The sequence below is a fragment of the Robiginitalea marina genome (assembly GCF_024006985.1).
GTDB lineage: Bacteria > Bacteroidota > Bacteroidia > Flavobacteriales > Flavobacteriaceae > Robiginitalea > Robiginitalea marina.
Window position 1 is genome coordinate 115344 of sequence record NZ_JAMXIB010000003.1, and the last position, 56619, is coordinate 171962.

At 52.0% G+C, this 56619-nt stretch carries 59 protein-coding genes (2 of these 59 running past the window's edge); 45 read left to right on the forward strand and 14 right to left on the reverse strand.

Features of this window, described 5'->3' with window-relative positions; genetic code table 11:
• The 12 genes from NG653_RS05140 to purD form a co-directional block, all read left to right on the forward strand.
• On the forward strand, positions 1-81 hold the 3' portion of the coding sequence (locus NG653_RS05140; protein WP_252740608.1) for a lipopolysaccharide biosynthesis protein. Its footprint begins 1362 nt before the window's first position; the window shows 81 of its 1443 coding nt (coding positions 1363-1443); the start codon falls outside the window, past its left edge; its stop codon occupies positions 79-81.
• Complete coding sequence (locus tag NG653_RS05145) at positions 78-1154, forward strand: DegT/DnrJ/EryC1/StrS family aminotransferase (RefSeq protein ID WP_252740609.1); 1077 nt, start codon at positions 78-80, stop codon at positions 1152-1154. The genes NG653_RS05140 and NG653_RS05145 overlap by 4 nt, the downstream gene beginning before the upstream one ends.
• Entirely contained in the window at positions 1148-1795 is a 648-nt protein-coding gene (locus NG653_RS05150; RefSeq protein WP_252740610.1) for a NeuD/PglB/VioB family sugar acetyltransferase, read from the forward strand. Before NG653_RS05145 ends, NG653_RS05150 begins: the two co-directional genes overlap by 7 nt.
• Positions 1796-1797: 2 nt before the next feature.
• The gene (locus NG653_RS05155) at positions 1798-2913 is read left to right on the forward strand and encodes a TDP-N-acetylfucosamine:lipid II N-acetylfucosaminyltransferase family protein (RefSeq protein WP_252740611.1); all 1116 of its coding nucleotides are present in this window, start codon (positions 1798-1800) and stop codon (positions 2911-2913) included.
• 14 nt (positions 2914-2927) lie between these two features.
• The gene (locus NG653_RS05160; RefSeq protein ID WP_252740612.1) at positions 2928-4178 is read left to right on the forward strand and encodes a hypothetical protein; all 1251 of its coding nucleotides are present in this window, start codon (positions 2928-2930) and stop codon (positions 4176-4178) included.
• A gap of 4 nt (positions 4179-4182) precedes the next feature.
• Positions 4183-5349, forward strand: coding sequence for a glycosyltransferase (locus NG653_RS05165; RefSeq protein WP_252740613.1), 1167 nt, complete (start codon positions 4183-4185; stop codon positions 5347-5349).
• 12 nt (positions 5350-5361) lie between these two features.
• Positions 5362-6615, forward strand: a complete 1254-nt coding sequence (locus NG653_RS05170; RefSeq protein WP_252740614.1) for an O-antigen ligase family protein — start codon at positions 5362-5364, stop codon at positions 6613-6615.
• A complete protein-coding gene (locus NG653_RS05175) occupies positions 6612-7706 on the forward strand; it encodes a DUF1972 domain-containing protein (RefSeq protein ID WP_252740615.1) in 1095 nt (364 codons plus the stop codon). The genes NG653_RS05170 and NG653_RS05175 overlap by 4 nt, the downstream gene beginning before the upstream one ends.
• 134 nt (positions 7707-7840) lie before the next feature.
• Positions 7841-9118: an undecaprenyl-phosphate glucose phosphotransferase gene (locus NG653_RS05180; RefSeq protein WP_370281073.1), complete on the forward strand. Its 1278-nt coding sequence runs from the start codon at positions 7841-7843 to the stop codon at positions 9116-9118.
• Positions 9119-9238: 120 nt separating this feature from the next.
• On the forward strand, positions 9239-10540 hold the full coding sequence (locus NG653_RS05185; protein WP_252740617.1) for a UDP-glucose dehydrogenase family protein: 1302 nt from the start codon (positions 9239-9241) through the stop codon (positions 10538-10540).
• Positions 10541-10569: 29 nt separating this feature from the next.
• Positions 10570-11559, forward strand: coding sequence for a UDP-glucuronic acid decarboxylase family protein (locus NG653_RS05190; RefSeq protein ID WP_252740618.1), 990 nt, complete (start codon positions 10570-10572; stop codon positions 11557-11559).
• Positions 11560-11621: 62 nt separating this feature from the next.
• Positions 11622-12896 carry a phosphoribosylamine--glycine ligase gene (gene purD / locus NG653_RS05195; protein WP_252740619.1) on the forward strand — a complete coding sequence of 425 codons (1275 nt, stop codon included), beginning with the start codon at positions 11622-11624 and terminating at the stop codon, positions 12894-12896.
• A gap of 21 nt (positions 12897-12917) precedes the next feature.
• Here the strand turns inward: purD and NG653_RS05200 are convergent, their stop codons facing one another.
• Positions 12918-13139 (reverse strand): DUF6341 family protein, encoded by a 222-nt coding sequence (locus NG653_RS05200; protein WP_252740620.1) that lies wholly within the window; start codon positions 13137-13139, stop codon positions 12918-12920.
• A gap of 36 nt (positions 13140-13175) precedes the next feature.
• On the opposite strand from NG653_RS05200, the gene NG653_RS05205 reads away from it, so the two are divergent.
• From NG653_RS05205 to NG653_RS05215, 3 genes are read left to right on the forward strand one after another with little or no spacing between them, the layout of a single operon-like run.
• Complete coding sequence (locus NG653_RS05205; protein WP_252740621.1) at positions 13176-14114, forward strand: DUF6427 family protein; 939 nt, start codon at positions 13176-13178, stop codon at positions 14112-14114.
• A 28-nt stretch (positions 14115-14142) separates the two neighbouring features.
• Entirely contained in the window at positions 14143-14748 is a 606-nt protein-coding gene (locus tag NG653_RS05210; protein WP_252740622.1) for a DUF4254 domain-containing protein, read from the forward strand.
• On the forward strand, positions 14732-15772 hold the full coding sequence (locus NG653_RS05215; RefSeq protein WP_252740623.1) for a glycosyltransferase family 9 protein: 1041 nt from the start codon (positions 14732-14734) through the stop codon (positions 15770-15772). The genes NG653_RS05210 and NG653_RS05215 overlap by 17 nt, the downstream gene beginning before the upstream one ends.
• A 1-nt stretch (position 15773) precedes the next feature.
• Here the strand turns inward: NG653_RS05215 and NG653_RS05220 are convergent, their stop codons facing one another.
• The 4 genes from NG653_RS05220 to NG653_RS05235 all read right to left on the reverse strand — a co-directional run bounded on the left by NG653_RS05220 (position 15774) and on the right by NG653_RS05235 (position 18935).
• Complete coding sequence (locus tag NG653_RS05220; RefSeq protein ID WP_252740624.1) at positions 15774-16388, reverse strand: TetR/AcrR family transcriptional regulator; 615 nt, start codon at positions 16386-16388, stop codon at positions 15774-15776.
• Between the two features lie 201 nt (positions 16389-16589).
• Positions 16590-17645, reverse strand: coding sequence for an arsenosugar biosynthesis radical SAM (seleno)protein ArsS (gene arsS / locus NG653_RS05225; RefSeq protein WP_252740625.1), 1056 nt, complete (start codon positions 17643-17645; stop codon positions 16590-16592).
• Between the two features lie 38 nt (positions 17646-17683).
• The gene (locus tag NG653_RS05230) at positions 17684-18019 is read right to left on the reverse strand and encodes an arsenosugar biosynthesis-associated peroxidase-like protein (protein ID WP_252740626.1); all 336 of its coding nucleotides are present in this window, start codon (positions 18017-18019) and stop codon (positions 17684-17686) included.
• 235 nt (positions 18020-18254) lie between these two features.
• Entirely contained in the window at positions 18255-18935 is a 681-nt protein-coding gene (locus NG653_RS05235) for a TIGR04282 family arsenosugar biosynthesis glycosyltransferase (RefSeq protein ID WP_252740627.1), read from the reverse strand.
• A 479-nt stretch (positions 18936-19414) separates the two neighbouring features.
• On the opposite strand from NG653_RS05235, the gene NG653_RS05240 reads away from it, so the two are divergent.
• Positions 19415-20200 carry a patatin-like phospholipase family protein gene (locus NG653_RS05240; RefSeq protein WP_252740628.1) on the forward strand — a complete coding sequence of 262 codons (786 nt, stop codon included), beginning with the start codon at positions 19415-19417 and terminating at the stop codon, positions 20198-20200.
• Here NG653_RS05240 and NG653_RS05245 read toward each other — a convergent pair.
• The gene (locus NG653_RS05245) at positions 20185-21234 is read right to left on the reverse strand and encodes a ferredoxin--NADP reductase (protein ID WP_252740629.1); all 1050 of its coding nucleotides are present in this window, start codon (positions 21232-21234) and stop codon (positions 20185-20187) included. The genes NG653_RS05240 and NG653_RS05245 overlap by 16 nt on opposite strands.
• Positions 21235-21360: 126 nt before the next feature.
• Between NG653_RS05245 and NG653_RS05250 the strand changes: the two genes are divergently transcribed.
• From NG653_RS05250 to NG653_RS05335, 18 genes are all read left to right on the forward strand, one after another.
• Complete coding sequence (locus NG653_RS05250) at positions 21361-22836, forward strand: DUF5687 family protein (protein ID WP_252740630.1); 1476 nt, start codon at positions 21361-21363, stop codon at positions 22834-22836.
• A gap of 10 nt (positions 22837-22846) precedes the next feature.
• Positions 22847-23542, forward strand: coding sequence for an ABC transporter ATP-binding protein (locus tag NG653_RS05255; protein ID WP_252740631.1), 696 nt, complete (start codon positions 22847-22849; stop codon positions 23540-23542).
• 144 nt (positions 23543-23686) lie between these two features.
• Complete coding sequence (gene porW, locus NG653_RS05260) at positions 23687-26236, forward strand: type IX secretion system periplasmic lipoprotein PorW/SprE (RefSeq protein ID WP_252740632.1); 2550 nt, start codon at positions 23687-23689, stop codon at positions 26234-26236.
• A gap of 6 nt (positions 26237-26242) precedes the next feature.
• Entirely contained in the window at positions 26243-26695 is a 453-nt protein-coding gene (locus tag NG653_RS05265; protein ID WP_252740633.1) for a bactofilin family protein, read from the forward strand.
• Positions 26676-26909, forward strand: coding sequence for an AtpZ/AtpI family protein (locus NG653_RS05270; protein WP_252740634.1), 234 nt, complete (start codon positions 26676-26678; stop codon positions 26907-26909). Before NG653_RS05265 ends, NG653_RS05270 begins: the two co-directional genes overlap by 20 nt.
• Positions 26906-27346 carry a DUF6168 family protein gene (locus NG653_RS05275; protein ID WP_252740635.1) on the forward strand — a complete coding sequence of 147 codons (441 nt, stop codon included), beginning with the start codon at positions 26906-26908 and terminating at the stop codon, positions 27344-27346. The genes NG653_RS05270 and NG653_RS05275 overlap by 4 nt, the downstream gene beginning before the upstream one ends.
• 69 nt (positions 27347-27415) lie before the next feature.
• The gene (gene atpB / locus NG653_RS05280) at positions 27416-28555 is read left to right on the forward strand and encodes a F0F1 ATP synthase subunit A (RefSeq protein WP_252740636.1); all 1140 of its coding nucleotides are present in this window, start codon (positions 27416-27418) and stop codon (positions 28553-28555) included.
• A gap of 45 nt (positions 28556-28600) precedes the next feature.
• Complete coding sequence (gene atpE, locus NG653_RS05285) at positions 28601-28792, forward strand: ATP synthase F0 subunit C (protein ID WP_092981331.1); 192 nt, start codon at positions 28601-28603, stop codon at positions 28790-28792.
• A gap of 80 nt (positions 28793-28872) precedes the next feature.
• Positions 28873-29373, forward strand: coding sequence for a F0F1 ATP synthase subunit B (locus NG653_RS05290; protein ID WP_252740637.1), 501 nt, complete (start codon positions 28873-28875; stop codon positions 29371-29373).
• A 3-nt stretch (positions 29374-29376) separates the two neighbouring features.
• A complete protein-coding gene (gene atpH, locus NG653_RS05295; RefSeq protein ID WP_252740638.1) occupies positions 29377-29913 on the forward strand; it encodes an ATP synthase F1 subunit delta in 537 nt (178 codons plus the stop codon).
• A gap of 50 nt (positions 29914-29963) precedes the next feature.
• Positions 29964-31544, forward strand: coding sequence for a F0F1 ATP synthase subunit alpha (atpA, locus tag NG653_RS05300; protein WP_252740639.1), 1581 nt, complete (start codon positions 29964-29966; stop codon positions 31542-31544).
• Positions 31545-31601: 57 nt separating this feature from the next.
• Entirely contained in the window at positions 31602-32465 is an 864-nt protein-coding gene (atpG, locus tag NG653_RS05305; protein WP_252740640.1) for an ATP synthase F1 subunit gamma, read from the forward strand.
• A gap of 176 nt (positions 32466-32641) precedes the next feature.
• A complete protein-coding gene (locus tag NG653_RS05310; RefSeq protein WP_252740641.1) occupies positions 32642-33148 on the forward strand; it encodes a hypothetical protein in 507 nt (168 codons plus the stop codon).
• Positions 33149-33204: 56 nt separating this feature from the next.
• A complete protein-coding gene (locus tag NG653_RS05315) occupies positions 33205-34665 on the forward strand; it encodes a lipopolysaccharide biosynthesis protein (protein ID WP_252740642.1) in 1461 nt (486 codons plus the stop codon).
• Positions 34662-35096, forward strand: a complete 435-nt coding sequence (gene dut / locus NG653_RS05320; protein WP_252740643.1) for a dUTP diphosphatase — start codon at positions 34662-34664, stop codon at positions 35094-35096. The genes NG653_RS05315 and dut overlap by 4 nt, the downstream gene beginning before the upstream one ends.
• Before the next feature lie 17 nt (positions 35097-35113).
• On the forward strand, positions 35114-36034 hold the full coding sequence (locus NG653_RS05325; RefSeq protein WP_252740644.1) for a tetratricopeptide repeat protein: 921 nt from the start codon (positions 35114-35116) through the stop codon (positions 36032-36034).
• Between the two features lie 23 nt (positions 36035-36057).
• Complete coding sequence (gene lolB1, locus NG653_RS05330) at positions 36058-36807, forward strand: lipoprotein insertase outer membrane protein LolB1 (protein WP_252740645.1); 750 nt, start codon at positions 36058-36060, stop codon at positions 36805-36807.
• A 59-nt stretch (positions 36808-36866) separates the two neighbouring features.
• A complete protein-coding gene (locus tag NG653_RS05335) occupies positions 36867-38039 on the forward strand; it encodes a murein hydrolase activator EnvC family protein (RefSeq protein ID WP_252740780.1) in 1173 nt (390 codons plus the stop codon).
• Between the two features lie 50 nt (positions 38040-38089).
• Here NG653_RS05335 and NG653_RS05340 read toward each other — a convergent pair whose 3' ends face one another.
• Positions 38090-38602: an acyl-CoA thioesterase gene (locus tag NG653_RS05340; RefSeq protein WP_252740646.1), complete on the reverse strand. Its 513-nt coding sequence runs from the start codon at positions 38600-38602 to the stop codon at positions 38090-38092.
• A 63-nt stretch (positions 38603-38665) separates the two neighbouring features.
• The gene (locus tag NG653_RS05345) at positions 38666-39646 is read right to left on the reverse strand and encodes an HU domain-containing protein (RefSeq protein ID WP_252740647.1); all 981 of its coding nucleotides are present in this window, start codon (positions 39644-39646) and stop codon (positions 38666-38668) included.
• A gap of 61 nt (positions 39647-39707) precedes the next feature.
• Between NG653_RS05345 and dprA the strand changes: the two genes are divergently transcribed.
• Positions 39708-40823: a DNA-processing protein DprA gene (gene dprA, locus NG653_RS05350; protein WP_252740648.1), complete on the forward strand. Its 1116-nt coding sequence runs from the start codon at positions 39708-39710 to the stop codon at positions 40821-40823.
• A 10-nt stretch (positions 40824-40833) separates the two neighbouring features.
• On the opposite strand, the gene trpS is transcribed toward dprA, so the two are convergent.
• Entirely contained in the window at positions 40834-41802 is a 969-nt protein-coding gene (gene trpS / locus NG653_RS05355) for a tryptophan--tRNA ligase (protein WP_252740649.1), read from the reverse strand.
• 71 nt (positions 41803-41873) lie between these two features.
• Between trpS and NG653_RS05360 the strand changes: the two genes are divergently transcribed.
• Positions 41874-42623: a lysophospholipid acyltransferase family protein gene (locus NG653_RS05360; RefSeq protein WP_252740650.1), complete on the forward strand. Its 750-nt coding sequence runs from the start codon at positions 41874-41876 to the stop codon at positions 42621-42623.
• Positions 42624-42659: 36 nt separating this feature from the next.
• On the opposite strand, the gene NG653_RS05365 is transcribed toward NG653_RS05360, so the two are convergent.
• From NG653_RS05365 to recA, 4 genes are all read right to left on the reverse strand, one after another.
• Positions 42660-44099, reverse strand: coding sequence for a hypothetical protein (locus tag NG653_RS05365; RefSeq protein WP_252740651.1), 1440 nt, complete (start codon positions 44097-44099; stop codon positions 42660-42662).
• A 10-nt stretch (positions 44100-44109) separates the two neighbouring features.
• Complete coding sequence (locus tag NG653_RS05370; protein ID WP_252740652.1) at positions 44110-44640, reverse strand: RNA polymerase sigma factor; 531 nt, start codon at positions 44638-44640, stop codon at positions 44110-44112.
• Positions 44641-44674: 34 nt separating this feature from the next.
• Complete coding sequence (locus NG653_RS05375) at positions 44675-45094, reverse strand: hypothetical protein (protein WP_252740653.1); 420 nt, start codon at positions 45092-45094, stop codon at positions 44675-44677.
• Positions 45095-45178: 84 nt separating this feature from the next.
• Positions 45179-46186: a recombinase RecA gene (recA, locus tag NG653_RS05380; protein WP_252740654.1), complete on the reverse strand. Its 1008-nt coding sequence runs from the start codon at positions 46184-46186 to the stop codon at positions 45179-45181.
• A 293-nt stretch (positions 46187-46479) separates the two neighbouring features.
• On the opposite strand from recA, the gene trhO reads away from it, so the two are divergent.
• From trhO to NG653_RS05425, 9 genes are all read left to right on the forward strand, one after another.
• Positions 46480-47538, forward strand: a complete 1059-nt coding sequence (trhO, locus tag NG653_RS05385; RefSeq protein WP_252740655.1) for an oxygen-dependent tRNA uridine(34) hydroxylase TrhO — start codon at positions 46480-46482, stop codon at positions 47536-47538.
• Between the two features lie 203 nt (positions 47539-47741).
• A complete protein-coding gene (locus NG653_RS05390; RefSeq protein ID WP_252740656.1) occupies positions 47742-48902 on the forward strand; it encodes a PSP1 domain-containing protein in 1161 nt (386 codons plus the stop codon).
• Positions 48895-49377, forward strand: coding sequence for a gliding motility lipoprotein GldH (locus NG653_RS05395; RefSeq protein WP_252740657.1), 483 nt, complete (start codon positions 48895-48897; stop codon positions 49375-49377). The genes NG653_RS05390 and NG653_RS05395 overlap by 8 nt, the downstream gene beginning before the upstream one ends.
• A 6-nt stretch (positions 49378-49383) precedes the next feature.
• Positions 49384-51726 (forward strand): penicillin-binding protein 1A, encoded by a 2343-nt coding sequence (locus NG653_RS05400; RefSeq protein ID WP_252740658.1) that lies wholly within the window; start codon positions 49384-49386, stop codon positions 51724-51726.
• Between the two features lie 50 nt (positions 51727-51776).
• Entirely contained in the window at positions 51777-52475 is a 699-nt protein-coding gene (locus NG653_RS05405; RefSeq protein ID WP_252740659.1) for a CoA transferase subunit A, read from the forward strand.
• 171 nt (positions 52476-52646) lie between these two features.
• Complete coding sequence (locus NG653_RS05410) at positions 52647-52976, forward strand: four helix bundle protein (RefSeq protein WP_370281074.1); 330 nt, start codon at positions 52647-52649, stop codon at positions 52974-52976.
• A 54-nt stretch (positions 52977-53030) separates the two neighbouring features.
• Entirely contained in the window at positions 53031-53684 is a 654-nt protein-coding gene (locus NG653_RS05415) for a CoA transferase subunit B (RefSeq protein ID WP_252740661.1), read from the forward strand.
• A 352-nt stretch (positions 53685-54036) separates the two neighbouring features.
• The gene (locus tag NG653_RS05420) at positions 54037-54555 is read left to right on the forward strand and encodes a GNAT family N-acetyltransferase (RefSeq protein WP_252740662.1); all 519 of its coding nucleotides are present in this window, start codon (positions 54037-54039) and stop codon (positions 54553-54555) included.
• 40 nt (positions 54556-54595) lie between these two features.
• Positions 54596-55750, forward strand: a complete 1155-nt coding sequence (locus tag NG653_RS05425) for a serine hydrolase domain-containing protein (protein ID WP_252740663.1) — start codon at positions 54596-54598, stop codon at positions 55748-55750.
• Here the strand turns inward: NG653_RS05425 and NG653_RS05430 are convergent.
• Positions 55747-56619, reverse strand: the 3' portion of a protein-coding gene (locus tag NG653_RS05430; RefSeq protein WP_370281070.1) for a methionine aminotransferase. The gene runs 276 nt beyond the window's last position; the window shows 873 of its 1149 coding nt (coding positions 277-1149); the start codon falls outside the window, past its right edge — the gene reads right to left on this strand; it ends in the stop codon at positions 55747-55749. The two genes, NG653_RS05425 and NG653_RS05430, sit on opposite strands and share 4 nt — an antisense overlap.

The following is a 56619-nucleotide window of genomic DNA, read 5'->3' on the forward strand; positions in this document are numbered from 1 at the left end:
TACCTGCTTCTTGCTCTCCTTCTAAAGATACCCGTGCTAAGTTTTATTAAGGGGGTGATTAAAAACCACTTACGATTATGATAAATGTAACCCAAACCTTTCTTCCCCCATTGGAAGAATACATGACGGTTTTTAAACGGGCCTACGATGCTCGATGGATTACCAATAGGGGTAGTTTGGTTTTGGAATTGGAGAGCAAGCTCCAGTCATTTTTGGGAGTAAATCAAATGATTATCACGAATAATGGGACTACACCTCTGCAAATCGCGCTTCGTTTGCTGGCTAATCAGGGAGAAGTTATTACCACGCCCTTTAGCTATGTGGCAACAAGTTCCGCTATTGTATGGGATCGAAGCACCCCTGTTTTTGTTGACATTGACCCGGAATATCTGACCATTGACGAGACCAAAATAGTAGAAGCCATTACAGAGCGAACCACGGCTATATTGGCAACCCATGTATTTGGAAATCCATGTAATGTGGAGGCGATCGACAGGATTGCGAAGCGACACAATCTTAAGGTAATCTATGATGGAGCGCATTGTTTTGGGGTGAAGTATAAAGGCTCTTCCCTTTTCAACTATGGGGATGTAAGCACATGTAGTTTTCATGCCACCAAACTATTCCACACTGGAGAGGGAGGGGCAATGTTCACAGAAAGTCATGAACTTTTTCATAAACTTTATTACAGCCATAATTTTGGACATGACGGACCTGAAAATTTCCATGGACTTGGCATAAATGGCAAAATATCGGAGCTACAAGCTGCAATGGGCCTTGCCTTGCTACCTTATTTGGAGCAGATAATGGCTGAACGAAAAAGGGTTTATGATCATTATGAGGCAGAACTGGACCTGCGGGATATTCAAAGCATAAAGATTAGGGAGGGAACTTTATGGAATTATAGCTACTTTCCTATCTTGATGCCAAGCGAAAACACACTCCTTAAAGCTCAAAGGGAACTGAACCAAGAGCGGATTTTTCCGCGACGCTATTTTTATCCTTCCCTTAATAAGATTCCCTATATTAATGGTCCTGATATGCCTGTTTCTGAAAATATTGCCTCAAGAATTCTTTGTTTGCCCATGTATCCGGAATTGCAGAAACCTGATCAGGAACGAATATGTGGTATTATAAATAAAAATATATGCTGATAATTGGTGCCGGAGGACTTGCATCAGAAATTCTGGAGATCATTCATCGTCAGGGATTGACTAATGATTTAGCGTTTTATGACGATGTAAATCATTATAGCGATTATCGCTTATTTGATAACTTCCCGATTTTATCAAATCTGGAAGCCGCCAAATTCTATCTGAGCACCACTTCCCCAAACGTGATTTTGGGCGTGGGAACTCCTTCCACAAGGAAGTTTCTTGCAGACAAATTCACTTCTCTTGGAGGGGTCTTAACTTCCACAATCGATAATAGGGCGATTATTGGATCTTACGGGGTAGAGGTGGGTGATGGCTGCAACATCCTTGCAGGCGCAGCGGTATCCAATAAGGTGAAAATCGGAAAAGGGTGCCTGATATATTATAATTCGAGTATTACGCATGATTGCCATTTAGGGAATTTTGTCGAGGTTTCACCAGGCGCCCAGATTCTGGGAAGGGTCGCAATCGGGAATTATGCGAGCATTGGCTCGAACAGTACTATTTTGCCTGACGTTACTGTAGGATCTGGAGCAATTGTAGGCGCTGGAGCGGTTGTAACCAAAAACGTTCCGGAGAATTGTGTGGTTGTTGGGATTCCCGCCCGTGTTATACGAAAGAACCAAGACTTCGCTACCTGATTATGGGGGAGCTCATACATTTATTTGAAGATGAGAAATTCGTAGATTCTACAATAGAGCAATTTGAGGCAGTAGCCCCGGGTAAAAATCGTTATCTGGTCTTTTCCGATCACCAACCATTGAATCACCCTAAACGGGTTGATAAAATCGAAATCCTTCCCAATCGATTCGGAGCGTTAAACCTGCCAAGCATCTATCAGGATTGTGATTTCATTATGGTTCACTACATGACGCCAATTAAGGCCTATGTAGTTAAAAATAAGCCTGCAGACATCCCGGTACTTTGGTCAGTGTGGGGGAAAGACGCCTATGACCATTTTTCGGATTTTGAACAGTTTTTACCAATAACAAGAAAACTGGTTAAATGGGATTATCGGAATTTGTTGAAAAGGAGCCCAATTTATCAAGTATATCACCAATTAAAATACGGCGTAAAGAGCATAGATAAAGAAAAAGAGGTGCTCGAAAAAATAGACTTCCTAAGCACAGTTCTACCAACGGAATATAAATTAATTTGTAGTGAATTTGGGCTCCGGGCAAAATATGTCCAATTCAACTACGACAGTCTTGGTAACACATTACAAGAGAAAACAAACACTTCTTTAGGGGATAGGGTATTACTGGGAAATTCAGCGACACCCACGAATAATCATCTGGATGTGTTTCCTTTTTTAAAGGATAGGGGACATTTGCTCGTTGTCCCGCTCAATTATGGCGATCGACTATATGCATCGAAGATCGTTGAAGCCGGACAGAATTGCTTCGGCCACAACTTCCTGCCAATTTTGGAATATATGGATTTTAGAGCCTATAAGGGTTTGGTAAGGGATTGTAATAGTATGATCATGTATCACCTTCGTCAGCAGGGACTGGGGAATATTTTGTTGGCTCTTCAGCTTGGCCTTCGAGTGTTTTTGCACCCCTTTGGGGCGGTCTATCAATATATGAAGAATATCGGCATGGAGGTATTTGATCCGGATAAGGATCGAGAATTAATTGGAGTAGAGCTTTTAAATGAACAAAAAATCAAAAACCGAGGACTTGTAAACAAATATTGGGGAGAGGCACAAATTTATCAGGGCACGACAAATATCGTTGACCTTGTAAGAAGCGAATAAGATGAATTACAGTTATGCATTTTAGTGCCGGATATAAGGTTGTGTATTATTTTATAGTGCTGCTTGCCTTCTTGCTCGGGGGTACTTTGCAATTTCTGTTCGGCCTTTCCAATACGGTGCTTACGTTTCTGATCTGTGCCTTGTTGTTTTCAATCTATATTTTATATGCCTTGCTGAAAGGAAGAATAGTGATGACTAAGGTGGTGATATGGGGGTCGATCTATTTGGCATTAATAATAGTAATGGGTCTGGTGAAACAATTACACCCGGTTTACTGGATTGCCTACTCTATTTTCCCATTACTTCCTTTAGCGATTTATCTGGTATATTTCATCAATCAAAAGGAAGGATATGTTAGCTTTCGAAGTATGTTTCTTCTTTTTTACTCCATCGCGGTTATTCAGCTTCCTGTTTTATTAATTCAAAAGAATTTCTATAACCTCCTTATTGGATTGAATAGAAGCGGTCAGAAAATTGAATGGTATGACTTTATGTACGGAACGCTTTTTATAAAGTCTGACCATTCTTTAGGGATTTTACTACTATTGATCATAGCCACGATGATCTTCAGAAGGGATTTGATCAGGAAGTGGATTCCATGGGTAAACCTGTCTATTATCTACTTGGGGGTTACGCTTTTTCTTACTGAATCCAATATTTCCAAACTGGTTTTCCTGATTATACTGGCAACTGTTTTCGTTGTTCCAATTTATCACAGGTATAAAGGAACGTTTGTCTTCAAAGCTGCTGTTGGATTTCTTGTGGGGGCCTTAATAGCAGTTGGAGTGTTAATGAGGAATTCGGATTTGGTTCAAAGAAAACTTGGAGGCACAATCGAGCGCCAGTTTTCCATAGAACAGGCACAGCGATTTTATGATCTCGGTACAGCGAAAAGGTTTCAAGTGATCATGGTGGCGGTTTCCAATATGGAGACAAAGTGGTTCGGGGATGGACCCTATTCCTATTTCGATATTCGCACGGGAGAATTCCGTCAAACGAGACACTTTTCGCAACTAATCTGGAGTTATTATGATCTTGGACTTGTAGGCCTGATTGTTGTGCTAATTTTCATATTTTGCCTTGCCAAGCAATTTCAAATAGACCGGGGAATACCCTTCCTATTCTTATTCCTGATTTTTATTCTGTATTCCTTTTATACGACCATTTTATCTGATGTGGCCATTCTTTTGGCCGCCTTTAGCCTTCTCGGGAAGACACCGGGAAATTTTCAAGGGGAGCAAATTGCACTAACAAAAACGGATTAATACCATGAATTTAGTAGTAATCCCCTTCCATGACTGGAGAAAAAGTGAAAAGGAAGGATTTCGTACCCGGGATGTTCATTTTATCAGAGCCTTTCACGAATTGGATGGCATCGAAAAAATACTGGTCATAAACCGGCCATCTACTCCCATAGAACTTTGGGCTAAAAAGTTCTCCAAAGACCTTCGCGGGGAGGTGGTTCTTGAGAAAGGAAAGTTTCGTCTGACGAAAATAGATGAAGGGTTATATGTGGCCGATTGCTTTTCAAAGGATATGTTGGGCCAGGCAATTCATCGGCAGGCATGGTTTCTCGACGCCTTTGGCCACGAAGATTATTGCCGTTTTGTGCAGAAGGCCTGCGAGCTCCTCGATATGAAGGGGGCACCATTACTTACGCAAAATGTGTTTTCATTTAAAATGGTTTCCAGGCTCGAAGCCCCTTTCAAATTATTTGATGCATGGGATAATTTTCTAAAGTTTCCGGCTTATCAAAAATTTAAAGGGCGATTGTGGGAAGGCTATCAAAGCCTGTCAGAGACAGCTGATGCCTGGATAACCAATTCGCATGAAAACATTTCATTTTTTCGAAAAAATTTCAACCCCAGGAGAATTGAATTGGTTAAGAACGGAGTGCGGCGGGATTTTGGGGGTGATACATTCAGCGAACCAGAAGACCTGGGGCAAATTGCAAGGCCGATTTTTGGATTTGGGGGAAAGATATCCTACCTGCTGGATTATGAACTGATTAATTTTATCACAAAAGCCATTCCGGACGCCTCTTTCGTCTTTGTAGGCCAGATTTTGGATAAGGAAGTATTCAAGAAGATTATAAGGCGGCCCAATGTTCATTTTCTGGGTGACAAGCCGTATGCAGAGTACGCGAATTATGTAAAGGGTTTCGACACGTGTCTTGTGCCTTACAGGATCAAAGAGGGGCAACACGGGGGAGACTCCATGAAAGTCTATGAATACTTGTTACTTGGTAAAAAGGTGGTCGGCACTAATGGGAATGGCCTGGAAGATCTTCAAGATTATATTTACGTCGCACATACCCCCCAGGAATTTGCCCTGGCCTTAGCCGATACAACCAATGCGAGATTGCCATTCCCCATAGAGGAACATACATGGAAGGCGAAGGCGGAAAAACTTGTCGAAAAATTCAAGGAGTTTTAGAAGTATTTTCTGATGGCGGTTAATTGGAAAGATAGGGCCACATATTTCGGAATTATCGCCTTGGGAATACCTTTTTCTATATCCATTGGGAATCTTTTCTTGTTCTTGGGCGGGGCCGGGCTTCTGTTTTTGACCTTGAAGCAAAGTCGGTATTCTTTCAAGATTTCAAGCCCAAACATTGCGTGGCTCTACCCCTTGTCGTTTTTTGGCATGGTTCTCACAAGCGCTTTGTTCAGTGGTGATGTAGTTCGAGGGATGGTGCAGGTAGACAAACATTTAGTTGTGGCCCTATATGGTCTAATTTTTATGTTTTGTAGCCCGGTAGGCAGGGATGAATATGAATTTACCCTCAAGGCCTTCACAGCAGGGACATTCCTGGTGTGCGGTTTGTTGCTTCTCGCCGCAATTATAAAATTTATTGGGAGTGGGGATTCGGAGGTGTTTTTCTTTTTCGAATTTGGAGCCTTTTTAGATCTGCACCCGGTATATATCGCAATTAATTTGGTGATTTCATCACTCTATTTAATTCATGAGTATTCTAAAAAGCCAAGAAGCAAAGAACAGACCTTGTTGTTTGTTGGCGTTCAAATAATCTTTGTGACGGGGCTTTTATTATGCGCCTCAAAGGCCGTATTGGTTATTTTCGCTATCATGGCTACGGTGGAATTCTTTCTAGCCCTAAGGAAGAAATCCCAGAAGCTTATTGGTGTTCTAATTATTGGAATCCTTTTGACCGGAGCATTTGCCATTCCCCAATTACATAAGCGATTTTCAGAAGGATTGCATTTTGACCTTGAAGAATTTCGACCTGTTTCCGATTTATCCGAGGCAAAAGTGTTTAGCAATGAGGAAAAAGCCAATATTAGTGACCTCGAAATTCGCTATCTTTTGTGGAGTATTGGATTACACCATTGGGATGATGATCGTGTGTATCTGTTTGGATATGGTATTGGAGATGTTCAACATTATCTTGACTATTACTACATGTACTATGGGCTGGCTCCCTCGTGGTTTGAAGGATATAATTTGCACAATCAGTACCTGCAATATTTAATCACGTATGGCATAGTTGGATTCTGTTTATTCATAGCGTACTTGTTAATCAGTTATCGGAATGCTCTGATTACAAGGAACAGACTACATTTGTACTTTTTAATTCTCATATCTGGCATATTCATTTTCGAATGCCTTCTTTCTCGCAATAAAGGGTTGGCCATATTTATTTTTCTAAACACCATATTCTTATCAAGGAATTATATAAAATGAAGGTTGCCATATTAGGAACCCGGGGCATCCCGAACCATCACGGTGGATTTGAACAATTTGCTGAATTCTTCTCGGTGTATATGGCAAAAAAGGGTCATGATGTTATTGTATATAATTCTCATAATCATCCCTACAAGAAGAAGGAATTCCAGGGCGTGAAGATCATTCATAAATACGACCCAGAACACAAAATTGGGACACCAGGCCAATTCGTTTACGATTTTAATTGTATTTGGGACTGCCGGAGGAGAGGCTTTGACATCATTCTCCAACTCGGTTATACCAGCAGTTCGATATGGGGTAAATTCCTGCCGAATGAGGCAATTATTCTAACCAATATGGACGGTTTGGAATGGAAGCGAACTAAGTACACCAAAAAAGTTCAGGGGTTTTTGAAATATGCAGAACGTTGGGCCGTAAAAACCAGCGATCATTTAATTGCTGATTCACTAGGAATACAGGATTATCTTAAGGATAAGTATAAAATGGATTCTACTTATATACCCTATGGTGCAGAACTTTTTTTGGATCCGGACGAATCTGTTTTAGAGGAGTATAACCTGAAAAAAAACGGGTACAATATGCTCATAGCCCGTCTTGAGCCCGAAAATAATATTGAGGTTATTTTAAATGCGGTTATGAAGGACCGCAATCAGAGACAATTTCTTGTAATTGGCAAACATGACACTGCATATGGTCGCTATTTGAAGCAAAAATTTGACCGGTGTTCTCATATTCAATTTTTGGGGGGAATTTACAACCTTAGCCACCTGAACAATTTAAGGTATTTTTCCAACCTCTATTTTCATGGACATTCTGTCGGCGGGACAAATCCTTCTTTGCTGGAAGCCATGGCTTCGGAGTCATTTATTGTTGCCCACGATAATCCTTTTAACCGAAGTATTCTTGGGGAGGATGCGTATTACTTTCAAACTTCAGAAGATATTTTTTCGAAATTGTCATTGATAAAAAGAGAACACTCCGAATGGATTTTGTCTAACAAGAATAAAATTCAAGACATCTATAATTGGCCGAAGATCAACGGGCAGTATGAAGACCTTTTCATGTCCTGCCTTGAACATACCCAGTAACAGACAAAATATATAGTAAACTATTATTTCAGTAGATTAGGAGGCAATTTGTCAATGACATGCTATCGCGACAACATAGATATTCCTTTTTGATTACCCCGGCATCGTATTTTGTTGATCTTTTTGTAATCAATTTGTTCGCGTACTTCCTTCCAATTAATCTACTGGAAGCCATACTTTTTCATTTTTACATATCTATTGCCTGGATAGTAATTGCGATATGGTCAGAATTCTATCTCATCTACAGATATACCAAAGTAACACACATTCTAAAATTACTGGTTCGCCAGTTTTTCTTTTACTTCTTAATCCTTTACGCGTTCATCGGCTTTTTCAAACAGCCAAACATGAGCCGCCTCGCTCTTGCCCAATATACGGTTATTGTATTTTTGGCCGTCTCTGCACTCAAGTTCCTAAACTACTATCTCCTCATGGAGTATCGTGAAAAGGTGAAAGGAAACTTAAGAAACGTAGTAGTCATAGGAGACAATCGAAAAACAGCCCAACTCATCGAGGTGTTCAAAGAGCGAACGGAATTCGGTTATAACTTCATCAGACAATTTTGCCCAAAAGAAAAAGGATTTGAAATTAGGGAATGCTTTAATTACCTCCTTCAAAATAACATCGACGAAATATACTGTTCGGTTTCAGAACTTAAAAATGAAGAAATCCTGGAATTCATCAACTTCGCCGATAACAACCTCAAAACCCTGAAATTCCTTCCGGACAATAAAAACATCTATTCGAAGAAACTCAAATTCGAATACTACGATTACCTCCCGATACTTTCTCTGCGGGACATCCCCCTGCATAACCCCATAAATGCCTTTATCAAAAGGACTTTTGATATTGTCTTCAGCCTGCTGGTGATATTCGGACTGCTTATCTGGCTGACTCCCGTGCTCGCGATCCTTATTTGGCTGGAATCAAAGGGCCCCCTCTTCTTTGTGCAGAAACGCTCGGGCCTCGATAACAAGGAGTTTTATTGCTACAAGTTCCGTTCCATGGCCATGAACAAGGAAGCCGACAAACAACAGGCGCAAAAAGATGATATGCGGATCACCCGGATTGGACGCTTTATTCGGAGTACCAGTATAGACGAACTTCCCCAATTCTACAATGTGCTGTTTGGCGACATGTCGGTTGTAGGGCCAAGACCCCATATGATCAGGCATACGGATGAGTATTCGAGAAAAGTGGACAAATATATGGTGCGCCACTTTGTAAGACCCGGGATTACGGGTCTGGCCCAGGTCCGCGGCTACCGGGGAGAAATTGAACGGGATAGTGACATTCAGAACCGGATAAAGTTTGATGTTTTTTACATCGAAAACTGGTCTTTCCTGCTTGATTTGAAAATTATTGTGCAGACCGTTTTAAATGCCCTAAAGGGCGATGAGAAAGCCTATTGATTTTGTCGGGGTATCTTTGCTGCCCTGCGGGGTAAGAGGCCGGTTTGTCTGGAATTAATTGCAGGGCCTATAGGGAATGTGTAATATTGACCTGTTCAAATATTTAAACGGTTATTGCCAATGAAAATCTCCGTAATCGGCACCGGCTACGTTGGCCTGGTCACCGGGACTTGCCTGGCTGAAACAGGCAATGAGGTGGTCTGTGTGGATATAGACCAGGACAAGGTCAGACGCATGCAAGAGGGGGAAGTCCCCATTTATGAACCCCATCTGGACGTGCTTTTTTTGAGGAATATTGAAGCGGGAAGGCTCACCTTCACCACTTCCCTTAAGGAGGGGCTTGGCCATGGAACCATTGTGTTCCTGGCCCTCCCTACCCCGGAGGATGAAGATGGTTCTGCAGACCTGAAGTATGTTTTGGGGGTGGCTGAGGAAATCGGAAAGCTAATTTCGGAGTACCGGGTCATTGTGGATAAAAGTACCGTTCCTGTCGGCACCTCTGAAAAAGTGCATGCGGCCATTGCCAAATCGGCGAAATGCGAATTCGACGTGGTATCCAACCCCGAGTTCCTGCGCGAGGGATTCGCGGTAGATGACTTCCTGAAGCCGGAACGCATAGTCATTGGTTCGCAGTCTGAACGGGCCATCGAGTTGATGAAAAAGCTTTACAAGCCCTTTGTGCGCTCTGGAAACCCGATGATCGTGATGGATGAAAAATCTGCAGAGCTCACCAAATATGCCGCCAACGCCTTTCTGGCGACCAAGATTACCTTCATGAACGAGATTGCGAATTTCTGTGAGCGCGTTGGGGCCGATGTGGACAAGGTCCGTATCGGTATGGGGACCGATTCCCGGATCGGGAAGCGTTTCCTCTTTCCCGGTATCGGCTACGGGGGGTCCTGTTTCCCCAAGGACGTGAAGGCGTTGCACAAGTCGGGGAAAGATTCGGGCTATGAATTCCAGATCCTCGATTCTGTGATCCGGGTAAATCATAAGCAGAAAACGATCCTCATCCCAAAAATCACCAAATATTTCGGAGAGGACCTCAAAGGCAGGAGGTTTGGAGTATGGGGCCTTGCCTTTAAACCGGAAACGGATGATATACGAGAAGCACCCGCCCTTTATATGATAGAGGAATTGTTAAAAAGGGGGGCAGAAATTGCCGCCTTTGACCCGGAGGCGATGGAAAATGTCAAGCGCCGCCTTGGGGATCGAATTTCCTTTGCGCCCAGGATGTACGGGGCCCTGGAAGATGCCGACGCCCTGATCATTTGCACTGAATGGGGGGTTTTTCGGAACCCGAATTTCACCCTGATGAAGGAATTGCTCAAAGCTCCGGTGATTTTTGACGGAAGGAATCTCTACGATGTGGAGGAAATACGCTCCGAAGGATTTCACTACGAATCCATTGGAAGGGGATAGGATCGAACTACCACTTAAATAAAATTCATTTGAAACGCATATTAATTACGGGGGCTGCAGGGTTTCTGGGATCTCATTTGTGTGACCGGTTTATTGCCGAGGGCTACTACGTGATGGGGATGGACAACCTCATTACCGGGGACCTTAAAAACATAGAGCACCTGTTTAAGCTCGAGCGTTTCGAGTTTTACCATTATGACGTCACGAAATTTGTGCACGTACCGGGAAAATTGGACTATATCCTGCATTTTGCCTCCCCGGCCAGCCCAATTGATTACCTGAAAATCCCCATCCAGACCCTGAAGGTCGGGGCCCTCGGCACGCACAATCTCTTAGGCCTGGCGCGCGAAAAAAATTCCCGCATACTCATCGCCAGCACCTCGGAGGTATATGGGGACCCCCTGGTCCATCCCCAGTCAGAAGAATATTATGGCAACGTGAACACCATTAGCCCCAGGGGGGTTTATGATGAAGCCAAACGTTTTCAGGAATCCATTACCATGGCCTATCATCGTTTTCACGGACTGCAAACGCGGATTGCAAGAATATTTAACACCTATGGCCCGCGGATGCGGCTCAATGATGGACGGGTAATCCCCGCCTTTATGGGACAGGCCCTGCGGGGGGAAAACCTTACCGTTTTTGGGGATGGGCGGCAAACCCGGTCTTTTTGCTATGTAGATGACCAGATTGAAGGGATTTATCGCCTCCTACTCTCCGATTACAGCCTCCCGGTAAATATTGGGAACCCTGAAGAGATCGCTATTCTTGAATTTGCAGAGGAGATTCTTCAACTTACCGGGACGGACCAGAAAATTGTATACAGGCCCCTGCCTCAGGATGACCCTATGCAACGGCAACCCGACATCACCAAGGCAAGGGAGATCCTGGGCTGGGAACCCAGGGTGGGCAGGTCAGAGGGAATGAGCAGGACCTATGCTTACTTCAAATCCCTGTCAAGGGACGAGTTGGAAAAGCGCGAACACCGCGACTTCAGCCACAGGAACCACCACGCATAATAATCCATTAAACCCGGCGAAATTGCCTTTTCAGGCCTATTTTTGCCCAAAACACGAGCGGTATGAATATCCTGGTCCTCGGTTCAGGCGGCAGGGAACACGCCCTGGCGTGGAAACTCCACCAAAGCGAAAAAGTCAAAAACCTCTATGTGGCCCCGGGGAATGCCGGCACTGCGGCGTTTGCCACCAACCTCCCCCTTTCGGCGGAAGATTTTCCGGCCATTCGGGAGCAGGTGCTCGCCCATGGCATCGATTTATTGCTGGTGGGCCCGGAAGTCCCCCTGGTGATGGGCATCCACGATTATTTCCTGGCCGACCCTGCCCTGGCATCCATCCCTGTTATCGGGCCGGCTAAAGAGGCTGCCCGCCTGGAGGGGAGCAAGGATTTTGCCAAGCAGTTCATGCAGCGCCACCAGATCCCTACCGCGGCGTATCAAAGTTTTGGGGCCGGGCAACTGGAAGCGGCCTGCGGGTTCCTCGAAACCCTGGAGCCGCCTTACGTGCTGAAGGCCGATGGCCTGGCCGCCGGGAAGGGGGTGCTGATCCTCGATTCGCTGGAAGAGGCAAAACTGGCCCTGAAAGAAATGCTGGTGGAGGCCAAATTCGGCGAGGCCAGCAGCCGGGTAGTCATCGAGGAGTTCCTCTCGGGTATTGAATTGAGCTGCTTCGTGCTCACCGACGGGAAGGATTACAAAATCCTGCCTACGGCCAAGGACTACAAACGGATTGGGGAAGGGGATACCGGCCTCAATACGGGGGGTATGGGCGCTGTTTCCCCTGTGCCTTTTGCCGATGGGGCCTTTATGGAAAAGGTGGAGCAACGCATCGTGCTGCCCACCATCTCCGGGCTGCAGAAGGAAGGAATCCCTTACACCGGATTTGTTTTTATCGGCCTGATCAAAGTAGGGGAAGACCCCTTTGTGATTGAATATAATGTACGGATGGGCGATCCGGAAACCGAGGTGGTCATCCCCCGGATTGAGTCCGACCTGGCCGACTTATTGCAGGCCGTGGCTATCGGGAAGCTTCGCGAGGCGGAACTCAGGGTGAGTACAGAAACCGCAGCCACGGTCATGATGGTCTCAGGGGGCTATCCGGAAAAATACGAAAAGGGCCATGCGATATCGGGTCTGGAACAGGTGGAAGGCGCAACGGTTTACCATGCCGGTACGGCATTAAACGCGGCCGGGGAGGCGGTAACCAGTGGCGGCAGGGTACTGGCCGTTACGGCTTTTGGTGCCGACCACGGCAAGGCGCTTCAAAAAGCCTATGAGAACGTGCGACGCGTAAAGTTCAAAGGGGCGTACTACCGCAAGGATATTGGCTTCGACCTCTAAGCCGCCTCAGGCGGCCCGGAGTTACAGGTAAGAGTGGGCGGTAATGCTGGTGTCTTCCTCCCCGCGCTGATCGAACAGGCGGAGTTGGATCAGCCAGTAAACCATGGCCGCAGAGCCGATGACCACGAACAGCCAGTTTATGGTATTGGCGGTCCACCAGTTTTGCATTTCCCTGAAAAAATCAAAAGGGGCAAAGAGGCCGTCGACAAATAAATCTTCAATCCACTCAAAAAAAGCTTTCATTGTAGCTATATTTACCTTGCAAACATACGAAAACCCGTGTTTATTTCAAGTCTTTTCGGCAAAACGAGACCTGTAAATTACGTCCTCTCCCTCTCCTTTCTGTTTGTTTTTTTCCTGCTCGCCCACACCGGTTTTTACGGGGGTTTGCCCCAGGTAGCTGTATTGCCTGAAAAAATCCTTAGCCTGGGGGCGCTGCTCTTATCGGTCCTTGCGGTAAACTTTATCGTACAGAGGAACCAGCTCACCGCGACCAATGCCTTTGCCCTGTTGTTTTACTGCCTTTTCGCGGTGCTATTTCCCGAAACCCTGGTCGATCCGAAAGTCCTTTTTGCTTCATTCTTCCTTTTGCTGGCGGAACGCCGGCTGATCAGCCTGAAATCGATGAAGGACGTAAAATCAAAGGTTTTCGACGGGGCCTTTTGGATTTTGGTCTCCAGCCTGTTCATCAACTGGATGGTGGTGTTCCTGGTCCTGGTTTGGCTGTATATCTATTTCTATGAGCCAAAAAACCTGAAGCTTTGGTTTATTCCGCTGGCTGCCATTGGGACCATTTGCCTGGTAGGGTGGGCCGGGTCATACCTGCTTGGGAACCCCGAACACCTCCTGACCCATTATACCCTTTCGTTTAAGCTCCCGCAGGCAGCAGATTTTTCCGGCCCCTGGACCCGGATCGTGGTCTTCCTTATCCTCGCCCTGCTGGCAGGCCTGGTATCTTTCCTGAGGCAAAGCCGTTCGGGACACGGCAGGCTCACACAAATGCGGCTGCTGGCCCTTGGATGGTTAATGGGGATAGTAGTGCTGCTGCTCACCGGGGACCGGATGGGTAGTACGGTCATGCTTACCTTTTTTCCCGCTTCGGTTTTTCTTGGGAAATATGTGGAATCCATCGGGCGCGATTTTTTTCGGGAATTGGTCCTTGGGATGGCGCTGTTGGCCAGCCTTGGGGTGTTCTTTACCCAGTGGTTTTTGAAATAAGCGGTATCTTTGGGGGAAACAGGCACCCATGTTTAGTGACTTCGCCTTCGGCATCTTTCAGGAAAGCATCGAAAAGTACCATCTTCTTGACCGGGTAGACCAGCCCCGGGAAAACCCTTATCCTGCTGGAGATATCAGCCATTTGCTTTACCTGAAGAATTGGATCGATACCGTGCAGTGGCATTATGAGGACCTCATACGGGACCCCGGGATTGATCCGGTGGCAGCCCTGGAGCTAAAGCGCAAAATCGACGCCAGCAACCAGGAGCGGACCGACTTGGTGGAATATATCGACAGCTATTTCCTCGACAAATACCGGGATGTTTCAGTGCTGCCATCTGCCAGCATCAACACAGAAAGCCCCGCCTGGGCGATCGACAGGCTGTCTATCCTGGCCCTGAAAATTTACCATATGCGCGAAGAGGCGGAGCGTCAGGATGCCAGTGAGGAACACCGAAGGGCCTGCACCGAGAAGCTCAGCGTCCTGCTGGAGCAAAAGAAGGATTTGTCTGCGGCCATCGACCAGCTTCTGGACGACATCGCCGGCGGGAAGAAGTATATGAAGGTCTACAAGCAGATGAAGATGTACAATGACGCGGAGTTAAACCCGGTTTTGCGTGAAAAACGGAACTGACAGGCCGCTGTTGGTCCTGCGCTTTTCCGCCCTGGGGGATGTGGCCATGGCTGTCCCCGTTTTGCTCGCCCTGAGGCGCACATACCCGGGGCTGCCGCTCCTCTTCGCAACCAAATCGCAGTACGCCCCTGTTCTTCAAAAAATCCGCGGGGTGGACGTATATCCTTTCGAACCAAAGGGCGCGCATCGGGGGATTTTCGGATTGTTCCGGTTTTGGAGGGAATTGAAGCCCCTGTCCTGTATTGCTGTGGCAGACCTGCATGCAGTACTCAGGACCAGCATCCTCAGGATGTTTTTCGGGCTCTCGCATACCCCTTTTATCAGCCAGGTAAAGGGACGCAGGGAGAAAAGGAAACTCACTGCCTGGAGGAAGAAGGAAATCCGCCCCCTGAAAAGCACCCAGCAACGCTATGCGGATGTTTTTGCTGCCCTGGGGTTTCCTGTGGAACTGCGGCCAGGTGATGTGGTGCCGAAGGAATCCTGGCCGGCTTTCCCCGGCGATAGGCCCGGTGGGCACAAGGTTGGATATGCCCCTTTTGCGGCCCATGAGGGAAAGTGCTATCCTACGGAAAAGACCGTGGCGGTAATCGCCCGGCTGGCAAAGGAAAAAGACCTAACGGTATATTTATTTGGTGGCGGGCCGGGGGAAACCACCTTGCTGGAATCCTGGGCAGGGCAGTTTGAAAACTGTGTCTGTGTTGCAGGAAAAGCAGGGCTTTCCGAAGAATTGGCGCTTATCTCCAACCTGGACTTAATGGTGTCCATGGATAGCGGCAATGGGCACCTGGCCGCCATGTATGGCGTTCCGGTACTGACGGTTTGGGGGGTTACCCACCCTTTTGCCGGGTTCAGCCCCTATAACCAGCCCCCTGAAAATTCCCTGCTGGCCGATCGGGAGCGTTACCCGTTCATCCCTACCTCAGTGTACGGCAACAAGGCGCCTGAGGGCTATGACAGGGTCATGGACAGCATTCCCCCGGAGCTAATATACAGGCGGGTCATGGAAATCCTCACGGGAAAATAGCCTAGCCCACAGGGCTTGCCACCATCGCCCTGAAATAGGCGTGCAATTGCTGCATATACTGGTACCGGAGCATCCTCCCATTGCCGCTGGCCATCAGCGACCGGACCCCGAAGTAGGAGGACATTACAAAGGTGGCTATGCCCTCGCTGTCGAGGTGGCGGGGAAGGTACCCGTCGGATTTCCCCTTCTGGAGCAGGCTTACCAGGTTCACTTCCCATACCTTATAAATGTCGTCGAGGCGTTTTGTAATGGCGGCATTGCGGCCCACGAACTGGTTCCTGAAATTGCCAAGGACGCAGCCGAAGTCCAGCTCATTGTTTTCAGCCGTTTCCAGGGCATCCCCCAGGCATCGTTCAATGGCCAGGAACGGGTCGGACTGCCCTTCAAGGGGTTCAATCAGCATGCTGTATACCTTTCGGAAAAGCACATTCTCGGCGATGCTGATCATCAGGTCCTCCTTGGACTGGAAGTGGTAGTAGAAGGCGCCTTTGGAAAGGTCCAGCGCTTTCAGGATATCGTCAAGGCTGGTATGGTCATACCCTTTTGAATAGAACAATTCAAGGCCTTTCATCTGGATCCGGTGCAGGGTGGCCATTCGTTTTAAGCTTTTTTCCATGGGATGTTGTTTTTATGCAATCAGACCGTCGGGTCTATTATCTAAAACCGCGAAGTGGGCCTCCTGGTGGATTCCGGGGGATAAAGGCTGCAAAAAATCGACAAACGGCAAAATTCAGGACCCTGCTTTGGAATGCCGATAAAAAAACCGACCGCCTGGTCGGTTTAAGGGTGTTATTTAACGGATAAAACGCCTGGGGCTTCAGGCCACGGCGCCCTGGCAACTGCTCCCGGCACCGGCGGTGCACCCGTAGCAATGCTGGGAAATTACGATTTCCCGGTCCTGCAAAACGTCTTCCCGGTAGTCTGCGATGTGCTTTACTTTGCTGGCCACTTTCAGGCCCAGCATCTGGTTGAAATCGCAGTCATAAAGCCATCCGTCCCAACTGACCGAAAGCGTATTGGTACACATCACGTTTTTTACCGCCTCCGGGTTGTAGGCGTCCACCAGGGCGGTCATATAGTCCTCGTAGTTCTCAGAGGCGATGAGGTAGTCGAGGAACCGGGCGATGGGCAGGTTGGTAATGGTGAACAAATGATGGAAGGAAATTCCGAAATCGTCTTTGAGGGCTTTTTTGAAATCGCGTTCCAGGGAATCCTGGTCGGCGGGCAGGAAGGCCCCCGAAGGATTGTAGACCAAATCGAGCTTCAGGGGGCTCCCCGGCATCCCGTACCCCACCTGGTTCAGGGCGCGAAGGGCTTCAATCGATTTGTCAAAAACCCCGTCTCCCCTTTGTTTGTCGGTTTTCCCACGGGTATAGTGGGGCAGGGAGGAAACGACGTGTACGTTATGGCGCGCAAAAAATTCGGGCAGGTCATGGTACTTTTTGTTGGCGCGGATAATGGTGAGGTTTGACCGGACAATAAAGTCCGCCACCCCTGCTTTTGAAGCCTCTTCCACAAACCAGCGGAAATCGGGGTTCATCTCCGGCGCCCCCCCGGTGAGGTCGAGGGTGTGCGCCTCAGTTTTGCGGATCACGTCGAGGCACTGCTCCATAGTCTCCCGGGTCATGATCTCTTTCCGGTCAGGCCCCGCGTCTACGTGGCAGTGTTCGCACACCTGGTTGCACATATACCCCAGGTTGATTTGCAGGATTTCCAGTTTGCGCGGCCGGAGCGGCGCCTGACGGCTTTCTTCCAGTTTGTCCCGGAAATAGGGGAGTTCCCCCGTTTCAAAGGGGCCCCCGCTCAGGATTTCCAGTTGCCTGTTGGTTTCAGCCAGGTCCTTTTGCCTGCCTTTCAAAGATTTTGTTGCCATTCCTTGGTTTTTAACCCCGGGGTTCAGGCCCCGGGTTGTTACATCGACAATTTGTTGTACTTGTTCATCATTTGAACGGCATGAACCAGGGTAGCCCCGCTTTCAATTGCGGCCCCGGTGTGTACCGCCTCCATCATTTCTTCTTTGGTAATGCCCCTTTGCAGGCCGTCTTTGGTGTAGGCGTCAATGCAGTAAGGGCACTTTACCACATGTGCTACGGCAAGGGCGATAAGCGACTTTTCACGGGCGCTCAGGGCGCCTTCTTCAAAAACCTTTCCGTAGTATTCGAAAAACTTTTTTCCCAGGTCTTCACTCCATTCGGTGATTTTCCCGAATTTCCTAAGGTCGGCCGGGTCGTAATAATTGGATTCCATAATCTTTATTTTTAAAGGTTCTTTGTTAGTATTGCGTTCCTGCCATACCTGAAGGTAGGCGTTCGTATTTCTTTTTTTGTCGGGAACATTCAGGTAAATACCGGGGCCAGGTCCCGACTGCAGCATCAATGATAAAAGGCACAGGAAATATTTTATAAACCGGAAATTGAATAAAAACCGGGCGGTATCCCAGGGTGCCAACCGAAAATGGGAAACGAAAAAAGAAGGAGGGGGGTTAACGTACGGGGGACCCTTTATTGCAAGGCAAAAGGGCGTAGCCCGGGGCACAGGCCGGGGTGCGGGGGGCAATAATGCCGCCAATTAATTTGGAAAGACCCTTTGCCAGTTGTTTTAGCAGCGATCCGGGGATAGAGGAGGTGCCCACCCAGTTCCTCAGGTCGCTCAGGGTGTCCAGGTCCATCCTCGGGGCCAGAATTACCGGGGGATGGTTTCCGGCCTCACCTAACCAGTGAACCATGTGCTCAAACAGGTCTTCCTGCTGCCAGGGCAGTTGAAGGAACACTTCAGGAGAACACGCAGTGCGGTGTATCCCGATCAAATAAACCCCCCCGTCACCCGAAGGGCCCAAAACAGCCTTGGCAGGGCCGATGGCAGCAGCGGCCTGAAGGAGGGTTTCGGTCAGGAGGTCAGGACTATCGTTGCCAATGACGACCAGGCGGTCGAACCCTTGCCTGAAAACGGAGTCCATGGCATGATATAGCCGTAAGGCAAAGGTTTCCCCTTGTTGTTCGTTTTCTCCCACATGGAAACAGGGTAACCCGGTTTGTCTTGCTTTCCTGAGGGTCTGGCGGGTAAGTTGGTCAAACAGCGCTTCGCTGCCCCGCAATCCCTTTTGGGCAGCATCGAGGTGGGCACTTTGCGCAAAAACCAGAATGGCCGCCGGACTGGTGTTCAAAATGGGAATTGATTTGATTTTGGTCAGGTTAAAATACATTCAAAAAGTCGACTTCGCCCAAAGAGGCTTACAAATGGATGAAATTTTAACAGTTTTTCCACCCGTTTAACAAACCGACCCCCGGGTCGGTTTCAGGGGCCGTATCTGCATGAGCTACCTGAAAAACAAAGGTTCTTTACAGCCGATCTTTCGATGAAATGCACTACTACCCCCTTACAAACCCTTATTTTAAACCTGTACCGACTACGCAGTCGGATTTACAGACGGGATTCGGGGTGGTTTTTCGTAAAAAGGGCATGCGGAAGAGGGTGGCTTTTGTGCTGCAGGAGGGGGCATAGGAGATCCTGCGGGGATGCAAAAGAAGGATGTCCGGGTTTTTGGATAAATCCATAACTTAACCCTGCGTACAACAGGGCCCGACCATGGCTGCCGAAGTGGTCAGGGGCCCGCACGGCTAACCCGCAAGGAAGACAAGGGGTATGGTAAAGGTTCCTGAAAGCAGTAAAATGGGGATTGTCCTTTCCGGGGGAGGGGTTCGGGGAATGGCCCATATCGGGCTACTCAAAGCCCTTGGGGAACGGGGCATCTACCCCCATTGGATTTCCGGGACCAGTGTGGGCGCCCTGGTTGGGGCTCTCTACGCCGGGGGTCGGGATAGCGGGGAAATGATGGCGTTTTTCAGGGAGACCCCGTTATTCCGGTATAATTTCTTCAGCCTGAACAAGCCCGGCCTCTTAGATACCGATCGGTACTTTGAAGTGTTTATGGAGTACTGGCCCCACAATTCCTTTGAATCGCTCGGGAAACCCTTATTTGTGGTTGCCACCGATTTGTTGGCGGGCCGGGAAGCCATTTTCCACAAGGGCCCGCTCATACCGGCCCTTCTTGCCTCAGCAGCCCTGCCCCCTATTTTCAGCCCGGTGGAAATGGAATCGGGCTTGTATGCCGATGGGGGCATCATGAACAACTTTCCCCTGGAACCCATAAAGGAGCACGCAACCTTTATTCTTGGAAGCAATGTTTCCGTGGTAAAGGAGGTGGGCCGTTCTGATATCCGTTCCTCCTTCCAGCTGGCCAACCGCACCACGGCCCTGATGATCTATGCCATCAACCGGCAGAAAATAAAGGGGTGCGACCTGGTGTTTGAACCCCTGGAGCTCGAAAAAATTGGGGTCCTCGACAAAAAGGGGATGGAAAAAGCCTTTCAGATCGGTTATGACCATTCCTGCCGGGTACTGGATTCGGGCGGCTATACGTCGTCGTAGTCTATTTTCAGCATGGGGGAGGTTGGATGGGCCTGGCAGGTGAGGATCAGGCCTTCCGCGATTTCGCTTTCGGTCAGGATCTGGTTTTTGACCATCTCAGCGGAACCCTCCGTAACCCGGGCAATGCAGGTACTGCACACCCCGCCCTGGCAGCTGTACGGGGCATCGATTTTAGCCTTGAGCACGGCATTCAGAATTAGGGATTTCTGGTCCATGTCGAGTTGGTGAACCATGTCGTCGAGGGTGACTTCCAAATGGGTGACGCCCTCCAGGCCTACGGTTACCGGATCTCCCCCCTGGGGCTCGGTGAAGAGCTCATGGGAAATCCGGTCTTCGGCAACCCCGTTTTCCTTAAGCGTTTCGGCCACCGTTTCAATCATGGCCAGGGGGCCGCACAGGTAAAACCGGTCCGGATCGAGGTCTTTGTGTTTGTTGCGGGTGATGAAATTGACAATACTCCTGTCAATCCGCCCAAAACTGCCCTCTTCCTCCTGGCTTCGGCTAAACAGGTAGTGGATGGTCAACCGATCCGTGTATTTCGCTTTCAATTCCTGCAGGGCTGCGTAAAACATCGTTTCTTCCTTGCTCTGATTGCCGTAAACCAGTACTATACGCGTGTCGGGATGTTCCTTTAGGGCGGTCCTTATGATACTCATCAAAGGGGTAATCCCGCTGCCGGCGACGAAGGCAACAAGGTCCTGTGCCCTTTCCCGCGGCTCAAATACAAACCGGCCTTCAGGGGCCATCACTTCCAGGGAATCCCCTGCTTTGAGCACCTCATTGGCATATACTGAAAAAGAACCGCCTTCCACCTTTTTCACGCCAATGGTCAGTTCCTTTTGACCGGGCATGGAGGCAATGGAATATGCCCTTCGAACTTCTTTGCCATCCTTGTGCATCCTTACCGTTACGTATTGGCCGGCTTTGAAGGAAAAAGCCTCCTGGAGCGACTCAGGGATACGAAAGCTGATGGCAACGGAACAGGGGGTGAGTTTATTTACCGCAGAAACCTGCAGGGAGTGAAACTGAGACATACTTCAATTTTTTTGCAAAACTACGGAAAGCTTCGGGAATGAGAACAGGGCTGCGGGGGATTGAAAAAGTTGTAACAAAATACCGATCTTCGCTACTTACGACGAGGGGAACATTAGAAACCAGCCATGTTCAAACACTTTATACGCTTGCAGTGGAAGTCCTTTGTGCGGTCTTCCTCCTTTGCCGCCAACCTCTGGATCAAGATCCTGATGGGGTTTTTCGCGCTTTATTTCATGGCCGTTTTCCTGGCCCTGGGGGTAGGCGCCTATTTTTTTATCGATGATGCCGGCCTGGGGGACCCCCTGAGGGTGGTCAACCGGTTTTTGTTCTACTACCTGGTCATGGACCTCTATATGCGGTATATGCTCCAGAAGATGCCGGTTATGAACATCAGGCCGCTTTTATACCTTCCCATGAAGAAATCCCAGGTGGTCCGGTTTTCCCTGGGTAAAACCGCCCTGTCGTTCTTTAACTGGAGCCACGCGTTTTTCTTTTTGCCCTTTTCCATTGTGCTGATTGCCCAGGGGTATGCCCCCCTGTCGGTCATTGCATGGCACCTTGGCATCATGGCCCTGTTCTATGTAAACAATTTCCTGAACATCATGGTGAACAACCAGGACCGGATTTTTTACCCCATGCTCCTGGTGCTTGCCCTACTTGGGGTTTCCCAATATTATGGCTGGTTCGACGTCACGGAATACACCTCGCCCCTCTTCGACGCACTTTACGATTTCCCCTGGACGGCAGTACTGCCCTGGGGACTGCTGGCCTACGTCTGCTGGGCGTCTTACCGGTATTTCAGGCGGCACATGTACCTCGATGCGGGCCTGGAAATGCAAAAAACCACGGCAAAAACCGAGGACTACACCTGGCTGAACCGTTTTGGGAACCTTGGGACCTTCCTGAAGAACGACATAAAACTCATCCGGAGAAACAAAAGGTCACGCACTACTGTCATAACGAGCGTTATATTTTTGCTTTACGGGCTCCTTTTTTTCACAGGATCGCTGGAGGTTTATGAAGCCACGGTCTGGAGGGTGTTCGCCGGGATATTCGTTTCCGGTGGGTTCCTGTTTACCTTCGGGCAATTTGTGCCCAGTTGGGACAGTGCCTATTACCCCCTGATGATGAGCCAGAACATCCGGTACCGGGAATACCTCACCTCCAAATGGTACCTCATTGTGATGGCTACCCTGGTCAGTACCCTGTTGTCAGCTTTTTATTTGTATTTCGGGTGGCAGGCGTACCTCGCTGTGGTGGTGGGGGCAGTGTACAATATAGGGGTGAACTCCTACCTGGTGCTTTGGGGCGGGGCTTATATCAAAACCCCGATCGACCTGACCAGCAACAAAAAGGCATTTGGGGACAGCCAGGCCTTTAACGGAAAAACCCTGCTGCTGACAATCCCCAAACTGGTCCTCCCCCTGGTCGTATTCTGGGTGGGCGACTGGTTATGGAACGAAACCGCCGGATACCTGATGGTGGCCCTGGCCGGCATCGCCGGATTTGGATTTAAGGATATCGTTTTCAAGCGGATCGAAACAATCTATAAAAAGGAAAAATACAAGACCCTTGCTGCCTACAGGGAAAAGGCGGCCTAAACCCTATACGATGATCAGAGCAACAGAACTTACCAAAAAATACGGGGCGCAAACCGTCCTTGACCTCCCAGGGCTTACTATCCCAAAGGGGCAGAGCTTTGGGCTCGTTGGGAACAACGGGGCGGGCAAGACCACTTTTTTCAGCCTCCTGCTCGACTTGATACAGCCCACCACGGGAAGTATAGAGAATAACGGCGTTGAGGTGCGCACCAGTGAGGCCTGGAAGCCCTTTACCTCCGCCTTTATCGATGAGAGCTTCCTGATAGGCTACCTCACCCCTGAGGAGTATTTCTATTTTATCGGAGAGCTCAGGGGGCAATCGCGTGCCGATGTGGATGCCCTCCTGGAAGGGTTTCAGGATTTTTTCCACGGGGAAATCCTGGGCCAGAAAAAATTCCTGAGGGACCTTTCCAAAGGCAACCAGAAGAAAGTGGGGATCACGGCCTCCTTTATCGGAAACCCGGAAGTCCTGATCCTTGACGAACCTTTTGCCAACCTCGACCCCACCACCCAGATCCGCCTGAAAAAAATCCTGCGGGAAATGGCCGGAAAAAGGGAGGTTACCGTCCTGGTTTCCAGCCATGACCTGCTGCATGTCACCGAGGTTTGCGAGCGAATTGTAGTCCTTGAAAAAGGGCGTGTGGTCAGGGATATTGAAACTACCCCGGAGACCCTGAAAGAACTCGAAGCGTTTTTTGGGGGATAACGTCCGGGTCGTCCCCGGGCGCCGGAGGTACTGCGAATGGATCCGGAAGAAAGCAACACCGGGCTCCGGGAGGCATTTTTTGGATGCCCGCAGCATACTAAAACCCCTGATTTGTAGTTTAGACTACTACAGAATACGGGAATCTTGAAGCTTCGCTTTTATTTACTTCCTTGCCTGGGGTCGCTTTGGTTGCTTTTTGGGGGGTGTTCCACCAAGAAGGACGCCTTCGTGAACCGGAACTGGCATTCCCTGAACACCAAATACAATGTGCTCTATAACGGGAACCTGGCTTTTGAAGAAGGCCGGGAGCAGTTGAGGCAACAGTACCGCGACAATTACTGGGAAATCCTGCCCGTAGAGCGGTTGCAGGTTACAGGGGACATAAAGCTCGATTCCGAGGAGAACAACCCGAATTTTGTCCGCGCCGAGGAAAAGGCCACCAAGGCCATCCAAAAACACAGCATGGATATCGAGAATGTGGAGAAGAACCCACAGACCGATGAGGCCTTCCTCCTGCTGGGCAAGGCCCGCTATTTTGATGAACGCTACATCCCGGCCCTGGAGGCGTTCAACTACATCCTGCGCAAGTTCGAAACGAGCAACAGGCTGAATGAGGCGCGCATATGGAGGGAAAAGACCCACCTGCGGCTGGGGTACGAAGAACTCGCCCTTAAAAACCTGAACAACCTCTTCAAGTATGAATCCCTTCGGGACCAGGAATATGCCGATGCCCGGGCGGTAATGGCCCAGGCCCACATTAACCTCAAGGCCCTGGACACGGCGACCCGCAACCTGAAAGCCGCCGCTGCCTATACCCGTAAAGTGGAAGAAAAAGGGCGTTACCTTTTTATCCTGGGGCAACTCTACAACAGGAGGGAGCATTCCGATAGCGCCAACCTCGCCTTTGATCAGGTAATCGCCCTGAACCGGAAAATCCCAAGGGTTTACCTCATAAACGCCCACCTGCAGAAAATCCAGAATACGGAAATTACCCCGGAGCGCCAGGACGCCCTGCTCGAGTACCTGACGGAACTGGAAGAAGACCGGGAGAACAGGCCGTTTCTCGATAAGATCTACAGGCAACTTGCCGAGTTCCACCGGAAAACGGGGTCAGACAGTTTGGCCCTGCTCAATTACAACCGCTCGCTTCGCGCCACCCGGGAGACGCCCTACCTGAATTCCCTGAATTACGGGGACCTGGCCGAATACTATTTTGACCGGAACGAGTACCGGAAGGCAGGGGCTTATTACGACAGCGTCCTGCTGAACCTGGCCGAAACGGATCGGGCGTTTCGCAGTGTTCGGAAAAAGCGGGAAAACCTCGATGACGTTATCCAATATGAGGAAGCGGTAAGGTACTCCGATAGCGTCCTTACCCTGTATGCCATGCCCCCGGAAGCGCGGCAGCGCTATTTCCAGGCCCGGATCGACTCCCTCAGGGCCCTGGCCCAGGCGGAAGCCCAGAAAAAGGAACAGCAGGCCCGGGCAGGGCTTGAAGGATTTGCGCAAACCCGGGGCGGGCGGGAAAACCAGGGGAAGTTCTATTTCTATAACATAACCAGCCTGGGTTACGGAAAAACCGAATTCAGGACGCGCTGGGGCGAGCGGGAACTCGAAGATAACTGGCGGTGGAGTTCCCGTGCCAGGATCCTTACGGAGGCCGATGGGGAGCCCGACCTGGCGGGGGCCCAGGCCGAAACGCCCGAAGAGGGACAGGAGTTTAACCTCGACTGGTACCTCAGCCGGGTCCCGGACGACCCGCAGGTGATTGACAGCCTGCGTAACGCCCGCAACTTTGCAAATTACCAGCTTGGTCTGATCTACAAGGAAAAGTTCAGGGAGCCCATGCTTGCCGCCTCCCGGCTGGAGCGGGTACTGGAGTCTGATCCGGAAGAACGGCTGGTGTTGCCCTCCAAATACAACCTTTACAAAATCTACCAGGAGGTGGGGAGCCCCCTTGAGGAATCCATGAAGCGCGATATCGTGCAGAACCATCCCGATTCCCGGTATGCAGCCCTTCTTTCCAACCCCGGCATTGCGCTGTCGGCCCTGGAAAACAGCCCTGAAACCCTGTATGCCGAACTTTTTGCCGCGTATCGGGATCAGCGCTACCTGGAGGTGATCACCGGGACCGAAGCGCGCATCAACCAGTTTTCCGGCGATCCCGTGGTGCCGAAACTCGAACTGCTCAAGGCCAGTGCCATTGGAAGGTTGCAGGGGTTTGAGCCCTATCGCGAGGCACTGAACTATATTGCCCTGAATTATCCGAACAGCCCCGAAGGCGCTACCGCACGGACCATCATCGATGAGCAAATCCCAAAACTGGAGAGCCGGGAGTTCTCCCAGGCCACCGGTGCACCGGGTACGGGGAACTGGAAAGTCGTCTTTCCGATAAAGCGGCAAAAGCACCAGAACGCCCTGGAACTTAAGAAGCGGCTGGAAGGCTCCCTGAAAGACCTTAGGTATTCCAATACAGTTTCCCTCGACATCTACGACCTGGAGCAGGAGTTTGTAGTGGTGCACGGTTTTCCTTCCATGGATTATGCCAGGGGATACGTGGAACTTCTTAAAAACAACCGCGATTACCGGATAAGCCTTGATAATTTTGTAATTTTATCCACTAACTATAAGGTGGTCCAGGTCCATAAAAACCTGGAGGAGTACCGCCGCCAGTTGCAACCCCCAAAACCCTGATCTACCATGTTTTCAGAGAACAAAAAACCAAAAGCTATGAATGAACCAGGAGGACAGCCCAACCGGATTGAGAAACACACCAAAATAAAGGGAGATATTATTTCAGAAGCGGATTTCCGCATCGATGGGAAACTCGATGGAAACCTGAAAACTTCCGGAAAAGTAGTCATCGGAAAGGATGGATACATCCATGGGAAGGTGGAATGCGTGAATGCCGATATTGAGGGAAGCTTCAATGGGGAGTTGCTGGTTTCTGACCTGTTGTCGCTCAAAAGCTCTGCCGTGATTGAAGGGACGGTTTCTGTGGCGAAGCTTTCCGTGGAGCCAGGGGCAGCCTTTAATGCTTCCTGTACCATGAAGGGCAAGGGCCGACCCGGAGAACCCGGGGCACCGGGTCCGGGGGAGCAGGGCCAGTCGGGAACCCCAAAAGCAGCAGAACGTGTCAGAGCCGCCGGATAAGAAGAAGGACAATCTGTTGTTAAGGGCGGCCGCCCTCTCTGGCATCGCCATCGAAATGGGGGTGATCATCTACGGGGCAGCCCAGGCAGGAATGTGGCTGGATGAGCGGTATCAGACCGAGAAACGCCTATTTACTGCCGCCTGTACTATTTTGGGGGTGGCGATTTCGCTCTGGGTCGTGCTCAGTCAGCTGAAGCGACTGAATTCAAAATGAAAAACCGGGGTTTCCTCCTTCGTTATCTTGGGGTCCTGCTGGGGGTCCTGGGGATTTCCCTTGCCGTTCACGCCTGGTTCCGGACGGCGAACGGGGATGCATGGCACGGGGATATGCTGGTTTCCAGCTATGCCGTGAACCTGCTGCTGGCCTTTGCCATTATCTGGGGGATCTTTGCCCTCCGCCACCGGATGAAGGCCCAGATCGGATTTCTTTTTATGGGGGGGAGTTTTCTGAAATTCCTGCTTTTTTTCCTTCTTTTCTACCCTGCCTTTACTTCCGACGGGGATATAAGCCGGGCCGAATTCGGCAGTTTTTTTGTCCCCTATGCCCTGGCCTTGTTTCTGGAGACGGGTTTTGCTTCCCTGCTGCTCCGAAATCTGGAAAAGGAAGCCCCCCTCCGTGACGCGCCGGAAGAGCCTAAAAATAAAGTCTAAATGCTTTTTTCTTTTTTGGGGAATAACTTACATTTGCACCGATTTTAGAGACCCCTAGCTTCGACGATCATGCGAACATCCCTTGTGAGTAATTTCCTGGCTGTTATCCTCTTTAGTTTAGGGCCTGTTTTATTCGCCAAAGAATCTTCCGGGGAAACCGGGGGTCCTCAGGGGACCAAGGAGGAAATCAGGGAGTATATTGCACACCACCTCCAGGATTCCCACGATTTCAGCATCGCCTCTTATACCGATGCCTCGGGAGAGGTAGTGCACTGGGGCTTCCCCCTGCCGGTAATCCTCTGGGATAACGGTCTTAAGGTCTTTTCTTCCGCCCGCTTCCATCACGGGGAAACCGTGGCTGAGGTCGGAGGAAATTATTACCGCCTATACCACAGCAAAATTTATAAGACGGATGCCGGGGGGACCATTCGGTACGATGAAGACCAACACCCCGTAAACCAAAAGCCTTTGGACTTCTCGATCACCAAGAATGTGGTGATGATGCTGGTAACCGGCCTGCTCCTGTTCTGGCTGTTTACAGGCATGGCCAGGAACTACGGTAAAAACAACGGCATCCCCATGGGCATTGGGAAGTTTTTTGAGCCTATTGTCCTCTATATCCGCGATGATATCGCCATCCCCAACATCGGGGAAAAGAAATACAGCCGGTATATGCCCCTGCTGCTCACGGTTTTCTTCTTTATCTGGTTCCTGAATATGTTCGGCCTTACCCCCCTGGGAGTGAATGTAACCGGGAATATTGCCGTAACCACGGCCCTGGCCCTGATCGTTTTTCTGGTCACCAACTTTACGGGCACCCGGGACTACTGGAAGCACATCCTCGACCCCCTCGGTGACGGGATGCCCTGGTTTGGGAAACTCATTATTTACATCATTTTGGTCCCCATCGAAATCCTGGGGATTTTTATCAAGCCTTTTGCGCTGCTGATCCGTTTGTATGCGAACATGACCGCGGGCCACGTGGTGCTGATGAGCCTGATCGGCCTGATCTTTATCTTCAAGAGCTGGGTGGGAGGGCCCCTGTCCTTCGGCCTTAGTTTTGCGATCTCCCTGATCGAGGTGCTGGTTGCCCTTCTGCAGGCCTATATTTTCACCATGCTATCCGCCCTGTACTTCGGATTTGCATCCGAGGAGCACGATCACGGGCATGGACACGAACATGAGGAGCCGGAACTGGCGAACCTCTGAGGTAGTTTTTTGAGTTGTATTGTTTAATTAATTAATACTTGTTTTATGGAAATTCCAAGCGTAATAGGTGCAGGGCTTGCCGTAATCGGTGCCGGAATCGGCATCGGGATGATCGGAGGACGTGCGATGGAAGCTATCGCCCGCCAGCCTGAGGCTTACGGTAAGATCCAAACCGCGATGCTGATTGCGGCGGCCCTTATCGAAGGAATTGGTTTCGCGGCAATTTTTGCCGGGTAACCAACCCCATGCCCGGACAATCCGGACGGTTGGTCCGGATTGGCTGGGTTTTATGGTAAACAGAGTATAAAGGGAAACCCATGGAAAAACTGATCAACGAATTTTCAATAGGCCTGTTCTTCTGGCAAATTGTCCTTTTTGTGTTGCTGCTGTTGTTGCTGCGCAAGTTCGCCTGGAAACCGATCCTCAGGGCCGTCAACGAGCGGGAACAGGGGATCAGGAGCGCGCTTGCCGCCGCTGAGGATGCCAAAAAGGAGATGCAGAATGTTTCGGCAGACAGCGAAAGGCTGCTTCAACAGGCCCGCGCCGAGCGGGAAGCCCTGCTGAAAGAAGCGCGCGAAATCAAGGATAAGATGATCGCCGACGCCAGGGCCCAGGCCCAGGCCGAAGGGGATAAGATTGTGCGCCAGGCGCAGGAAAGTATAGAAGGCGAAAAAAAGGCCGCCATCGCCGATATCAAGAACCAGGTGGCGTCCTTCTCCGTGGAGATTGCCGAAAAGGTCCTTCAGGCCCAGCTCGAAAACAAAGACCGTCAACTGAAGTTAGTTGACCAGCTGGTCGACGACATTAAATTGCGTTAAGGCATGAGCGAACAGCGAGCAGCGTACCGGTATGCCAAGGCCCTCCTCGACCTGGCCCAGGAGCAGAAAAAGCTCAGGGAGGTGGAAGCCGATATGCACCTTGTAAAGGATACCATACAGGAAAACGATACCCTTAAGGAGGTGCTGCAAAGCCCTGTCCTCGAAGCAGCTGATAAAAAGAGTGCCCTTTCAGCCCTTTTTAAATCGGCAGACCCCCTTACGGGCAAGCTTTTTCAGCTTTTGTCTGATAAAAAGAGGATTCCCATATTGGGCGAGGTGGCTGCTCAGTTTATCTCGCTAAGCGAACAGCTGAAAGGACAGGAAGTCGCCAGGGTGATCACGGCGGTTCCCCTGGATACGGCACTGGAAGAAAAAATACTCGGGCAACTCAAGGCCATCACAGGGAAAGCGGTGGTTTTGGAGCAACAGGTAGACCCGGCCCTTATCGGGGGCTTTATCCTCAGGGTGGGGGACCTGGAGTACAACGCCAGCCTTTCCAGTAAACTGGACCACCTGAAACGAGAACTTTTACAGAAATAAATACATAACCCGGGCCACAGAGGTGGTTCGCTTTTTTATATCTATTGAAAATGGCAGGAATCAAAGCCGCTGAGGTTTCAGCAATCTTAAAGAAGCAATTATCTGGTTTCGAAGCGACAGCCACCCTTGACGAAGTGGGAACCGTCCTTCAGATCGGGGATGGTATTGCGAGGGTATACGGTTTGTCCAATGCCCAGTACGGGGAATTGGTGGAATTCGAGGGCGGCCTGGAAGGGATCGTCCTGAACCTTGAGGAAGATAACGTGGGGGTGGTACTTCTGGGGCCATACAAAGCCATTGGAGAGGGCGCTACCGTAAAGCGGACCCAACGGATTGCCTCCATCAAAGTCGGGGAGGGGATTGTTGGCCGTGTGGTGGACGCCCTGGGAAACCCCATCGACGGAAAGGGCCCCATAACCGGGGAACTCGCCCAGATGCCTCTGGAGCGCAAGGCCCCCGGGGTCATCTACCGCCAGCCGGTAAACGAGCCCCTGCAGACCGGGATAAAGGCGATTGACGCCATGATTCCCGTGGGTCGCGGGCAGCGGGAGTTGGTGATCGGGGACCGTCAGACCGGTAAGACCACCGTGTGCATCGATACCATCATCAACCAAAAGGAATTCTACGATGCCGGGAAGCCGGTTTATTGTATCTATGTCGCCATCGGTCAAAAGGCCTCTACTGTGGCTGCCATTGCCAAGACCCTGGAAGACAAGGGGGCACTCGCATATACCACCATCGTGGCAGCGAATGCTTCTGACCCTGCAGCCATGCAGGTATATGCGCCATTTGCCGGGGCTGCCATCGGGGAGTATTTCCGCGATACCGGGCGTCCTGCGCTGATCATTTACGATGACCTTTCCAAACAGGCCGTGGCGTATCGCGAGATTTCGCTGCTGTTGAGGAGGCCACCCGGACGTGAGGCCTACCCCGGGGATGTGTTTTACCTGCACTCCCGTTTGCTGGAGCGTTCTGCGAAAATCATCAATGATGACAGCATCGCCCAGAAAATGAACGACCTTCCCGAAAGCCTCAAAGGCAAGGTAAAGGGAGGGGGCTCCCTTACGGCCCTTCCGATTATCGAAACCCAGGCCGGGGACGTTTCCGCCTATATCCCGACCAACGTAATTTCCATTACCGATGGCCAGATCTTCCTGGAACAGGACCTCTTCAACCAGGGGGTTCGTCCGGCGATCAACGTGGGGATTTCCGTATCCCGGGTTGGGGGGTCTGCCCAGATCAAGTCGATGAAAAAAGTGGCCGGGACCCTGAAACTCGACCAGGCCCAGTTCCGGGAACTGGAGGCATTTGCAAAATTTGGCTCCGATCTCGACGCTGCAACCCTGAACGTAATCGAAAAAGGGCGCAGGAACGTCGAAATCCTGAAGCAAGCCCAGAACGACCCCTTTACGGTAGAAGACCAGATCGCCATTATCTATGCCGGGTCCAAGAATTTGCTCAGGAATGTTCCCGTGGAAAAGGTAAAGGAGTTCGAGCGGGATTACCTGGAGTTCCTCAACGCCAAGCACCGCGACGTCCTCGACCAGCTCAAGGAAGGCAAGTTGACCGATGAGATTACCGATACCCTGACTGCAGTGTGCAAGGACCTTGCCGCCAAATACAAGGGGTAAGAATAACCGGGTCGCAGTTTCCCTGCTGCAACCAACCGAGTAACGCATAACGGAATTATGGCAAACTTAAAGGAAATACGCAACCGTATCGCATCGGTCTCTTCGACCATGCAGATTACCAGTGCCATGAAGATGGTATCGGCGGCCAAATTGAAGAAGGCCCAGGATGCGATTACCGCCATGCGGCCTTACGCCGACAAGCTCACCGAACTGCTCCAGAACCTGAGCGCCAACCTGGACGTCGATAGCGGCAGCGCGTATGCCGAGGTACGGGAAGTCAGGAAGGTGCTGGTGGTGGCGGTGAGTTCCAACAGGGGGCTTTGCGGCGCTTTTAACGCCAATATTGTGAAGCAGGGTACTGTGCTGGCGCGGGAGTTGTATGCCGGGAAACAGGTTGACTTCCTGACCATAGGGAAGAAAGCCCATGATCTGCTTCGCAAACGGTTTACCGTCGTTGCCAACCATAATGAAGTATTCGACAACCTGACCTTCGAGGAGGTTTCCGCAATTGCGGATACCCTGATGGCAAATTTTTCGGAAGGGACTTACGATCGCATTGTACTGGTTTACAACCGGTTCAAAAATGCGGCCACCCAAATCGTAACGACAGAGCAGTTTCTGCCCATTCAACCGCTTACCGATGGGGAGCGTGGCAGTGCAGATTACATTTTCGAGCCTTCCGAGGCGGAAATCGTGGAGCAATTGATCCCCAAATCGCTGAAAACACAACTGTACAAGGCCGTAAGGGATTCTTTTGCCAGCGAACACGGCGCCCGGATGACCGCCATGCACAAGGCCACCGATAATGCCTCAGAGATGAAGGACCAGCTGACCCTCACCTACAACAAGGCAAGGCAGGCGGCTATTACCAATGAAATCCTTGAAATCGTGGGAGGGGCGGAAGCTCTTGCCAAGGGATAGTCAAACGCATATCCGCAAAGGAAGGAACCCCGGCCGGCTGGCCGGGGTTTTTCATGCGCTCCGGTTTCATGCCGCAAGGCCATAAGGCCTGGGGTTACGGGGCGCAAATCAAAGCTGCCGGAGCTTTGGCATCAAATTTGGTACCCTATCTTTACCAGGAGCAAAGCATAGGCATTATGAAAACACTTTTTTTGGGTATCTTCCTGTCCACCCTTGGACTTATGAGCTGCAGTTCGCAAAAGGCGCTGGAAGGCGACCCTCCGTTTATAGTAAACGCACCCACTGTGGAATACTGGCAGGGGGGGCGGGAAGAAAGCGGTTACGGAATGCGTTTCACGGCCCGGTGGGCCCCGCAGGACCCTTCGGCCATCCGCATCGATTCCCTGTATTTCCGGGGCAGGGTCTACCCCCTGGAAGTACGGGACTCGGAAACAGGCTTTATGCTATTTGCCGAAGACCTGCGGCAAAAACCCGACCTGGTGATGCATGCGGATTCGACCCGGGAAGTTGGCAATCAGCCCCCGATGCCCCTGCCAGCCGGGGGAGACTTTCCTTTTGACCTCAGGCCCGATGAGGCAGTGATATCCTATACCCTGGAGGCAGACGGCAAACAATACTACACCAGGGTATCCGGGGTACGGGAAAAACGGGGCCGGATTTACCCGGGAAGGCCCCAGGGATAACTTTGCCGGCTTGGGGTAATTCCCTAATTTAGATATTGGATCTAACGAATTCCTAGTTGAAGCTTTTCCGAAAACTATTCAAGCAGACGTTCATCTATGGCCTGGCGACCGTCCTGCCCCGAATGCTTTCCTTTTTGCTGCTTCCGCTATACTCTTCTGTAATGCCTCCGGGGGTATATGGAGAGGTTTCCCTGATCTTCGTGTGGTTTGCAATTTTCAACGTCCTGCTCGCCTATGGGATGGAGACCTCTTTTTTCAGGTTTTACAACAAGGAACCGGATAAGGAGAAGGTACTGTCCACTTCCCTGATCGCCGTGGGCAGTTCTACCCTGGTCTTTTTATTGGCCGCCCTGATGCTGCGCGGGGAGTTGTCGCAATTCCTCAACATCGAATTGCGCTATCTCGGCTATTTTATAGGGATCCTGTGCCTCGACGCCCTGGTGATCATCCCTTTTGCGCGGTTGCGGGCCACCGAACGCCCTGCACTGTATGCCGTGGTCAAGATTGCCAACATCTGTGTGAATATGGGGTTCAACCTATTCTTTTTGCTCCTGCTCCCCGAATTGGCCGGAGGGGCGGAGGGAGGAATCTGGGAGGCGCTCTACCGCCCCGGGTATGAGGTGCCCTATATCTTGATTTCCAATGTTATTGCCAGCGGCATTACTTTGTTGATCCTCAGCGGGAATTACCTTCGCCTCTCCCTGGTTTTCGACAAAGACCTGCTAAAAAGGATGCTCTCGTACGGGTTCCCGGTTATGCTGGCAGGGATCGCTTTTACCATTAATGAGGTTTTTGATAAATATCTGCTTACCGAGTTGCTTCCGGCCGATATCGCCAAAACGGAAATGGGCAAATATGCAGCCTGCTACCGCCTGGCCATGTTCATGACGCTTTTTGCCACAGCGTTCCGGCTGGGGATCGAACCGTTTTTTTTCAGCCACGCCACTTCCGACAATCCCAGCCGGGCTTACGCGCAGATCACAAACTATTTTGTGGTGTTGGGAAGCGTAATCCTGCTCGCGGTAGTGGTTTTTGCTGACCTTTTAAAGGAACTGTTCATCAGGGACCAGGCGTATTGGGAGGCTATGGCCATTGTGCCCATCGTATTGCTCGCCAGTTTTTTCCTGGGGATCTACCACAACCTCTCCGTTTGGTATAAGGTGACGGACCGGACCCGGTTCGGGGCGGTCATTTCACTTGTGGGGGCGATCATTACCGTTGTGGTCAATTTTTTATTCATTCCCGCCTATAGCTATTTTGCATCCGCCTGGGCAACCCTGGCGGCTTATGGCAGCATGATGCTGCTGTCGTACTTCCTTGGCCGGAGGTATTACCCTATTCCCTATAACCTGAGAAAAATCGGATTTTACCTGGGCATATCCCTGCTTTTCTCGGGGTTGTCCTTTTATGTATTTAACAGGAGGTTGTTTCCAGGCCTGCTTTTACTTTTAGTATTTTTGGGGTTGTTGTACCGCATGGAGAAAGAAGTCCTGATAAAGTTAATCCGAGGAAAATGAAGGTAAGGATCATCAACAAATCGCAACATGAGCTGCCGTCGTACCAGACCAGTGCTTCCGCCGGGATGGATTTGCGGGCACAACTCGAGGCTCCGGTACGACTGGAATCCCTGGAGCGCGCAGTGGTGGGGACAGGCCTGTACCTGGAACTCCCCGAGGGGTATGAAGCCCAGATACGCCCGAGGAGCGGCCTGGCGGCCAGGCAGGGGATAACGGTCCTCAACAGCCCGGGCACCATTGATGCGGATTACCGGGGTGAGATTGGCGTGATTCTTGTAAACCTGTCCCCGGAAGCAGTCACCATTGAGCACGGGGATCGCATTGCCCAAATGGTGATTGCCCGCCATGAGCAGGCAGAATGGATTGAAGTGGAAGCCCTGAACAGCACCCAAAGGGGCAGCGGGGGCTTTGGAAGTACGGGCAGGAATTGATGAAATGAACGTGGAATATGGCAGGTATCCTAAAAATATGTTGGATTCTGGGGATTGTCCTGGGAGGCCTTTCGGGATACGGGCAGGAGGAAGGGAGCGCTGAATGGTCTGCCGACGAGTATACCGATCGGTTTCAAGAAGCCTTTTTTGAGGCCCTGAAGCAAAAAGGCATAGAAAACTATGACCGTGCAGAAACCCTTTTGCTGGAAGCACGGCAGATTGACCCCGGCAACCCGGTAGTAGATTTCGAATTGGCGCGGGTAATGATCCTGGAAAAGAAATATCCGGAAGCCGAAGACTACGCCCTCGAAGCCCTCCGTGCCCGTCCGGGGAACTACTGGTTCCTTCAAACCTTCATGGAGGCCCTTGAAAAGCAACATAAACCCCTGGATACCCACCGGGAAACCCTTCCTGCCGGACTTCCGGAATTCCGGCTCAACCTGGCGCGCTGGTACCTCGATTCCGGAAAGGCAGAGGCGGCAGAAGCGGAGCTCAGCAGGATGCCCCCAGGCCCGGAGGTTGAAAACCTCAGGGAACGGGCATCCCGGATGAAGGCCGGGGGCCGGGCTTCTATAAACTCCACCGGGGGGCAGGAAGCGAAGGAACCGGACCCGGGCAGGGGCTCTGTGGCGAACCTCGAACAGGAGTTGGAATCGCTGTTGGAAGCCGGTCAATGGCCCTCCCTTGAAAAAATGAGCGAGGGCGCCATTGAAACCTATCCGCTTCAACCGTATTTTTACTACGCATACGGCATGGCAAAACTCCGGCAGGACCGCCCGCGGGAAGCCGTCAGCATCCTGGAAGAAGGGGAAAGCCTTTTGGTAGGGAATTCGGAGGTGGCGCGCAAGATATACAGCGCCCTTGCCGAAGCCTATACCTACCTGGGGGAGGCGGAGAAGGCCCGGACGTATGTAAACAAGCTTAAATCGGGCTCATGAACAGGGGTAAGAACATATTGGCAATGTGCATTGCAGCCTTATTGGCGCTGTCTTCCTGTGGCTCGACGCGCCTGCTGGCCGATGGAAGCGTAAATGAAAGCCTGTCTATAAAGGGGATTATCCGAAATCATGAAGCGGGCAGCAGCCGGTTCAGGACCCTGAGCGGGCGGCTTGGAATCGATTATTCGGATGGGGAGGAATCCCAGAGCGTTACGGTAAGCCTCAGGATGAAACGAAACGAGGTCATCTGGATGAGTGCCCCCCTTGGGGTGATCAAGGTGTACATTACCCCCCAACGGGTTTCGTACTACAATAAACTCAACAACGAATTTTTCGATGGCGATTTTTCCTATCTGAGCAGGTTGCTTGGGGCAGAAATCGATTTTGAAAAGCTCCAGAACCTGTTGCTGGGCCAATCCATGGTTTCCCTGCAGGGCCGAAATTATGAATTGCAATATACAGCCGACACCTATGAATTAAAGCCCAAACCGTCCCTTGACCTCTACAAGCTTTTCTTAAAGATCGAACCCAGATATTTTCGTCTGGCTTCCCAGCAACTGGCGCAACCTGAAGCCAGGCGGATGATGGAGGTGCGCTATAGCAGCTATCAGGAGGTACAGGGCGAGGTGCTGCCCGACCAGGTCGAAATTGCTGCCATAGAGGGAGACGGTCGGGTTACCATCGGGATCTCTTATAAACAGGTGGAATTGAACAGGGATTTACGCTTCCCATTTAAAATACCAAAAGGTTTTAATCCGGTTGCACTCCAGTGAAAGGGAATCGCTATGACATCCTGAAGCGCGTTTTCCTCCTTGGCCTGGCCCTGGCGGGAATGCTGGCCCATGGGCAAACCGGGGAGCAAAAGGAGCTGGAATCCAGAAAGGAACAGCTGGAAAATGAGATCAGGGAAATCAACCGCCTGCTCTTTGCCGAACGCCGGCAAAAGGGAAGCGTGCTGGACCAAATGGAGGCCCTTAACCAGAAAATCAACCGGCAGCAGCAGCTCATCAGGGTTACCAACCAGCAATCCAACCTGCTCAACCGGCAGATCAACGCGAATATCCGGAGCATTACCAAGTTGCGGGAAGACCTGGAAACCCTCAAGGAAGACTACGCGCAAATGATCCGCAAGTCGTATCAGAACCGGTCGCAGCAGAACCGGCTGCTGTTCCTGATGTCTTCCACCACGTTTTTCCAGGCATTCAAGCGGTTGCAATACATGAAGCAGTATACCCAGTTCCGCAAAAAACAGGGAGAGGAGATTGTTGCAAAAACAGAGGAGTTGTCGGCATTGAACAACGACCTTACCCGCCAGCGCAAGGAAAAGGAACTGCTCATCGCCCAGAACCGGCGCATCAAAGACCAGTTAACCGCCGAAGTGGAATCCCAGCAAAGCCTGTTGAAGGCTATCCGCCGCAATGAGAGCGCCTATGCTTCGGAAATCGAGCAGAAACGGAGGGAGGCCCGTGCCATTGAACGGCAAATCGAAAGCCTTATCCGGTCTGCCATTGCGGCCTCCAACCGCGAAAGCGGGAACACGGCCGCTTCCTCCTCGACATTCGCCCTCACCCCGGAGGCGACCCTGATTGCAAACAATTTTTCATCCAATAAGGGGAGGCTGATCTGGCCTGTGGAAAAAGGGGTGAAAAAGCAGGGGTACGGGATTTATGCCGATGCGGTATACCCGGGGGTGAAGCACCAGAGCAACGGGGTAATCATCGCCACAGATGAGGGTGCCCGGGCCAGGGCAGTCTTTGAAGGCGAGGTTATCGCCGTTTTGGCTGTACCCGGGGGGAACAAAGGCGTACAAATCAAACACGGGAACTACATCAGCACGTACTATAACCTTTCCGAACTGTACGTAAAAAAGGGGGACAAAGTAAGGGCCAAGGATGCCCTGGGCACCATTTATACCAATCGTTCTAACGGCCTTACCCAGCTGAAGTTCTATTTGTATAAGGATGCTACGCGGCTTAATCCGGAAGAGTGGATTTACCGTTTGTAGGGAACCCCCGGCATGGGGTCCTTCGACACCCAGGGAAGTGCCCCCGGGGGTCATTCCATGAAGAGCGCCTTTAATTCCGTCGCGTCATGCGGCTTCATTTTCCCGGCTAGTACGAGGCTTAACTGTTTCCTTCTCAGCGCGGCTTCAAAGCGCTGCTTTTCCAGTTCAGTTTCCGGCACGATCGGGGGCACCTCGGTAGGCACCCCGGTATCATCCACAGCCACGAAGGTATAAATGGCTTCGTTCGCCCTGGTCCGCTCGCCGGTGTAACGATCTTCGATCCACACATCGATAAAGACTTCCATGGAGGTGCGAAATGTCCGGGAAATGGCCGCTTCCACGGTTACCACGCTCCCCAGGGGGACAGACCGGTTAAATGCCACATGGTTCACCGAAGCCGTGACCGTAATGCGGCGACTGTGCCGACGGGCCGCGATACTGGCTGCCCGGTCCATGCGGGCCAGCAATTCGCCCCCGAAAAGGTTGTTCAGCGGGTTGGTTTCACTCGGTAATACCAGGTCGGTCATAATGGTCCTGGAATCGCTGGGTGTTTTAGGCTTCATAGAGGTATTTTGGCGCAAAGATAGGCCTTCCGCAAAGAAGAAATTCACAAGGGTATTGGGAAACTACCGCTGGGAAAGCAACCAGGCATCCGGGGATTCCTTCCCGCGTATGGCCCGGAGGGAATCCAGCGCCTCCTGTGGATCGGAATAACTGGCATACACCACCTGGTGCAGGCCATAGGCATTTTCCCCCAAATAGCGGGCGGGATATCCCTTGGCGCGAAGGGCGCCTATTTTTTTCTCCGCGTTTTCACGGAAACGGAAGGCCCCGGCCACGATGTGGTGGATCCCCTGTTGCTTTTGGGTCACCTCTAGGGTCACGGAAGGCAATTCCAGGGGTTCGACGCTGAAGAAGGTGGCCTCCTGAATGGTTTTGGAAACTTCTTGCTGGGCCTGTTGGCGCGCGAGTTCCGTGGCATTTTCCTGTTGCCGGTAATAGGAGTACCCGCCAATGCTTGTGGCAAGGGCCAGCAACACGATGGCCGCGTACTTCATCATCGGGCGAAGGCCCGGGATGGATCGTGTTTCAGGGGTAATGCTGAAAGGAATATGTTCTTCGAGTTCCTGCACTTCCTCCTTAAGGACTTCCCTCAGCACCGGACTGGCGATAACCGGGCCAAGCCCGAAGGCCGACATCAGGTAGTTGACTTCGGTGTCTGGCTGGAAGACCATCTTTTTTTCACTGTTCAAACGGAGGATTCCCAGGCCGGGCAGTTCCAATTTGCCTTCAGCTTCCAGTTGCTGTTTCCAGGAGGTGCACCGGTCGTTTACCTCCTCCATGGCTTCCTCAAAGGATTTGCCCGAAGCCTGTGCGATATGCGATACCAGGAGGCCATCATTGGAACGCAACTGGGCATTGAAAGAAAGTGCTTTCGAAGGGGGGTGAAAGGTATTGCTTTCCCGTTGCAGGGTAGCGGGCTTAATTTGGCTTAAAAAGGCGCCAAACCCCGGAACTACCACGCATTGGTACCGATACAGGAGGGTCGCTATGTGCTTTTCAAGGGCCACGATGGCAAAGATGTGAAAATTTAACAGTCCGGGCAACCGGAAGTTCTGGGAATTTATCAACACGGACAGGGTGAATCATCGATCTAATGCATGCTAAATGTCGGAAAGTGAGTTAATAGCCTTGCTCCGCCTGACCCGGGTGCCCGGGGTGGGCCCGGTAACAGCAAGGAAACTGGTCGCGCATTTCGGCGGGGCACAGGCGATTTTTGACGAAGCGGGATCGGGGTCCCCAAAGGCGGGGGGTATCCGGAAGGAGGCCCTCAAGAACCTGTCGAACCCCCAAATCCTCCGGGAAGCCCTTGAGCAATGGGGCCATATCCAAAAACAGGGAATCCGTTGCCTGGCCTACTGGGACGGCGATTATCCCGAGGCGCTGAGGCACTGCGAGGATGCGCCCGTCCTTCTGTTCTTTCAGGGATCAGTATGCCTCGCCGGGAGGCGCTTTGTCAGCATTGTGGGTACCCGGAACATGACGCCCTACGGACGGGAGTTTTGCAGGCAGTTCCTGGAGGGGATTGCCCGCTACCGCCCGGTAATTGTCAGTGGCCTGGCTTATGGCATCGACCTTTGCGCCCAGCTGGCTGCCCTGGACCTGGGGCTGGAGACCATTGCCTGCCTCGGGCACGGCCTGGACCGGATTTACCCGGAACCCCATGCGAAATATGCCTCACGAATCCGGGGGCAGGGGGGGTTACTTTCCGAGTTCTGGCTGGGCACCAAGCCGGAACCCATGAATTTCGTCAGGCGGAACCGCATCATAGCCGGGCTGAGTGAAGCCACCGTGGTGGTGGAATCGGCTGATCGGGGCGGCAGCCTGGTGACGGCCGACCTGGCCTTTGGCTATAACAGGGAGGTTTTTGCCGTGCCGGGTCGGGTAGGGGATTACTTCAGCAGGGGGTGCAATGAGCTGATCCGCCAACAGAAAGCCCAGGTCCTGCATGGTCCTGAGGATTTTGCGGTCGCCATGAATTGGTCAGCCCCCGGCGGAGGCCTGAAACCGGCCAGGGAGCGGGAGATCCCCATGGAAAAATTTACGGAAGAGCAGCAGCGCATCATAACCCTCCTCGCCCGGGAGGGGGAGCAGTTCCTGGATACTATTTCACAGGAGTGCCGGCTGGCTGTGGGAGAAGTTGCAGCCCTGTTGCTGCACCTTGAACTGGAAGGGATCGTGGAACCCCTCCCGGCTAAAAAATTCCGGATAAAACCGGCCTGAACCCCGCCGGTTAATACCCCAGCCGCTCCCTCACCCGGGAGAGGACGGCATCGGCTACCTTTTTTGCCCTGGCTGCACCGCTTTCCAGGGCCTCATCGATCTCCTTTTTGTGGCCCATATAGTAATGGAAACGTTCGCGGGACTCCCCGAAAACTTCCACCAGAAGGTCGTACAATGCCTTTTTCGCATGCCCGTACCCGTAATTCCCGCCCAGGTAATTGTTCCGCATCGCCTCAACTTCGTCTGGGTTGGCCAACAGCCGGTATAGGGCAAATACGGTATCGGAGTCCGGGTCTTTCGGGTCTTCAAGGGGGGTACTGTCGGTAACGATACCCATAATTTGTTTCTTCAGCGCCTTGTCGGGAAGGAAAATATCAATCAGGTTGCCCTTGCTCTTGCTCATTTTCTGCCCATCGGTCCCCGGCACGTACATTGTGCTTTCATTTACCCGTGCTTCCGGCATAACAAAGGTTTCCCCCATTTGGGCATGGAACCTTGCCGCCACATCCCGGGTCATCTCCAGGTGTTGCAGCTGGTCTTTGCCCACCGGGACGTACTCCGCATCGTACAGGAGGATGTCGGCAGCCATGAGCATCGGGTATGAAAAAAGCCCTGCATTCACATCCTCGAGCCGGTCGGCCTTATCCTTGAAGGAATGGGCAAGGGTCAGTCGCTGATAGGGGAAAAAGCAGCCCAGGTACCACGCCAGCTCCGTTACCTGTGGGACGTCGCTCTGGCGGTAGAAGACCGTTTTTTCGATATCCAGCCCAAAAGCGAGCCAGGCGGCAGCGGTGGCGTAAGTGTTCTCTTTCAGCACCTTCCCGTCTTTGATTTGGGTAAGGGAATGCAGGTCTGCAATAAACAGGTACGAATCGTTTTCCGGCTGGGAGGCCATGGAAATCGCAGGCCGGATCGCCCCCAGTATATTGCCCAGATGGGGCGTCCCCGTGCTTTGTATCCCGGTGAGAATGCGTGGCATATGTCACTTTTATCAGGGCACAAAAGTAAAGGAAATACCAGAGCCCTCCTAAAATTCTTACTTTTGCGACCATGCTGGTGGTGCTTAAGAAATCAGGGCAGGCCCTGTTCCGAATCTGGTTCTATATTTTGGTAGCCCTACCCATATTCCTCTTTTCCCCATTCCTGATCCTCTTTTCATTATCGGAGAAGACCTATCCGCAATTCTTCTGGCTGGCCCGCAATGTTTGGGCAACGGTAATCCTCTACGGCATGGGTTGTCCGCCCCAAATCCGCTACGACCAGCGATTAAAAAAGCGGCAGAGCTACATGCTGGTGGCCAACCATACCAGTATGCTCGATATTATGCTGATGCTCCGGGTAAGCCGGAACCCTTTTGTTTTTGTGGGGAAGAAAGAACTGGCGAACATCCCCGTTTTCGGTTTTTTCTACAAACGGGTTTGTATCCTGGTAGACCGGGAAGACAGCCGCAGCCGTTCGGCCGTATATCGCAGGGCAGAACGAAGGCTGAAAGCCGGGCTCAGTATTTGCATTTTCCCGGAGGGGGGCGTTCCCGAAGACGAGGCCCTGGTCCTGGACACCTTTAAGGATGGGGCCTTTAAAATGGCTATCGCCCATCGGATCCCGGTGGTCCCAATCACTTTTTACGACAACAAAAAGCGGTTTCCCTTCCGGTTTTTCAGTGGTTCCCCTGGCCGGCTTCGGACCCGGGTACATCCGTTCATCCCGAGCGAGGGCCTGAAGGAGAAGGATAAGGGCCGGCTAAAGGAACAGGTTCGGAGCCTCTTGTTGGAAAGCCTGTTGGCTGGCCCCGGGTTTTGAATGGCCGGGAGCAAGGCCACTAAAATACCGATCGGATTAAAAACGAAAATTCAGCCCACTGTACACCCCTACGGAATACGGCCTGAAGTTCCCGGACGTATTGCTAAAGGTGTTGAGCTGGTATTTGAACATGGGAAGGACGTTAAGCTCCATGTTTTGGCCGAGCCGGTAGTAGATGCCCACCCCGAAATTGGTGCTGAAATTCAGCGAATTCATGTTGGTGGCTTCCCCCACTTCCGTGACCGTCCCTGACGATTCCAGGCTTACGGAATTGTTTACCAGGAACAGGGAACTCATTCCCCCGATGAGGTTCACCCCCCAGGTTTTATCGATCAGGGAATATTGCATTTCCAACGGGATTTCCAGGTATCCGAACTCCTGTACCATTCGGCCTTCACGAACCGGGCTGGGGGCGGTAACATCTGTAGCCTCTTTGTTTTCGGGCTGTCGGGTGCCGTTGACCATGCTCTTTACGACCAGGTCCCTGGAGTTTTCCGAATAATTAATTGTCCGGATCAGGGAGTTCCCGGAGCCTACCGGGGAAGCGGTAAAGCCAATTTCCTCCGTATTATACCCATAGTCCACACGGTGGATCCCCGTCCTGAAGCTCAGTTTTTTAGATACCCCATAGGCCACCTGCAGGCCATAACTCATATTGAAAGACCCGGATTTTTCGTTGGCGACGAAAGAAGAGGAAATTGGGGACCCGTCTCCGAAGGAACTGAAATATACAGGAGCCACGGAAGGCCCTACCGACCAGCGCGCGCCCTTCCGCCCCTCTGTACCGGGGTCTTCATTTTTTTCCAGGGCCTCGAAAATCGAAGGTTTTTCCTCCCCGCTTTCCGCCAGGGAGGATACAGCTGGCTCATCCTGCCCTTTGGTCAGAGGGCGGGCAGCAACACCTGCCGGGTTTTCCCTTTCCTCATCGCGACCAGCAAGGGGTTCCGCTGCAATGGGTTGCCCCAATGCCCCTTCCTGCCCCTTTCCGGTAACGGTTGCAGGGGTTATTTCCCGGGAGGCCGCAAGGGATGCAGGCCGGGAGGGGGATTCTTTATCCAGCACTTCCCGTGAGGGTGTTGGGGACGAGCCCTGGTTTTCTTTCCCGGCCAGGTCTTGTCCCTCAGCCCGGCGCTTCGGTTCCTCTTCTGCACCGGACTGGCTTTCGGGGCCTGACGGGAGGGTGGTCCTCCGGTTTGCCGGAGGCTCCTGCCGGTCGCCCGGAGAGTTAACCACGGGAGATTCGGTGCGAATGGGTGCGCTTGACGGGTCCGGGGAGTCGCGGGGGGCGAAAAGGAAAACAGCACCCAGCAACAAGGCTGCTGCGATACCCAGGCGAACCCAAACAGGTACCAGGGTCCGGGTCTTTTTTTCCCGGTCCAGGGTGGCGCGAATCCGGGACCACACCCCGGGGTCAGGGGTTTCCCTGAAATCCCGGGTGGTTTCCCGAAAAAGTTTGTCTAATTCTTGATTGTCCATTATGGGGCTCTTAGGCTATTTGTTTTTTTTTTAGAATCTTCTCCTGCAGGATCATCCGCGCCCTGGCCAGGTTCGATTTGGAAGTTCCCTGCGAAGTGCCAAGGGCTTCACTGATCTCTTTGTGGGAATACCCGTCCAGCACGTACAAATTGAAGGTGATCCGGTATTTGGTGGGCAATTCCTGAATGTATTTCAGCAAGGTGCTCAGCGACACCTCCGTTTCTTCCTCCGAATAGACCTCCTCCACGGGGTCCGGGAGCTCGGTCATCAGGGCAAGGGGTTCCTCTTTCCTGTATTTCTGCAGTACCGTATTGATCGTAATCCGCTTGATCCAGCCTTCAAAAGAGCCTTTGAAGCCATACTGGTGCATTTTTTGGAAAATGGTCACAAAGCTGTCGTGCAGATTGTCTTCCGCTTCGTTCTTGTTCCTGGAGTATTTCAGGCACAGGCCATAGAGCACAGGGGAATACCTCCGATACAATTCCTCCTGGGCCGTCCGGTTTCCCTTGCAACACTTTTTTATGAGGTCCTCCTGCGTCAATATATGGATTGGGTTACTTCCGTAAGTGTCCGGATCAACGGGTCACCGGCACTTCAATCTCCAAAAACCGGGGTTCCCCGGATTCATCCTCCCCCGTCCAGAACAAAAACCTGTAGGTTTCGGGGTACAGGCAAATAAACCGAAAGGTAGCCTCCACTTCAGAAACCTCCTGGGTGCAGGAAGGTCCATCTACTTCCGTCCCGATGGCCACCACCCGGCGCACGGTGGTATCTTCCGAGGTGACATCAAAACCTTCAAACTGAGCACAACCATTGGGAAGGAGGAGGGTTACCCCTATTTCATAGGTTTCGTTCAGCCTGAAGCTTTCGGGCATCCCAACATCCACGACCGGCAGGGAAACAAAGTGATAGCTCACCCCGTCATCCCCCAGGTCGCAGGCGTTCAGGACCAACACCAAAAACAGGATTTTAACGCCCCTAAAAAAGGATTCCATACCCAGTATCTTCCTTAAACTGCTTTAGTTAGATGGATGTTGGGGGCAAAGGTTGCTTGAGGCGGGGATATTTCCCCTTTGGGATTACCCTTTGATCGCCTTTATGGCATCTTTGATTTTTTCCTCGAGTTCATCCATGAGTTCCGGGTTGTCCTGCAGCAGGACTTTTACGGCATCCCTGCCCTGCCCCAGCTTGGTGTCGCCATAGCTGAACCAGGAACCACTCTTTTTGATGATCTCGTAGGCCACCCCTAAATCGAGGATTTCCCCGAGTTTGGAAATCCCCTCCCCGTACATGATATCAAACTCAGCCGTTTTGAACGGGGGGGCCACTTTGTTTTTCACCACTTTAACCCGGGTCTTGTTTCCCTGTACCTCCCCGTCAGTGTCCTTGATCTGGGTAGAGCGCCGGATATCCAGGCGTACCGAGGCATAAAATTTCAGGGCGTTACCCCCTGTGGTAGTTTCCGGATTGCCGAACATGACCCCGATTTTTTCCCGCAGCTGGTTGATGAAGATTACGGTGCTGTGCGTTTTGCTGATCGAACCGGTCAGCTTTCGCAGGGCCTGCGACATCAGTCGGGCATGGAGGCCGACCTTCGAATCCCCCATCTCCCCCTCAATCTCGCTTTTGGGCGTCAGGGCGGCCACGGAATCGATAATCACGATGTCGATCGCCCCTGAACGGATCAGGTTGTCTGCAATCTCCAGGGCCTGTTCCCCGTGATCGGGTTGGGAAATTATCAGGTTGTCGATATCCACCCCAAGTTTTTCGGCATAAAAGCGGTCAAAGGCGTGTTCAGCATCGATAAAGGCGGCAATGCCACCCGCCTTTTGCGCCTCTGCGATGGCGTGGAGGGTAAGGGTGGTTTTTCCCGAAGATTCCGGCCCGTAAATTTCGATGACCCTGCCCCGGGGATACCCTCCCACCCCGAGGGCCAAATCAAGCCCGAGGGAACCGGACGAGATGACCTCAACATCCTGTACCACTTCATCCCCCATCTTCATGACAGCGCCTTTTCCATAGGTTTTGTCCAGTTTGTCCAGGGTTAGTTTCAGGGCTTTCAGCTTCGCTTCTTTCTCGCTGCTCATCGATATGTGATTTTTTTGTGGAGGACTAAATTACCATTTCTTTTTATGATTCCCGCAATGGGAAAAGCAACCTTTTTGCACTCGTGGAATCTTATGAACATAAATACCCGTTGCCGATCCAAAGATAATTACGGGAACTGCATCCCAATTTCATCAAATTGCTGTGGAGAAGAAGGAAAATGCGGTCCCACCGGAGCCCTGTACTGAAAACAGGGCTCTTTTTTTGCCCTCTTTTTCAAGGGATTGACTATTTTTGGCCTTTCGATTTCTTTTAACTTAAATATTGGTATAGCATGCAACTGTACAATACGCTAAGTGCAAAGGAAAGAGAAGCCCTGATTGAGCAGGCTGGGAAAGACCGGCTCACGATCTCTTTCTACAAATACGCACACATCGGAAACCCGGGGCTCCTGAGGAACCACCTTTTCATCCACTGGGATGAACTGGACGTTCTCGGCAGGATTTATGTTGCCCACGAAGGGGTAAACGCCCAGCTTTCCGTTCCCGCAGAGAATTTCAACCGATTCAAGGCACACCTCGACAGCATCAGTTTCCTGGAGGGTGTCCGGTTGAATATCGCCATTGAACAAGACAATAAATCTTTCCTGAAGCTGAAGGTAAAGGTCCGGAGGAAAATTGTGGCCGACGGCCTCGACGACGGCAGCTTCGATGTCACCGACAAAGGCATCCATGTGGATGCCGAACAATTCAACCAGCTGTTGGAAGACCCCGATGCCATTGTGGTCGATATGCGCAACCACTATGAAAGCGAAATCGGCCACTTCAGGACGGCCATTACCCCGGATGTGGATACGTTCCGGGATTCCCTGGACCTGATCGAAGCCCAGCTGAGGGACCACAAGGAAGACAAAAAGCTCGTCATGTACTGCACCGGGGGGATCCGCTGTGAAAAGGCCAGTGCCTATTACCGCCATAAGGGCTTCAGGCAGGTCTACCAGCTGGAAGGCGGGATCATTGAATATACACGCCAGGTGCGGGAAAAGCAGTTGGAGAACAAGTTCCTGGGCAAGAATTTTGTTTTTGACCAACGGCGTTCAGAGCGCATTTCCGATGATGTCATCGCCAGTTGCCACCAGTGCGGAAAACCCTGTGACACCCACACCAACTGCGCAAATGAAGGGTGCCACCTGCTGTTTATCCAGTGCCCCGAATGCGCGGAAAACATGAACCATTGTTGCTCCGAAGCGTGCATGGAAGTCGTTGCCCTGCCTTATGAGGAACAAAAGAAGCTCCGCAAAGGGAGGGTCAAGAGCAACCTGATCTTCAAAAAAGGACGGTCTGAGGTGCTGAAATTTAAGAAGTCGCCGGAAAACACTGCCGTTCTGGAATAGGGCTCCCCTGTCAGAAAAAAACACAAAGCCGGCGCCCCGGCACCATCCCCGGGAACCAACTGTTCTGCCTGCAAACCCGGCCGGCTGCAGACGGGCGCCTTTTTCTTTTGCGCCTAAAATTATTCTATCTTTACGCGAGTAATCTATTATGAACCCGTATCTGCAGCCGCCCCTAAGGGCACTGTGGATTTGAGATAAAAAATATGGGATGTAGCAGTTGTTCAACCGCAGAAGGGGGACAGCCGCGCGGATGCAGGAACAATGGGACCTGCGCAACGGATGGCTGTAACAAACTCACGGTGTTTGACTGGCTTTCCAACATGTCTCTGCCTGCCGGACAGGAGGTTTTTGACGTGGTTGAAGTGCGGTTTAAAAACAGCAGGAAGGAATATTTCAGGAATTCAGAAGGCCTTCCCCTATCGATCGGGGATGTCGTGGCCACGCAGGCCAAATCGGGGCATGACGTAGGCCATGTGACCCTCGCCGGGGAACTGGTTAGGGTGCAGCTGAAGAAGAAAAACATCCCCCTGAATGCCGACCTGCCAAAAGTATACCGCAAGGCGACCCAGCGGGACATAGACAAGTGGCATAAGGTCAGGGGAAAAGAGGAGGAGATCAAAAAAAGGGCCCGGGAAATGGCCATCATCCTGGGCTTGCAAATGAAGATTTCCGACGTGGAATTCCAGGGCGATGGATCCAAGGCCACGTTCTACTATACCTCTGAGGACCGGGTCGATTTCCGCCAGCTGATCAAGGACATGGCCAAGGCCTTTGGCATCCGCGTTGAGATGCGCCAGATAGGGTACCGCCAGGAAGCCCAGCGCCTTGGGGGCATTGGGTCCTGTGGCAGGGAATTGTGTTGTTCCACCTGGCTGACGGACTTCAGGTCGGTCACCACGGGGGCAGCCCGATACCAGCAACTCTCGCTAAACCCCCAGAAACTGGCCGGACAGTGCGGCAAACTGAAATGCTGCCTCAATTACGAACTCGACACCTACCTGGATGCCCTGAAGGATTTTCCGCCCCTGGACACCAAACTGCAAACGGAAAAGGGCGTGGCGTTTTGCCAGAAAACCGATATTTTCAAGGGGGTCCTATGGTTTTCCTACCGGGACGACCCGGCGACCTGGCATTCCCTGGGCAGCGAACAGGTCCATGAAATCCTGGAGCTGAACCGGCAGAAGAAAAAAGCAGGGAGCCTGGAAGAGTACGCCTCGGAGAACTATCAGACCGAGGAGGTCGCTTTTGAAAATCCCGTCGGGCAGGACAGCCTTACGCGGTTTGACCGACCCAAGGGGAGGCGGAACAGGAAAAAACGGAACAACAAAGGGGGCAATAAAAAAAGAACGGGCCGAAATGCATAGAATTCTCACGGCGTTGCTCGCCATGATTTTAGGGGTTTCCTGTACTGAAAAACTGGCCTTCGCCGAGGTGCGGGACACCGGGAACGGGAAGTGGGCAAAGGACCAGGCGATGGAATTCTCCTTTTCGGGCCTTGACAGCGCCCGGGCCCACGAGATGTTCATCACCCTTCGCAATGACAACCAATACCCTTTCAACAACCTTTTTCTGATAGTCGAATTGAATACCCCGGACGGTACGTCGCAGCGCGACACCCTGGAATATGAGATGGCCGATGCCGAAGGGAACTGGCTGGGTTCCGGCCTGGGCAGCGTAAGGAAGAACAAATTATGGTATCGCGAAAACATCGTTTTTCCCGATTCGGGCGTATATAAGGTTACCATCTCGCACGCCATGCGAAAAAACGGGAGTGTTGAAGGCATGGAGGCCCTTCCCGGGGTGCTGGATGTGGGTCTTCAGATCGAGAAGAAACAGTAGAGACCGATGGCAAAAAAGCAAAGGAAATCATCAGCCCCCTCTTTCCGGCCTTTTATCAAGGGCTTCTGGATCTTTTTTGTGTTTGGAACCCTCTCGTTGGCCCTGGTGTTCCTGTTGGCGTCCTGGGGGGTCTTCGGGGAGATGCCCACCTTTGAACGCCTGGAAAACCCCCAAACCAACCTGGCTACCGAGATCATTTCTTCCGACGGGAAAACCCTGGGAAAATTCTTCCTGGATGATAACCGTACCGATGTGCCCTATTCCGAAATTCCCCCGAACCTCGTGGAGGCCCTGATCGCCACGGAAGACGCACGCTTTTTTGAACACTCGGGGATCGATGTAAGGGGCACCCTCCGGGCCCTGATCTTCCTGGGCCAGAAAGGGGGGGCCAGCACGATTTCGCAGCAATTGGCACGCCAGCTTTTCGTTGGGGTGCGGTCTAAAAACGTGGTGGAGGCAGTGCTCCAGAAGGTCAAGGAATGGGTCATCGCCACCCGCCTGGAGCGGAGTTATACCAAGGAGGAGATTATCGCCATGTATCTGAATATCTATGATTTCAATTACAATGCCGATGGGATTCGCTCCGCTGCCCGGATCTATTTTGGCAAGGAGCCGAGGGACCTGAAAACCGAAGAGTCGGCCGTACTGGTGGGCATGCTTAAAAATTCCTCCCTCTACAACCCGATCCGCAGGGAACAACTCGTGCTTGACCGCCGCAACACCGTACTGGCCCAGATGGCCAAATACGATTACATCACGGAGGCGGAGCGGGATTCGTTGTCGGCCCTTAAAATGGACATCAATTTCAATCCGGAAAACCACCGGGAAGGCCTGGCCACCTACTTCCGGATGTACCTGCAGGGCTGGCTCAAAGACTGGATTTCCAAAAACCCCAGGCCCGCCCGGGAAGGGGAGCGCGATACCTGGAACATCTACCTCGACGGGTTAAAGGTCTACACCACCATTGATTCACGCATGCAGGCGCACGCCGAACAGGCCGTACAGGAACACATGAAGAACCTCCAGAAGGAGTTCTTCGTCCAGCAAACCCGTGAACGCAACCCAACCACGCCCTTCCTGGACCTGACCCCCGAAGAGATCGAGGGCATCCTGGAGCGGGCCATGAAAAACTCCGATCGCTGGAGGGCGATGGCCCGGGAGGGCAAATCGGAAAAGGAAATACGGGCTTCTTTCCGGGAACCGGCCGAAATGACCGTTTTCGACTGGAATGCGCCCACGCGCGAGAAGGACACCGTGATGACCCCCCTGGACTCCATCCGCTATTACAAAACCTTCCTGCGGGCCGCCATGATGTCTATGGAGCCACAGACCGGGCACGTAAAGGCCTGGGTGGGGGGAATCAACTACCGGCATTTCCAGTACGACAATGTTATCCAGGGGGCCAGGCAGGCGGGCTCTACCTTCAAGCCGTTTATTTATGCGGCGGCCATAGACCAGCTGAGGCGATCGCCCTGCGATGAACTGCCCGACACCCAGTACTGTATTGAAGCCGGCAAACACGGAAACCCGGAACCCTGGTGCCCTAAAAACTCCGATGGGAAGTATTCCGGTAAGAGCTATACCCTCAAAGCGGCCCTGGCCAACTCCGTCAATACGGTAACTGCCCAGCTCATCGACGAGGTAGGGCCAAAACCCGTGGTCGCCATTGTGAAGAACCTCGGCCTCACCGGGGAGATCCCGGAAGTACCCTCCATCGCCCTTGGGACCCCCGATTTCAATGTCTATGAAATGGTAGGGGCCTACGGGGCTTTTGCCAACCAGGGGGTGTACGTGAAACCGGTGATGGTTACCCGTATTGAAGACAGGAATGGCACGGTCCTCTATGAATACACCCCCGAGACCAAGGATGTGCTCAGCAGGGATGTGGCCTATGCCATGGTAGACCTCCTTAAAGGGGTTACGGAAGGGGGTTCGGGGACCCGGCTGCGCCACAATTACAACAAAAACACCCAGGTCTATAAAGAAATCATCACGGGATACCCCTATGAATTCACCAACCCGATAGCCGGAAAAACAGGCACCACCCAGAACCAGAGCGATGGTTGGTTCATCGGCATGGTGCCCAACCTGGTCACCGGGGTCTGGGTAGGCGGGGAGGACCGGGCCACCCATTTCAAGAACATCGTCTATGGACAGGGGGCGTCTATGGCGCTTCCCATCTGGGGGCTGTATATGAAACAGAACTACGCAAACCCCGAACTGGAGGTTTCCACAGATGATTTTGAGCAGCCGGAAGAACTCTCCATCCGGGTCGATTGCAGCACGCCCACCCCGGAAGAGGAAGAGAACCAGGAGTTGGAAGACGATCTGGAAGACCTCGATTTTTAAAGACCCCGCCCGTTGCGGGAAAGGGGTATACGAATAAAGCAGGAATAGTTATGATACGAAAGACTGTGGAGGATGCCCGGGAAGCCCTGGAAGGGGTTGAAGACGGCATGACCCTGATGCTTGGCGGTTTTGGCTTGTGCGGGATCCCTGAAAATGCCATTTCAGAGCTGGTGCGCAGGGGGGTAACGGACCTGACATGCATTAGCAACAATGCGGGGGTGGACGATTTTGGCCTGGGCCTTTTGCTGCAGAAAAAACAAATCCGCAAAATGGTTTCCTCCTATGTGGGGGAGAATGACGAATTTGAACGCCAGATGCTCAGTGGGGAACTGGAGGTGGAACTCACCCCACAGGGGACGCTGGCGGAAAAATGCCGGGCGGCCCAGGCTGGGATCCCAGCCTTTTTCACCCCGGCCGGATTTGGCACCGAAGTGGCCGAAGGGAAGGAAATCAGGGAATTCCATGGCAAAATGTATGTGATGGAAGAAGCATACCAGGCAGATTTTTCCTTCGTGAAAGCCTGGAAGGGCGACGAGGCGGGGAACCTTGTTTTCCGCGGTACTGCCCGCAATTTCAACCCCTGTATGTGCGGGGCAGCCCGCATTACGGTGGCGGAAGTTGAGGAGCTGGTCCCGGCCGGGACCCTGGACCCCAACCAAATCCATATCCCCGGGATTTTTGTACAGCGGATTTTCCAGGGACGGGATTATGAGAAGCGAATTGAACAGCGGACGGTGCGAAAGAGGTGATTTGGCATTTGGCTAATTAGCGAATTAGCGAATTAGTGAATTAGCGAATTTTACAATGCTTGTGAGGTGCACCTGAGCAGTTGATATTTGATGGCGTTGACTCGAATGTCATTGTTAATGAGCCATCCCACTTCGAATATTATTCAGGAAAAGACCTTTAAGTTCTCTCTTATGATTATTGAGTACACCGAGCACCTTCGGAGAAAAGATCATAGGGAGATGGCATCTCAATTGTTCAGGAGTGGAACAGGAATAGGAGCTAATGTTTGTGAGGCACAGAATGCCGAGAGCCCTGCAGATTTTGTTCATAAATTTAAAATAGCGGCAAAGGAGGCAGAGGAGACAGAATATTGGTTGCGACTTTGTCTGGAATCAGGGCATTATCCAAAGCCGGAAGAAGGGATTAACTCTGAAATCAGACAAATTTGCCGACTTATTAACCGAATTATCGGAAGTTCTAAGAGAAGAATGCATTTTAAGAATAACCATAATCGTGATTAGCATGTCGTAAGGGTTTCACGTCAAATTTGCTAATTGCCAAATTCGCTAAATGATATGCTCGATAAAAACGGAATAGCCAAACGGATTGCCCGGGAAGTCAGGGACGGATACTATGTCAACCTGGGGATCGGAATCCCCACCCTGGTAGCCAATTTTGTGCGGGACGATATAGAGGTCGAATTCCAGAGTGAGAACGGGGTACTCGGGATGGGACCCTTTCCCTTTGATGGGGAGGAGGACCCGGACCTGATCAATGCCGGAAAGCAGACCATAACGACCCTGCCCGGGGCCTCTTTCTTCGATTCTGCCATGAGTTTTTCCATGATCAGGGGGCAGCATGTGGACCTCACCATCCTGGGCGCCATGGAAGTGGCTGAGAATGGGGATATCGCCAACTGGAAGATACCGGGGAAAATGGTCAAGGGGATGGGAGGGGCCATGGACCTGGTCGCTTCCGCCGAAAACATCATTGTGGCCATGATGCACACCAACAAGGCCGGGGAATCAAAATTGCTCAAACGTTGCACCCTTCCCCTTACCGGGGTACAATGCGTAAAGAAGATCGTCACCAACCTGGCGGTGATGGAAATCACCCCTGAAGGGTTCCTCTTGCTCGAAAGGGCCCCCGGGGTCTCCGTAGAAGAGATCAGGAAGGCCACCGAGGGCAGGTTGGTCGTGCCCGCCGATGTGCCCGAGATGGCCCTCTGAGCGCCTTTCGGGTTCCGCAGAAATCATTCCCGACCCCTTTTGCAACAATTTGGCAGGGGTTGACAACAATCTTTCGGCTTTTTGGGAGGCGTTTCCTACTTTCGGGCGTAACCAAATCAGGGCATGGAGCCAGATGTCCTTAAACCCCGAAAGCCATGGAATCCGAATCCCACCAAATGAACGACCCGCAGGAGATCCAGGTGTATCGCAATGATTTCATCAGCGGCATCCTCCTTCTGGCACGGAAACTTTTCATGCTGTAACGGTCCGAAACAAGATTTTTAAAAGCCTCCCGGCGCATTCCGGGGGGCTTTTTTTATGGCCAACAGAAGTGTTTCCTTACCTTAGACCTGTGGAAAATGCGACCCTCAGACTGTGTGGCGCCGGGGACCTGGAGGCGCTGGCATCCCTGTCAAGGGAGACCTTTACCCATGCCTTTGCCGCCCTGAACAACCCCCTGGATTTTCAGCAGCATTTGGAGGAGGCCTTTAATCCGGAAAGGCTCAGGGCAGAACTTGGGAACCCGGATACCCGGTTTTATTTCCTGTATTCTGCCTCACAGCTGGCCGGGTATATGAAAGTCAATGTGGGGCAGGCCCAGACGGAACTCCGGGAACCGGAAGGCATGGAAGTAGAGCGCCTTTACGTTATTGCAGAATTCCAGGGAAGGGGCCTGGGTGCCTGGATGCTGCAGCAGGCAGGGGATTTGGCCCGGAAGGAAGGAAAGCGATACCTCTGGCTGGGGGTATGGGAAGAGAATCTTGCAGCCATCCGCTTCTACAAACGCCACGGATTTGCTATTTTTGATAAACACCCGTACTACGTTGGGACCGACCGGCAGATGGACTGGATGATGCGACTGGACCTGTAGGCCAGCCGTTGCGGCATATCACACCTTCAACTAAATTCTTATGACAAAAAAAGGTATTGTACTGTGGGCATTGCTGCCCTTTTTCCTCGGCGGCTTTGCCCAGGAAGCGTATTTCCCCCCGGCGGGGGGCACATGGGAACAAAGGAACCCGAAGGAATCCGGCCTGGACCCCGATGCCCTGCAGGAAGCCGTGAAATTTGCAGGGGAGCATGAATACTCAGGCCCCCGGGACCTGCGCCTGGCCATCCTCAAGGGCTTCGAACGGGAGCCCTACCACGAAATCCTCGGCCCGGTGAAGGAGCGGGGAGGACCCGCCGGCATGATCCTTAAAAAAGGCTATGTAGTAGCTTCCTGGGGCGATACCCGCCGGGTGGACATGACCTTCAGCGTCACAAAGAGTTTCCTTTCCACAGTGGCAGGGCTGGCCCGCGATAAGGGGTTGCTGCAGTCCACAGGGGACCGGGTGGCAACCTACCTCTGGGATGGCACCTTTGAAGGGGAGCACAACGGCAAGATCACCTGGGCCCACTTGTTGCAGCAAAATTCCGATTGGTCGGGCACCCTTTGGGGTGGACACGACTGGGCCGACCGTCCCCCGGCGGAAGGCGGTATCGATGACTGGAAGTATCGCCCCCTGAGGGAACCGGGCACGGTGATGGAGTATAACGACGTTCGCGTAAATGTGCTGGCATACGCCCTGACCCACCTGTGGCGCCAGCCCCTGCCGACGGTACTGAAGCGGGAACTCATGGACCCGATAGGGGCTTCCACCACCTGGCGCTGGTTTGGATACGACCACGCCTGGACCGTCATCGACGGCTACCGGATGCAATCGGTCACGGGCGGCGGGCACTCGGGCGGCGGGATTTTCATCAATACCGAAGACATGGCCCGTTTTGGCCTGCTATTCCTGAACCAGGGAACCTGGGACGGGCGGCAACTCCTTAGCCCGGAATGGATCCGGGAAGCGACCACCCCTTCCACCCCCAACCCCAATTACGGCTACATGTGGTGGCTGAACGGCGGGGGGGAGCGCGAATGGCCTGGGGTTCCTGAAACGGTGTATTATGCCGCCGGGTTCGGGGGAAATTTCATTGTGGTGGCCCCGGAAGAAGAGGTCGTTATGGTCCTCCGGTGGCTGGAGCCGTCCCAAATCGGGGAGTTTGTAAGGAAGGTCTTTGCGGCCCTGCCTTAAAGGCGGCGCAGGATTTCGGCAGCCCTAAGCAGGGTATCGCGGGTTTTCGCAAAACAAAAGCGCAATTGGCGGTGGTCTTCCCGGTTCAGGTTGAAAACTGAAATCGGGATGCTGGCCACGCCTACTTCCCGCGCCAGGTATTCCGAAAATGCCAGGTCCCCTTCCGAACTGATAGCGGAATAGTCCAGTAGCTGGAAGTAGGTGCCTTTGGCCGGGGTAAACCGGAACCGGGACCCTTCGAGGGCCGACAGGAACAGGTCGCGCTTTTTCTGGAAGAAACCCCCCAGGGTTTCATAGTGGGAAGCATTCTCCATATAGGCCGCCAGGGCGTGTTGTGCCGGGTGGTTTACGGAGAAGATGAGCAGTTCGTGGAGCTTCCGGAACTCCCGCATCAGGGCTGCAGGGGCCAGGCAGTACCCCATTTTCCAACCGGTAATATGGAAGGTCTTGCCAAATGAGGCGCAGACGAAGGACCGTTCCCTGAGGCCGGGAAACCGGCAGACACTCTGGTGCGTGTCCCCGTCAAAGACCAGGTGCTGGTATACCTCATCGCTCAGGACGAGAACATCGGTGGGCCGCAGCAGGGTATCGAGGGCCTGCAAGTCGTCCCTGGTCAGCACCGTGCCGGTAGGGTTGTGGGGGCTGTTCAGGATGACCATTCGGGTTTTCGTGGAGAGGGCGGAGGCAAAGGCTTCCCAGTCGATCCGGAAATCGGGCCCCTGCAGTTGCAGCAATACCGGCACGCCCCCCTGGGCCCTGACGGCGGGTTCGTAGCTGTCGTAGGCCGGTTTGAAGATGATGACCTCATCGCCCGGAAAAACCGAGCAGGCAATGGCTGCGTACAGGGCTTCCGTAGCCCCGGCCGTAAT

Excerpts from the sequence above, each read along its gene's own strand:
- NG653_RS05390 (WP_252740656.1), top strand. The coding sequence starts at position 47,742 with ATGGGATGTAGCAGTTGTTCAACCGCAGAAGGGGGACAGCCGCGCGGA.
- NG653_RS05290 (WP_252740637.1), top strand. The coding sequence starts at position 28,873 with ATGGAAAAACTGATCAACGAATTTTCAATAGGCCTGTTCTTCTGGCAA.
- NG653_RS05340 (WP_252740646.1), bottom strand. The coding sequence starts at position 38,602 with ATGAAGCCTAAAACACCCAGCGATTCCAGGACCATTATGACCGACCTG.
- NG653_RS05400 (WP_252740658.1), top strand. The coding sequence starts at position 49,384 with ATGGCAAAAAAGCAAAGGAAATCATCAGCCCCCTCTTTCCGGCCTTTT.
- dprA (WP_252740648.1), top strand. The coding sequence starts at position 39,708 with ATGTCGGAAAGTGAGTTAATAGCCTTGCTCCGCCTGACCCGGGTGCCC.
- arsS (WP_252740625.1), bottom strand. The coding sequence starts at position 17,645 with ATGGCAACAAAATCTTTGAAAGGCAGGCAAAAGGACCTGGCTGAAACC.
- dut (WP_252740643.1), top strand. The coding sequence starts at position 34,662 with ATGAAGGTAAGGATCATCAACAAATCGCAACATGAGCTGCCGTCGTAC.
- NG653_RS05415 (WP_252740661.1), top strand. The coding sequence starts at position 53,031 with ATGCTCGATAAAAACGGAATAGCCAAACGGATTGCCCGGGAAGTCAGG.
- NG653_RS05265 (WP_252740633.1), top strand. The coding sequence starts at position 26,243 with ATGTTTTCAGAGAACAAAAAACCAAAAGCTATGAATGAACCAGGAGGA.
- NG653_RS05200 (WP_252740620.1), bottom strand. The coding sequence starts at position 13,139 with ATGAAAGCTTTTTTTGAGTGGATTGAAGATTTATTTGTCGACGGCCTC.
- NG653_RS05250 (WP_252740630.1), top strand. The coding sequence starts at position 21,361 with ATGTTCAAACACTTTATACGCTTGCAGTGGAAGTCCTTTGTGCGGTCT.
- trpS (WP_252740649.1), bottom strand. The coding sequence starts at position 41,802 with ATGCCACGCATTCTCACCGGGATACAAAGCACGGGGACGCCCCATCTG.
- NG653_RS05165 (WP_252740613.1), top strand. The coding sequence starts at position 4,183 with ATGAATTTAGTAGTAATCCCCTTCCATGACTGGAGAAAAAGTGAAAAG.
- NG653_RS05170 (WP_252740614.1), top strand. The coding sequence starts at position 5,362 with ATGGCGGTTAATTGGAAAGATAGGGCCACATATTTCGGAATTATCGCC.
- NG653_RS05395 (WP_252740657.1), top strand. The coding sequence starts at position 48,895 with ATGCATAGAATTCTCACGGCGTTGCTCGCCATGATTTTAGGGGTTTCC.
- NG653_RS05365 (WP_252740651.1), bottom strand. The coding sequence starts at position 44,099 with ATGGACAATCAAGAATTAGACAAACTTTTTCGGGAAACCACCCGGGAT.
- NG653_RS05185 (WP_252740617.1), top strand. The coding sequence starts at position 9,239 with ATGAAAATCTCCGTAATCGGCACCGGCTACGTTGGCCTGGTCACCGGG.
- NG653_RS05160 (WP_252740612.1), top strand. The coding sequence starts at position 2,928 with ATGCATTTTAGTGCCGGATATAAGGTTGTGTATTATTTTATAGTGCTG.
- NG653_RS05230 (WP_252740626.1), bottom strand. The coding sequence starts at position 18,019 with ATGGAATCCAATTATTACGACCCGGCCGACCTTAGGAAATTCGGGAAA.
- NG653_RS05210 (WP_252740622.1), top strand. The coding sequence starts at position 14,143 with ATGTTTAGTGACTTCGCCTTCGGCATCTTTCAGGAAAGCATCGAAAAG.
- atpH (WP_252740638.1), top strand. The coding sequence starts at position 29,377 with ATGAGCGAACAGCGAGCAGCGTACCGGTATGCCAAGGCCCTCCTCGAC.
- NG653_RS05310 (WP_252740641.1), top strand. The coding sequence starts at position 32,642 with ATGAAAACACTTTTTTTGGGTATCTTCCTGTCCACCCTTGGACTTATG.
- atpE (WP_092981331.1), top strand. The coding sequence starts at position 28,601 with ATGGAAATTCCAAGCGTAATAGGTGCAGGGCTTGCCGTAATCGGTGCC.
- NG653_RS05325 (WP_252740644.1), top strand. The coding sequence starts at position 35,114 with ATGGCAGGTATCCTAAAAATATGTTGGATTCTGGGGATTGTCCTGGGA.
- atpA (WP_252740639.1), top strand. The coding sequence starts at position 29,964 with ATGGCAGGAATCAAAGCCGCTGAGGTTTCAGCAATCTTAAAGAAGCAA.
- NG653_RS05150 (WP_252740610.1), top strand. The coding sequence starts at position 1,148 with ATGCTGATAATTGGTGCCGGAGGACTTGCATCAGAAATTCTGGAGATC.
- NG653_RS05335 (WP_252740780.1), top strand. The coding sequence starts at position 36,867 with ATGCTGGCCCATGGGCAAACCGGGGAGCAAAAGGAGCTGGAATCCAGA.
- NG653_RS05360 (WP_252740650.1), top strand. The coding sequence starts at position 41,874 with ATGCTGGTGGTGCTTAAGAAATCAGGGCAGGCCCTGTTCCGAATCTGG.
- NG653_RS05275 (WP_252740635.1), top strand. The coding sequence starts at position 26,906 with ATGAAAAACCGGGGTTTCCTCCTTCGTTATCTTGGGGTCCTGCTGGGG.
- purD (WP_252740619.1), top strand. The coding sequence starts at position 11,622 with ATGAATATCCTGGTCCTCGGTTCAGGCGGCAGGGAACACGCCCTGGCG.
- NG653_RS05375 (WP_252740653.1), bottom strand. The coding sequence starts at position 45,094 with ATGGAATCCTTTTTTAGGGGCGTTAAAATCCTGTTTTTGGTGTTGGTC.
- NG653_RS05175 (WP_252740615.1), top strand. The coding sequence starts at position 6,612 with ATGAAGGTTGCCATATTAGGAACCCGGGGCATCCCGAACCATCACGGT.
- NG653_RS05240 (WP_252740628.1), top strand. The coding sequence starts at position 19,415 with ATGGTAAAGGTTCCTGAAAGCAGTAAAATGGGGATTGTCCTTTCCGGG.
- atpB (WP_252740636.1), top strand. The coding sequence starts at position 27,416 with ATGCGAACATCCCTTGTGAGTAATTTCCTGGCTGTTATCCTCTTTAGT.
- NG653_RS05255 (WP_252740631.1), top strand. The coding sequence starts at position 22,847 with ATGATCAGAGCAACAGAACTTACCAAAAAATACGGGGCGCAAACCGTC.
- recA (WP_252740654.1), bottom strand. The coding sequence starts at position 46,186 with ATGAGCAGCGAGAAAGAAGCGAAGCTGAAAGCCCTGAAACTAACCCTG.
- lolB1 (WP_252740645.1), top strand. The coding sequence starts at position 36,058 with ATGTGCATTGCAGCCTTATTGGCGCTGTCTTCCTGTGGCTCGACGCGC.
- NG653_RS05425 (WP_252740663.1), top strand. The coding sequence starts at position 54,596 with ATGACAAAAAAAGGTATTGTACTGTGGGCATTGCTGCCCTTTTTCCTC.
- trhO (WP_252740655.1), top strand. The coding sequence starts at position 46,480 with ATGCAACTGTACAATACGCTAAGTGCAAAGGAAAGAGAAGCCCTGATT.
- NG653_RS05410 (WP_370281074.1), top strand. The coding sequence starts at position 52,647 with ATGATTATTGAGTACACCGAGCACCTTCGGAGAAAAGATCATAGGGAG.
- NG653_RS05405 (WP_252740659.1), top strand. The coding sequence starts at position 51,777 with ATGATACGAAAGACTGTGGAGGATGCCCGGGAAGCCCTGGAAGGGGTT.
- atpG (WP_252740640.1), top strand. The coding sequence starts at position 31,602 with ATGGCAAACTTAAAGGAAATACGCAACCGTATCGCATCGGTCTCTTCG.
- NG653_RS05220 (WP_252740624.1), bottom strand. The coding sequence starts at position 16,388 with ATGGAAAAAAGCTTAAAACGAATGGCCACCCTGCACCGGATCCAGATG.
- NG653_RS05155 (WP_252740611.1), top strand. The coding sequence starts at position 1,798 with ATGGGGGAGCTCATACATTTATTTGAAGATGAGAAATTCGTAGATTCT.
- NG653_RS05245 (WP_252740629.1), bottom strand. The coding sequence starts at position 21,234 with ATGTCTCAGTTTCACTCCCTGCAGGTTTCTGCGGTAAATAAACTCACC.
- NG653_RS05145 (WP_252740609.1), top strand. The coding sequence starts at position 78 with ATGATAAATGTAACCCAAACCTTTCTTCCCCCATTGGAAGAATACATG.